This window comes from Actinoplanes sp. NPDC049598 (assembly GCF_040675435.1).
Taxonomy (GTDB): domain Bacteria; phylum Actinomycetota; class Actinomycetes; order Mycobacteriales; family Micromonosporaceae; genus Actinoplanes.
On the sequence record NZ_JBFAOX010000008.1, the window covers coordinates 1 to 57,671 of the forward strand.

34 protein-coding genes and 1 pseudogene (1 of these 35 running past the window's edge) are annotated in these 57,671 nt (G+C 71.1%); 20 read left to right on the plus strand and 15 right to left on the minus strand.

Translation table 11 applies throughout. The features are described from left to right. Both AB0J66_RS19475 and AB0J66_RS19480 read right to left on the minus strand, forming a co-directional pair. Positions 1-545 (minus strand): GTP-binding protein (locus AB0J66_RS19475; RefSeq protein WP_364662201.1); only part of this gene is annotated, 545 nt, incomplete at its 3' end. A 61-nt stretch (positions 546-606) separates the two neighbouring features. Continuing rightward, positions 607-1,839, minus strand: a complete 1,233-nt coding sequence (locus AB0J66_RS19480) for an amino acid permease (protein ID WP_364662203.1) — start codon at positions 1,837-1,839, stop codon at positions 607-609. Positions 1,840-1,975: 136 nt separating this feature from the next. On the opposite strand from AB0J66_RS19480, the gene AB0J66_RS19485 reads away from it, so the two are divergent. From AB0J66_RS19485 to AB0J66_RS19550, 14 genes are all read left to right on the plus strand, one after another. Then, a complete protein-coding gene (locus tag AB0J66_RS19485; RefSeq protein ID WP_364662206.1) occupies positions 1,976-2,947 on the plus strand; it encodes a helix-turn-helix domain-containing protein in 972 nt (323 codons plus the stop codon). 763 nt (positions 2,948-3,710) lie between these two features. Next, positions 3,711-4,841, plus strand: a complete 1,131-nt coding sequence (locus tag AB0J66_RS19490; RefSeq protein WP_364662208.1) for a Glu/Leu/Phe/Val dehydrogenase dimerization domain-containing protein — start codon at positions 3,711-3,713, stop codon at positions 4,839-4,841. Next, positions 4,838-5,845 carry an NAD(P)-dependent oxidoreductase gene (locus AB0J66_RS19495; RefSeq protein ID WP_364662211.1) on the plus strand — a complete coding sequence of 336 codons (1,008 nt, stop codon included), beginning with the start codon at positions 4,838-4,840 and terminating at the stop codon, positions 5,843-5,845. The genes AB0J66_RS19490 and AB0J66_RS19495 overlap by 4 nt, the downstream gene beginning before the upstream one ends. Continuing rightward, positions 5,842-6,987: a sulfotransferase gene (locus AB0J66_RS19500; protein WP_364662214.1), complete on the plus strand. Its 1,146-nt coding sequence runs from the start codon at positions 5,842-5,844 to the stop codon at positions 6,985-6,987. The genes AB0J66_RS19495 and AB0J66_RS19500 overlap by 4 nt, the downstream gene beginning before the upstream one ends. Positions 6,988-7,033: 46 nt before the next feature. Next, the gene (locus AB0J66_RS19505) at positions 7,034-8,239 is read left to right on the plus strand and encodes an ABC transporter substrate-binding protein (RefSeq protein WP_364662216.1); all 1,206 of its coding nucleotides are present in this window, start codon (positions 7,034-7,036) and stop codon (positions 8,237-8,239) included. Continuing rightward, a complete protein-coding gene (locus AB0J66_RS19510; protein ID WP_364662219.1) occupies positions 8,236-9,969 on the plus strand; it encodes a thiamine pyrophosphate-dependent enzyme in 1,734 nt (577 codons plus the stop codon). The genes AB0J66_RS19505 and AB0J66_RS19510 overlap by 4 nt, the downstream gene beginning before the upstream one ends. Beyond that, positions 9,966-11,357 carry an FAD-binding oxidoreductase gene (locus AB0J66_RS19515; RefSeq protein WP_364662222.1) on the plus strand — a complete coding sequence of 464 codons (1,392 nt, stop codon included), beginning with the start codon at positions 9,966-9,968 and terminating at the stop codon, positions 11,355-11,357. Before AB0J66_RS19510 ends, AB0J66_RS19515 begins: the two co-directional genes overlap by 4 nt. Then, on the plus strand, positions 11,354-12,523 hold the full coding sequence (locus AB0J66_RS19520) for an aminotransferase class I/II-fold pyridoxal phosphate-dependent enzyme (protein WP_364662225.1): 1,170 nt from the start codon (positions 11,354-11,356) through the stop codon (positions 12,521-12,523). The genes AB0J66_RS19515 and AB0J66_RS19520 overlap by 4 nt, the downstream gene beginning before the upstream one ends. After that, entirely contained in the window at positions 12,510-13,280 is a 771-nt protein-coding gene (locus tag AB0J66_RS19525) for a glucose 1-dehydrogenase (protein WP_364662227.1), read from the plus strand. The genes AB0J66_RS19520 and AB0J66_RS19525 overlap by 14 nt, the downstream gene beginning before the upstream one ends. Then, positions 13,277-14,683: a cation:proton antiporter gene (locus AB0J66_RS19530; RefSeq protein ID WP_364662229.1), complete on the plus strand. Its 1,407-nt coding sequence runs from the start codon at positions 13,277-13,279 to the stop codon at positions 14,681-14,683. The genes AB0J66_RS19525 and AB0J66_RS19530 overlap by 4 nt, the downstream gene beginning before the upstream one ends. A 5-nt stretch (positions 14,684-14,688) precedes the next feature. Beyond that, entirely contained in the window at positions 14,689-16,059 is a 1,371-nt protein-coding gene (locus AB0J66_RS19535) for a cystathionine beta-synthase (protein ID WP_364662987.1), read from the plus strand. A 34-nt stretch (positions 16,060-16,093) separates the two neighbouring features. Further along, positions 16,094-17,011, plus strand: coding sequence for a sulfate adenylyltransferase subunit CysD (gene cysD, locus AB0J66_RS19540; RefSeq protein ID WP_364662231.1), 918 nt, complete (start codon positions 16,094-16,096; stop codon positions 17,009-17,011). A gap of 11 nt (positions 17,012-17,022) precedes the next feature. Next, positions 17,023-18,165: a hypothetical protein gene (locus tag AB0J66_RS19545; protein ID WP_364662233.1), complete on the plus strand. Its 1,143-nt coding sequence runs from the start codon at positions 17,023-17,025 to the stop codon at positions 18,163-18,165. Continuing rightward, on the plus strand, positions 18,162-18,713 hold the full coding sequence (locus AB0J66_RS19550) for a GyrI-like domain-containing protein (protein WP_364662236.1): 552 nt from the start codon (positions 18,162-18,164) through the stop codon (positions 18,711-18,713). The genes AB0J66_RS19545 and AB0J66_RS19550 overlap by 4 nt, the downstream gene beginning before the upstream one ends. Before the next feature lie 139 nt (positions 18,714-18,852). On the opposite strand, the gene AB0J66_RS19555 is transcribed toward AB0J66_RS19550, so the two are convergent. The 7 genes from AB0J66_RS19555 to AB0J66_RS19585 form a co-directional block, all read right to left on the minus strand. Further along, positions 18,853-20,982 carry an ATP-binding protein gene (locus tag AB0J66_RS19555; protein WP_364662238.1) on the minus strand — a complete coding sequence of 710 codons (2,130 nt, stop codon included), beginning with the start codon at positions 20,980-20,982 and terminating at the stop codon, positions 18,853-18,855. Between the two features lie 198 nt (positions 20,983-21,180). After that, the gene (locus AB0J66_RS19560) at positions 21,181-24,810 is read right to left on the minus strand and encodes a S8 family serine peptidase (protein ID WP_364662240.1); all 3,630 of its coding nucleotides are present in this window, start codon (positions 24,808-24,810) and stop codon (positions 21,181-21,183) included. A gap of 322 nt (positions 24,811-25,132) precedes the next feature. After that, complete coding sequence (locus AB0J66_RS19565) at positions 25,133-26,170, minus strand: S66 peptidase family protein (RefSeq protein WP_364662241.1); 1,038 nt, start codon at positions 26,168-26,170, stop codon at positions 25,133-25,135. Position 26,171: 1 nt separating this feature from the next. Continuing rightward, positions 26,172-26,774 carry a flavin reductase family protein gene (locus AB0J66_RS19570; RefSeq protein ID WP_364662244.1) on the minus strand — a complete coding sequence of 201 codons (603 nt, stop codon included), beginning with the start codon at positions 26,772-26,774 and terminating at the stop codon, positions 26,172-26,174. A gap of 182 nt (positions 26,775-26,956) precedes the next feature. After that, positions 26,957-28,078 (minus strand): acyl-CoA dehydrogenase family protein, encoded by a 1,122-nt coding sequence (locus AB0J66_RS19575; RefSeq protein WP_364662247.1) that lies wholly within the window; start codon positions 28,076-28,078, stop codon positions 26,957-26,959. Between the two features lie 448 nt (positions 28,079-28,526). Beyond that, positions 28,527-30,089 carry a discoidin domain-containing protein gene (locus AB0J66_RS19580; RefSeq protein ID WP_364662249.1) on the minus strand — a complete coding sequence of 521 codons (1,563 nt, stop codon included), beginning with the start codon at positions 30,087-30,089 and terminating at the stop codon, positions 28,527-28,529. 126 nt (positions 30,090-30,215) lie between these two features. Then, positions 30,216-30,521 (minus strand): hypothetical protein, encoded by a 306-nt coding sequence (locus AB0J66_RS19585; protein WP_364662252.1) that lies wholly within the window; start codon positions 30,519-30,521, stop codon positions 30,216-30,218. Positions 30,522-30,836: 315 nt separating this feature from the next. Between AB0J66_RS19585 and AB0J66_RS19590 the strand changes: the two genes are divergently transcribed. Then, the gene (locus AB0J66_RS19590) at positions 30,837-39,605 is read left to right on the plus strand and encodes a pectinesterase family protein (RefSeq protein ID WP_364662255.1); all 8,769 of its coding nucleotides are present in this window, start codon (positions 30,837-30,839) and stop codon (positions 39,603-39,605) included. Positions 39,606-40,096: 491 nt separating this feature from the next. Then, positions 40,097-40,507: pseudogene (locus AB0J66_RS19595) on the plus strand (substrate-binding domain-containing protein); the annotation flags it as partial. Between the two features lie 92 nt (positions 40,508-40,599). On the opposite strand, the gene AB0J66_RS19600 reads toward AB0J66_RS19595, so the two are convergent. The 5 genes from AB0J66_RS19600 to AB0J66_RS19620 all read right to left on the minus strand — a co-directional run bounded on the left by AB0J66_RS19600 (position 40,600) and on the right by AB0J66_RS19620 (position 51,191). Further along, the gene (locus AB0J66_RS19600; protein ID WP_364662258.1) at positions 40,600-43,506 is read right to left on the minus strand and encodes a M36 family metallopeptidase; all 2,907 of its coding nucleotides are present in this window, start codon (positions 43,504-43,506) and stop codon (positions 40,600-40,602) included. 159 nt (positions 43,507-43,665) lie between these two features. Further along, positions 43,666-43,833, minus strand: a complete 168-nt coding sequence (locus tag AB0J66_RS19605) for a hypothetical protein (protein WP_364662260.1) — start codon at positions 43,831-43,833, stop codon at positions 43,666-43,668. Between the two features lie 45 nt (positions 43,834-43,878). Then, the gene (locus AB0J66_RS19610) at positions 43,879-45,912 is read right to left on the minus strand and encodes a hypothetical protein (protein WP_364662263.1); all 2,034 of its coding nucleotides are present in this window, start codon (positions 45,910-45,912) and stop codon (positions 43,879-43,881) included. After that, complete coding sequence (locus AB0J66_RS19615; RefSeq protein ID WP_364662266.1) at positions 45,897-50,393, minus strand: hypothetical protein; 4,497 nt, start codon at positions 50,391-50,393, stop codon at positions 45,897-45,899. The genes AB0J66_RS19610 and AB0J66_RS19615 overlap by 16 nt, the downstream gene beginning before the upstream one ends. Before the next feature lie 99 nt (positions 50,394-50,492). Further along, positions 50,493-51,191 (minus strand): hypothetical protein, encoded by a 699-nt coding sequence (locus tag AB0J66_RS19620; protein WP_364662269.1) that lies wholly within the window; start codon positions 51,189-51,191, stop codon positions 50,493-50,495. 343 nt (positions 51,192-51,534) lie between these two features. On the opposite strand from AB0J66_RS19620, the gene AB0J66_RS19625 reads away from it, so the two are divergent. Continuing rightward, a complete protein-coding gene (locus tag AB0J66_RS19625) occupies positions 51,535-52,674 on the plus strand; it encodes a hypothetical protein (RefSeq protein WP_364662272.1) in 1,140 nt (379 codons plus the stop codon). Between the two features lie 42 nt (positions 52,675-52,716). Here the strand turns inward: AB0J66_RS19625 and AB0J66_RS19630 are convergent, their stop codons facing one another. Next, on the minus strand, positions 52,717-54,066 hold the full coding sequence (locus AB0J66_RS19630; RefSeq protein WP_364662275.1) for a beta-1,3-glucanase family protein: 1,350 nt from the start codon (positions 54,064-54,066) through the stop codon (positions 52,717-52,719). A 243-nt stretch (positions 54,067-54,309) separates the two neighbouring features. Here AB0J66_RS19630 and AB0J66_RS19635 point away from each other — a divergent pair, with 243 nt between their 5' ends. The 3 genes from AB0J66_RS19635 to AB0J66_RS19645 all read left to right on the plus strand — a co-directional run. Beyond that, positions 54,310-56,184, plus strand: a complete 1,875-nt coding sequence (locus AB0J66_RS19635) for a protease pro-enzyme activation domain-containing protein (protein WP_364662278.1) — start codon at positions 54,310-54,312, stop codon at positions 56,182-56,184. A gap of 84 nt (positions 56,185-56,268) precedes the next feature. After that, positions 56,269-56,556, plus strand: coding sequence for an IS3 family transposase (locus tag AB0J66_RS19640; RefSeq protein ID WP_364662281.1), 288 nt, complete (start codon positions 56,269-56,271; stop codon positions 56,554-56,556). Positions 56,557-56,840: 284 nt separating this feature from the next. Next, a protein-coding gene (locus AB0J66_RS19645) for a S53 family peptidase (protein WP_364662284.1) crosses the window boundary here: on the plus strand, positions 56,841-57,671 show its start. The gene runs 1,104 nt beyond the window's last position; the window shows 831 of its 1,935 coding nt (coding positions 1-831); it begins with the start codon at positions 56,841-56,843; its stop codon lies beyond the right edge, outside the window.

Below are 57,671 nucleotides of genomic sequence, written 5' to 3' on the forward strand. Positions count from 1 at the left end.
TTGGCCGCGAACGAGGTGAACTCGTCGGCGATCCGGTCGTAGACCGCCTTGTCCCAGTCGACCAGGTCCATCTTGTTGATGCAGAGCACCAGGTGCGGCACCCGCAGCAGCGAGGTCAGGAACGCGTGCCGGCGCGACTGCTCGACCAGGCCCTTGCGCGCGTCGACCAGGATCAGCGCCAGGTCGGCGGTGGAGGCCCCGGTGACCATGTTGCGGGTGTACTGGATGTGCCCGGGGGTGTCGGCGATGATGAACTTACGCCGCGGGGTGGCGAAGTAGCGGTAGGCGACGTCGATCGTGATGCCCTGCTCACGCTCGGCCCGCAGGCCGTCGGTGAGCAGCGCCAGGTTGGTGTACTCGTCCCCGCGTAACGCGCTGGCCGCCTCCACGGCCTCCAGCTGGTCGGCGAAGATGGTCTTGGTGTCGTACAGCAGACGCCCGATCAGGGTGGACTTGCCGTCGTCGACGCTGCCCGCCGTGGCGAACCGCAGCAGGTCCATACGCGCCGACGGCGCCGTCTCGTTCTCCAGCAAGGCCTGGCCCATCGGCACTACCTCTCCGTTGGCGATCGTCGGGCGATGTCGGCGCGTCGTCGAGACGGCCGGGCTAGCCACTGGCGGCGGCCCGCGCCGACCGGCGCAGATAGAGCAGGCAGGCGGCGGCGAGCAGGGCCGGCCAGAGCAGGTACCGGCCGGTGGTGGCGAGCAGCAGCACCGAGGCGGTCACCGAGATGAGGGCCGACCGCCACCCCCAGGACCGGCGGGGGAGCAGGCGGAGGGCGGCGGCCGAGCCCAGGACGTACACCGTGACGAAGGCGCCGGTGGTGAGCAGGACGAGAGGCTCCGGGTCGGCGTGGCCGAAGATCACGACGGTCAGCAGGGCCGTGCCGGCCAGGGCGGCCACGATCAGGACACTGCGGACGGGAACGCCGCCCGACTCGCTGCCGGGGGCGAGCCAGCGAGGCAGGGCGGCATCCCGGCCCAGCGCGGCGCCGAGCTTGGCCGCGCTGGCCTGATAGGTGTTCATGACCCCGAGCGTGAGCAGCACGGCGACCCCGGTGCCGACGGCGCCGCCCGCCCGGCCGATGCCGATGCTGAGCAGGTCGGCGAGCGGTGCGTCGGACTCGCCGGCCGCCGGGCCGAGCACGAGGACGGTGGCCGCGGCGACGGTCAGGTAGAGGAAGCCGACGATCACCACGGCGGCGCCGGTGGTGCGGGGGATGTCGCGGTGCGGACGGCGGAAGTCGGCCGACAGATGGGTCATCGCTTCCCAGCCGGAGAAACTCCACACCAGCAGCGCGGCGGCCGAACCGACGGCGGCCCAGCCTTTCGGGGCGAACGGTTGCAGGTTGTCGAGCCGCGCATCGGGCAAGGAGGAGCCCGCCGCCAGCAGCAGGAGCACGGCCAGCACCACGGCCAGCCCGAGAGCGAGCCGGCCGGAGACCCGCAGGCCGAAGACGTTGGCCACCGTGACGGCCGCGATCAGGGCCACCGCGACCAGCACCGTGGTCGTGGTGTCGCCGCCGGTGGCATCGGCCACGTACGCCCCGCCGAACAGCGCCGCGGCAGCCATCGCGGGCGGGACGGTCAGGTAGAAGCACCAGCCGACCAGCCCGGCCCAGTTGCCGCCGAAGGCCCGGCGCACATAGGTGGAAACACCGCCGGCGTCGGGATAGCGCGATCCCAGGGCGGCGAAGGTGGCCGCCAGCGGGATCGACATCAGGATCAGGCCGAGCCAGGCCAGCAGGGACGCGGGCCCGGCGGCCCGGGCGGCCAGCGCGGGCAGCGCGATCGCACCGGTGCCCAGGACCGCGCCGACGTAGAGGGCGGTGCCTTGCACGAGGGTGAGTCCGCGAGCGGAAGTCTGCGCAGCGTCGTCAGTAGTTCCGGGCACGGTTGGAGCCATGAGCCAAGGTTCGTCAGGACGGCGTTCGGCCACCAGCGGCGTGACTGTCAAAACACGCTAAGTTTTTGCCATGCGTGCCCATACCGTGGTGATGCCGTTGACCGACCGGTCTCCGATCTTCGAGCTCGCGGTGCCCTGCGAGGTCTTCGGCATCGACCGGGCTGATCTGGCCGATCCCTGGTACGACTTGCGGTTCTGCGCGAGTGAGCCGGGCTCGCTGAGGACGTCGTCCGGGCCGGGCATTCATGTGCCCTACGACCTGTCCGTCCTGGAGCAGGCGGACACGATCATCGTGCCGGCGTGTTCCCGGCAGACGCAGTTGCATCCACCGGCCGACCTGGTGGCGGCGCTGCGCCGGGCCCATCAGCGCGGCACACGGATGGTGTCGATCTGCACCGGCGCCTACCTGCTGGCGGCGGCCGGTCTGCTCGACGGCCGGCGCGCGACCACGCACTGGATGAACGTGATCGACTTCGCCCACCGGTTTCCGGAGGTCAAGGTGGACGGCGGCGTGCTGTTCGTCGACGAGGGAGACGTTCTGACCTCGGCCGGCACCGGCGCGGCGGTGGACATCTGCCTGCATCTGGTGGCGACCGATCACGGCGCCTCGGTGGCCCACGCGGTCGCCCGGCGGATGGTCGTCCCGCCGCACCGGGACGGCGCCCAGGCACAGTTCGTGGAGCCGCCCACCGGCCTGTCCCGGGCCGACGAGCTGAGCGCGGTCCTGGATTGGGCCCGGGAGCACCTGGCGGAGCAACTCACCGTGGTTGAGCTGGCCCGCCGGGCGAACATGAGCCAGCGCACCTTCGCCCGCCGATTTCACGAGATCACAGGTGTGACACCGCTGCGATGGCTTCAGCAGCAGCGCATCCGATGCGCCCAAGAGCTGCTCGAAACGACCGACGAATCGGTAGAAAACATTGCCAAGAGGGCCGGTTTCGGCTCGGCTGCGACTCTGCGGTCTCACTTCCAGCGAGCGGTCGCGGTGTCGCCGCAGACCTATCGGCACGTCTTCCGGTCCAGCCGTCAGCGGGCCGTCTAAGCGGCCGGCCCGGCCAGGACCCGCCGAAAAAACTACTCACGGTAGCCGTTGGTCTGATCTTTCCCGGTATCGATGCGAGCCGCCGCGGTCGTGGCTCTGCCCTTGACGGAAGTCGCTCACGTCGGACGTGAGTCGATCGTTAATCTGCGGTTAACATCATCTCTGCTTTTAGTAACCGATCCAGTGCTGACGGTCACATCTGGGGGTCCGGAGCCGGCTCGGGGCCCCGCGTGGCCTCGGTTGAACGGCAGGTGGCGCGGGGCGCTGCGGTGCCGGCCATGCCGTCCGGCGGCCGCCGCCACCCAGGGTGGCCCGAGTCGGATCCGGGCCACGGCGGACCGCTGTTTCTTTTCGGAATGAAGTCGTCCTGTTCACCTTCCGGAAATTAAGAAAAGCGGCAAAATATTCCTACAATGCCTGTAGGAGAATGGACGATGTGTGGTTCTACGGTCCGTAGATATCGCACCGGAAACGGCGCCGCTACGGCCCGTTCCTGGCTTTCCGTGTGGTTGCCAGCCGACATCGCGCATGCTTAACTCGTCTCGGCCCGGTAAGCGTTGCGTCTGAAGAAGAAACGATTGGCAAAACGCGGCCAAGCCATTGGCATACTTCTTTTCGATCAGGCTGGCGGTGTGGTGCGGCCGCATCATTTCGCCACCGCCATTCGAAAAGCCCTCCTGAGCAATGAGCCGGATGCCGGCGTGTGACCAGCACGCTCGGCCTCCGGGGAACGAACGCGTCTTCGTCTACCGGAGGAACCGTCATGGGCATGGAAGTGCGCATCCAGGTCAGCGATCCCGCTTCGGGATTCCGTGGATTCGTCGTGGTCAACGATTTCGTCGACGGGCGGGCGATGGGGGGCACCCGGATGACCCCGCAGGTCGACCTGCAGGAGGTGGCCGGCCTGGCCGAGGCGATGACACTCAAGCTGGCCCTCGCGGGCCTGCCGATCGGCGGGGCCAAGGCGGGCATCGTCTGCGGCCTGCCCGCCGGCCCCGAGCGGGACCGCCAGCTCACCGCGTTCGGCCAGGCGGTCGCGCCACTGCTGCGCAACGGTGTCTACCTAGGTTGTGACCAGGGCATCTCCTACCGCGACCGGGATTTCTTCTTCGAGGCGGCCGACTTCGACGTCCAGCGGGACAGCCCGATCGACCTGCCGTGCAATTGGAGCGAGCTCTGGGCGCGGTGCCACGACATCACCGGCTTCGGCGTCTGCGAGGCGGTGACCGCGGCCACGGAGCAACTGGGGCTCGACGCGCGCTGCCGGACCGTCGCCGTTCAGGGCTTCGGCACCGTCGGCCGTTCCGTCGCCGGCGACCTGAGCGGGCGCGGGTTCAAGGTGGTCGCGGTGGCCGACCGCCACGGCACGATCGCCGACCCCGCCGGCCTGGACGTCGACCGGCTGATCGCGGCCACCGACGAGTACGGCTCGATCGATCGCGGCGCGCTCGGCGTGGCCGGGGCGAAGGCCGCCGACGCGTGGCTCGACGTCGACGCGGACGTTCTCGTGCTGGCGGCCGGCGGCGACGCCGTCACGGCCGCGAACGTGGACCGGGTCCGAGCGTCCATCGTGGTCGAGGGCGGCAATCTGGCCTGCTCGCCGGCGGCCTGCGACCGCCTGGCCCAGCGGGGCGTCCCGGTGCTGCCCGGCATCGTCGTCAACTGCGGGGGCGCGGCCGTCACCGGTCTGCTCCTGCTCGGCGCCGCGCCCGCCGGGGCCGGCGTCGACGAGCTCGTCGACTGGCTCTTCACGCACGTCAGCCGGCGGATCCGGGGCAACATCGCCGTGCTGCTCGATCGGGCGAAGGTGGAGAACCGCCCGCTCTACCGGATCGCCGACGACCTCGCCCACGAGCTCCTGGCCGACCGGGACCGGAAGCTGGTCGACGCATGACGGCCGGCCCGCCCGATCCAGACGCGCCGCGGATCTGCGTCTACCACCCCACCATGGGCCCCGGCCTGGCCGAGCAGATCCGCAGCGCCGACCCCGGCGCCGTCGTCGAGGTCGTGGCCGCCACCGGCTTCGACCCGCCCGACCCGCACCGCATCGACGTGCTGATCGCCAACACCTTCCCACCCGGGATGCTGGCCCGCTGCTCCCGGCTGAAGTGGCTGCACCTGACCGGCACCGGCACCGACCACGTCGCGGCCGGCCTTCCCCGGCCCTCGGTGCGGGTCTCCACCTCGGCCCGGGTGCCGGTCGTGCCGGTGGCCGAGTTCGCCCTGATGGGCCTGCTCGTGCTGGCCAAGGACGCGGTCGCGCTCGTCGACAGCCAGCGGGAGCGACGGTGGCGGATGCCCGACGCCCAGCTGGTCGGCGGTTCCCGGCTGCTGCTGCTGGGCCTCGGCCGGATCGGCACCGAGATCGCCCGGCGGGCCCAGGCGTTCGGCATGTCCGTCACCGCGGTGACCCACCGCCCGCGGCCGGCGTCGCCGGCCGGGCCGACGTTGCCGTCGCACCGGCTGGCCGAGGCCGCGGCCCGGGCCGACCATCTCGTCGTGGCGGTGCCGTCGACCCCGCAGACCGCCGGGCTGGTCAGCGCGGCGGTGCTGGACGCCTTGCCCGCGCACGCCTGCGTCATCAATGTCGGCCGGGCCGACGTCGTGGACACCGCCGCCCTGGTGCACCGGTTGCGCAGCGGGCGGCTTCGCGCGGCGCTGCTCGACGTCCACGCCCGCGAGCCGCTCTACCAGCACGACGAGCTGTGGGACGTGCCGAATCTGTGGATCACCCCGCACTGCGCCTACCGCTTCCCCGGCGAACAGGGCCGGGTGGGCGAGGTCTTCCTGGAGAACCTGGCCGACTTCCGGGCCGGGCGGCCGCTGCGCGATCAGGTGGACCTCGGCCTGCGCGGGCCGGCCGCCGTGCCGCCGGCCCGGGCCGGGAGCACGGCATGACGGGCATCCTGGAGCTGACGGGCGCGTCGATCGTCCGTGAGGCGGCCCAGCGGCAGGACGCCGACCCGGCGGAGTTCCGCTTCCTCGAACCCCTCGACCGGCTGGCCGACTCCCTGGCCCGGGAGGCCCGGCTCACGCCCGAGGGCTCGCGGATCGTCCGCTCGAGCCTGGTGGCCACGCTCGAGCGGCAGATCACCCTGGACCGGTTGATCCACCGGCATCCGGAGATCACGGCGACACCGGTCCCGCGCCCGATCATCATCACGGGCCTGCTGCGCACCGGCACCACCCTCGTGCACAATCTGCTGGCCCAGCATCCCGGCCTGCGCGTGCCGGCCCTGTGGGAGCTGCTCGACCCGGCCACCGAACGGCTCGGCGCCGCCGAGTACGAGGCGATGGCCGACCGGGCGCAGGACTATGTCGACGAGTACAACCGGGTCGCCCCGCAACTGCCCCGGATCCACTTCCTCGACGCCCGCCGCCCCGACGAGTGCCACCGGCTGATCGGCACCACGTTCGCCAGCATGGTCTACGAGATGCGCTACCGGGTGCCCGGCTACGGCGCCTGGCTGGCCGGGCAGGACCTGACCGAGCAGTACCGCTACCACCGGCGGCAGCTGCAGGCCCTGCTGTGGCGCGTCCCGGGCGCGCCGGTGGTGCTCAAGTGCCCGTTTCATCTGTGGTCGCTGCCGGCCCTGATCGCCGCCTATCCCGACGCGCGGATCGTGCACATGCACCGTGATCCGGCCGAGACGGTGCCGTCGACCGCCAGTCTCTGCGCCGCCATCCGCGAGGCCCGCAGCGACCGGGTCGACCGGGCGGAGATCGGCCCCTACTGGCTGCGGCGGATCGAGCCGATCATCACCGACGTGGCCGCGACCCGGCGGGCGGTCCCGGCCGGCCAGATCCTCGACGTTCGCTACCGCGATCTGGTCCGCGATCCCGTCGGGCAGGCCGGGAGGATCTGCGACTTCGCCGGCGTGCCGATGACGGCGGTGGCGACGGACGCCGCGCGCGCCTATCTCGCCGGCAACGGCGCCGGCAAGCACGGCCGGCACGAGTACCACCCAGCTGATTTCGGGCTCGACGCCGCCGGCCTGTCCCGCCGGTTCACGGCCTACCGCGAGACCTTCGGCTGCTGATCCGTGACCGACCGACCGTCAATCACCCGTCCCTGAGGAGAGTGCCATGTCGACATCGGACACCAATGAGTCGCGCGCCCGTGCGCTGGTGGCCGCGGCCAACGCCGGCGCCGGCGCCGGCGCCGTGCCCGTGGGTGTGCTGACCCCGCTGACCGGCCCGGGTGACCCGGTGGCGGGCGAGCTCATCGTCCGCGGGGTCTGCCTCGGCGTGCGCTACCTCAGGGAGAACGGCATCGCCGACGTCGAGCTCGTCGTGCAGAACGACCAGGTGTCCGCCGGGGAAGAGGGCATGCAGCGCTCCGCCGTGGCCGGGCTGGCCAAGCTGGCGATGGTCGACGAGGTGCTGGCCGTCGTCGGGCAGTGGCACCTGCGGACCGCCGAGCACGTCACCCGGACGGCCGAGCTCCTGGGCGTCCCGATCTTCGTGGAGAACGGCCACAACACCATCACCGCCCGGCAACGCCGCACGTTGTTCCGCACCTACTTCAGCATCGCCGACCGGGTGCCCATGATCGTCGAGTTCCTGGCCGAGCAGAAGCTGACCCGCCTCGGCATCATCGCCCCCGACACGGTCTTCGGCAGCATGATGGCCACCACCTTGCAGGACGCGGCCACCGCGGCCGGCTTCGACGTCCTACGGCTCGACTTCGAGCAGGAGACCACGACCGACGTCCGCGACCAGCTCCGGCAGATCCAGGAGTTCGCCCCCGACGCGCTGATCAACTGCGGTGTCGTGCGGACCAACTACATGGTGATCGACCAGGCGGCCGAGACCGGTCTCCTGCCGGGCACGCAGATGCTGGTCATGTTCCCGTTCCCGATGCGCTCGGACGACTACTGGCGGCTGGCCGGGCCGGCCGGCAACCACGTCGTCTGGCCGGCCACCACCTATCGCCCGTCGTGGGCCGGACTCACCCCGATCGGGCAGTGGTTCACCCGGGCCTACCTGGACGCTTACGGCTCGTTCCCGCCGGACAACGCCCTCAACGCCTTCACCGACGTCACCGTCATCGGCCAGGCGCTGGCCGCCGCGGGCGGGGCCGACCGGGAGGGGCTGCTGCAGGCACTGGAGGCCGGCGCGTTCGACACCTGGCGGGGCCCGGTGTCGTTCGAGCGCGGCTCCGAACACTGGCACCACAGTCCGCCGCAGTTCATGTTGATGCAGTACCAGACGGTGGGCCAGGGCTTCGACGAGGCTGCGGTGATCTACCCGGACGAGGTGCGGACCGGCGACTACGTGGGTCCGCGATGACGTCGGCCGCGACCGACCGGCCGGCCCCGCCCGGCCCGGCCGGTGAGGCGGGCACCGTCGCCCAGGCCATGGTGGCGGCCCTGCGGGCACACGGCGTCGACCGTGTCTTCGGCGTGGCCGGTGAGAGTTATCTGGCCCTGCTCGACGCCCTGGCCGGCGTCCCGGCGGTCGACGTGGTCACCAACCGGCACGAGGGCTCGGCCGGGTTCGCCGCGCTGGCCGACGCCAAGCTCACCCGCCGGTCCGGGGTGCTGGTGGTCAACCGGGGGCCAGGTGCGACGAACGCGGCCATCGCCTTGCACTCCGCCCGGCAGGACGGCACGCCGCTGCTGCTGATTGTCGGCCAGGTCCGCCGGTCGGAGATCGGGCGGTCCTCGTTCCAGGAGATGGAGTATCAGGGCACCTTCGCCGACTGCGCCAAACAGGTGTGGACCGTGCACGACCCCGGCCGCGTCGCCGAAATCGTCACCCGAGCCCTGCGGGTGGCCGAGGCGGGCACGCCCGGCCCCACCGTCGTGGTCGTGCCGGAGGACATGTTCGGCGAACCCGTCACGGCCGTCACCGCCGGAGCGGTGGAGCCGGCGGCGATCGGGCGGGCGGCCGTGACCGACGTCCGGCGGGCCGCCGCGATGCTGGCCGAGGCGCGGCGGCCCCTGCTGATCGCCGGCGACCGGCTCGGCGACGATCGGGGCCGACGCGCCCTGGCCCGGGCGGCCGACCAGCTCGGCCTGCCCGTGGTAACCAGCAACAAGCGTCAGGACCTGCTGGCCAACGACCACCGCACCTACGCCGGGCAGCTGACCATCGCCACCCAGCCGGACCGCCGGGCCGCGCTCGCCGAGGCGGACCTGGTGCTCGCCGTCGGCACCCGGCTCGACTCGACGACGACCCAGACCCACACCCTGCCCGCCGACCATCAGCGGCTCGTGCACGTCCATCCGGACGCACGATGGCTGGGCCACGTGCACCCGCCGCAACTGGCCCTCGCGGCGGACCCCGCCGCCTTCCTGGAGGACCTCTGCGCGTCGGTCCCGGATCCCCGCCCCGGCTGGCCGGAATGGACCCGGTCGCTGCGGGCGCTGGAGGAGCGGGCCGGGACCTGGCATCCGGTGACCTCGTCCGACGGCGTGGTCTTCGGGGCCGTCGCCGCGGCGGTGGACGAGCTCGCGGCCGAGGACGCGGTGTTCACCGTGGACGCCGGCAACTTCACCAGCTGGGTCCACCGCTACCTGCCCATGGTGGGTAAGCGCCGGATGCTCGGCACGTCGGCCAGCGCCATGGGCTTCGGCGTGCCGGGCGCGCTCGCCGCCGCCCTGCGGCATCCCGGCCGGCAGGTGTACGCCTTCGTCGGCGACGGCGGATTCCTGATGACCGGCACGGAGCTGGCCACCGCCGTGCACCGGCGCAGCCGGCTGATCATCGTCATCGCCGACAACAACAGTTACGGAACCATCCGCCAGCACCAGGAACGGTCGTATCCCGGCCGGGTCATCGCCACCGACCTGGTCAACCCCGACTTCGCGGCCATGGCCTGGGCGTTCGGCGCCACCGGCCTGTCGGTGCGCAGCCCGGAGGAGATCGAACCGGCCCTGCAGGTCGCTCTCGACTGCACCGGCCCGGTGGTGATCCACGTACGGACGAGCCTCGAGTGGATCTCGGCGTATCAGCACCTGCCCGGGCTCGGCGGTCCAGCCGCGGCCCTCCCGGCGGATCGGAGACGGCAACGATGACCCTGACCGAGCAGCTGACGGAGATCGTCGGCGCCGAGAACTGCTTGACCGGGACGGAGATCGGGCCCCGCTACGCACAGGACCTGTGGGGCAGCGACCGCAAGGGCGACCCCCAAGTGGTGGTCCGGCCCGGCTGCACCGCCGAGGTGTCGGCCGTTTTGAGGCTCTGCGCCGGGCGCGGCGTGCCGGTCGTGCCCCAGGGCGGGATGACCGGGCTCGTCTCGGGCGGGGTGCCGGGCGGGGACGAGGTCGTGCTGTCGCTGGAGCGGATGAACCGGGTCGAGGAGTTCGACCGCAGCACCCGCACGATGACCGTGCAGGCCGGCTGCACGCTGGCCGCCGTGCAGGATCTCGCGGCCGGCGAGGGACTTCTGTTCCCCCTCGACGTGGCGCCGCGGATGTCCGCCACCATCGGCGGCGCCGTCGCCACCAACGCCGGCGGTCTGCGTGTCCTGCTCTACGGCATGATGCGCGAGCTGGTGCTGGGCCTGGAGGTCGTGCTGGCCGACGGAACGGTCGTCGACGGCCTGCACAAGTTGGTCAAGAACAACGCCGGCTACGACCTCAAGCAGCTGTTCATCGGCACCGAGGGGACGCTGGGCGTCGTCACCCGGGCGACGCTGCGGCTGCGCCCGGCCCCGCAGTGCCGGTTCGCCGCGATGTGCGGCGTGGCCGACCTGGACGCGGCCCTTGAACTGCTGCATCGCCTGCAGGCCGCGCTGCCGGGCATGGTGAGCGCGTTCGAGGCTGTTTGGGACAAGGCGTACGAGGTGCTGCTCCCGGTCCGGGACGAGGTCCCGCTGCCGCTGGAGAAGGTGCACCCGATCGCGGTCCTGGTCGAGGTGTCCGGGGTCGACCCGGCGCGCGACCTCGACCGCCTGCGCCGAGCCCTCACCGACTGCGCCGGGCTCGTCGAGGAGAGCACCGTGGCGGCCTCGGCGGCGGAGGTGGACCTGCTGTGGGCGGCCCGTGAGCGCATCCCCAAAGAGATCCTGCAGATGCAGCCGCTGTTCGGCTTCGACATCAGCCTGCCCGCGGGCCTGCTCGAGCGCTATCTGGCCGAGGTGCTCGACGAGCTGCGCGGTCACTGGCCGGGCGTGCGGTTGCTGGTCTTCGGTCACCTCGGCGACGGCAACGTGCACATCGCGGTGGTCACGGGTGAGCAGACCCGCGAACGCAAGTCCGTCGTCGAGCACATCGTCTACGGCGCGGTCCGCCGGCACGGCGGGTCCATCTCGGCCGAACACGGGATCGGCTTCGAGAAACGGCCGTACCTGCACTACTCCCGTACGGACGAGGAGATCGCCCTCATGCGGCTGCTGAAACGGACCCTCGACCCCCGCGGCACCCTCAGCCCGGGACGCGTCCTCGACGAGGCGGCACGGTGAGCGGGTTGCCGCCGTCGGCGCCGACGGCGCTGAGCCCGTCGGTCTTCACCCGGCTGACGCGGCTGGCCAACCAGCACTCGGCCATCAACCTGGCGCAGGGCTTCCCCGACTTCGACCCGCCGCAGGCGCTGATCGAGGCGGCCGGTCAGGCCGTGCGGCAGCACTACAACCAGTACGCCCCCAGCCCCGGCCTGCCGGCGCTGCGCCAGGCGGTCGCCGCGCACTCGGCGCAGCGGTACGGCGTCGAGTACGACCCGGACACCGAGGTCACGGTCACCGTCGGAGCCACCGAGGGCATCTGGGCGGCGGTGACCGCCCTGGTCTCCAAGGGCGACGAGGTCATCGTGATCGAGCCGTACTACGAGACCTACCCCGCGTGCGTCGTCGCGGCCGGGGGCGTCGTGCGCTACGTGCCCACCTCGTTCCCGGACTTCCGCCTCGACCCGGACCGGCTGGCCGCCGCCTTCTCGCCCCGCACCCGCCTGGTCCTGCTCAACACGCCGGGCAACCCCGGAGGCGCACTGCTGACCGCGGAGCAGTTCACCGCGATAGCCGAACTGGCCGAACGGCACGACGCCTACCTGCTCTGCGACGAGACCTACGAGCACCTGGTCTACGACGGCGCCACCCACGTGCGGGCGTCGGCAGCGCCCGGCTGCCGCGACCGTACGCTCGTGGTCTCGTCGGCGTCGAAGACCTTCAGCGTCACCGGCTGGCGCGTCGGCTGGGTGCTGGCCCCGCCCCACCTGACCGACGCCGTGCGCGGAACCCACCAGTTCATCACCTTCGCCGCGCCCACGCCGCTGCAGCAGGCGGTCGCCACGATGCTGTCGGCGGGCTCGGCCAGCGGCTACTTCGACTCCCTGCTGGCCGGCTACACCGCCCGGCGCGAGGTGCTCCTGGACTACCTGGACCGCATCGGCCTGCCCGTGGCCCGCCCGGCCGGCGCTTTCTTCGTGATGGCCCGCTGCCCGGACGACGACGAGCGGTGGGTGACCGAGCTGATCCGTGGCGCGGGCGTGGCCGCCATTCCGGGCTCCGCCTTCTACCACGACCGCAGCGCCGGGCGGGACCTCGTCCGGTTCGCCTTCTGCAAGCAGCTGCCGACCCTGCACGCCGCGGGCGCGCGCCTGATGGGCAAGGAGGACGACGATGCGACTGACTGACCGGGTGGCCGTGGTCACCGGCGGCACCAGCGGCATCGGCCTGGCCCTGGCCCGGCGGCTGATCGCCGAGGACGCCGCGGCCGTGGTCGTCACCGGGCGCGACGAGCGCCGCGGCGCCGAGGCGGCCGGACAGCTCGGCCCGCGGGCGCACTACCTGGCCCAGGACGTCGTCGAGGAGAAGCAGTGGCCGCAGGTGCTGGACGCGGTCGCCGGGCGTTTCGGCCGGCTGGACGTCCTGGTCAACAACGCCGGCTCGGCCGGCGGGGGCGAGCCGCAGGACCCCGCGGCCATCACCTTGGCCACGTGGCACCGGATCCTCGCCGGCAACCTGGACAGCGTGTTCCTCGGCTGCCGGGCGGCGATGGCTGTGATGGGCCGGGACACGCCCGGATCGATCATCAACATGTCGTCCACGGCGGGCCTGATGTCGACCCCGCGCTTCGTGGCCTACGGCGCGGCGAAGGCGGCGGTGACCCACCTGACCAAGTCGGTGGCCGTGCATTGCGCCCGCACCGGGCTGGCCCTGCGCTGCAACTCGGTGCACCCGGCGATGATCGACACGGAGCTGGGCGCCTCGCTGTTGGGCAGATTCGACGCTGATCCGGGGCGGGCCCGGGCCGGCTACCTGAGCCGGGTGCCGCTGGGCGAGCTGGGACAACCGGATGACGTGGCCGGCGCGGTGGCCTATCTGGCCAGCGACGACTCCCGCTATGTGACCGGCTCGCAGCTGGTCGTCTCGGGCGGGCTGGGCGTATGAGCCGGCCGGCGCTGGCGGGCCTGCGCACCCCGCTGGTCTACCTGGCGACCGCGGTCGTGCCGGCCGGGCTCGCGGTCGCCTTCATCGTGCTGCGCGCACGGCCGGCCGGTGACGGGTCGCCGGCCGGCCCGAGCGCCGGCCCGATCCTTTACCACCTGCTGCTGGCGGTGGCGGCGGCCGTCGCGGCGGCGGCGGCCGGCGGGGCGCTGGCCCGCCGGCTGGGGCAACCAGCGGTGATCGGCGAGCTCGCCGCCGGGCTGGCCCTGGGACCGTCCGTCTTCGGCGCGCTGCAGCCGTCGATCCAGCAGTGGCTGTTCCCGGCCTCGATCACCCCCTACCTGTCGGCGCTGGCCCAGATCGGCGTCATCCTGTTCATGTTCCTGGTCGGCTGCGAGATGGACTGGCGGCTGGTGCGCCGCAGCGGCGGGCGCAGCTTCGTCGTCGGGCACGCGTCCATCGCCGTGCCGTTCCTGGCCGGCATTCTGTTCGCCGCCGCGCTGCCGGATCGGTACCGGCCGGCCGGGATCGGTGACGGCGCCTTCTTCCTGTTCGTCGGGCTGTGCCTGTCGATCAGCGCCTTCCCGGTGCTGGCCCGGATCCTCACCGAACAGAACCTGCTGCGATCCCCGGTGGGTTCGGCCGGCCTCGCCGCGGCCGGCGTCGCCGACGTCACGGCCTGGTGCCTGCTGGTCGGGGTGGTCGCCTACCTGCGGGGCGCGTCCCTGTGGGCGGCCGCCTGGACCGCGCTGCTGGTCGCCGTCGTCACGGCGGTCATGGCGGGGATCGTACGGCCGGTGCTGGCCCGGGCGGCGGCCGGCAGCGCGCCCGGCAGCAGCCGGCGGACCACGCTGTTCGCCCTGTGCACGGTCGTCCTGCTGACCGCGTCCGCGGTGACCGAGCTGATCGGCGCCCATGCGATCTTCGGCGCCTTCCTGGCCGGCCTGATCATGCCGCGCGGGTCGGAGGCGACCCGGGAGCTGACCGCCAAGCTGGAGGGCGTCGCCATCTGGGTGCTGCTGCCGCTGTTCTTCGTGGTCTTCGGACTTCAGCTCGACCTGACGTCGCTGGACATCGGCGGCGGCTGGCTGGTGCTGGCGGCCCTGGTGGTCATCGCCGTGGTCACCAAGATCGGCGGAACGGCCGTGGCCGCCGTGGCCGCCGGGACCACCGCCCGCGACGGGCTGGCGCTCGGGCTGATGATGAACTGCCGCGGCCTCACCGAGCTGATCGTCCTGGGCATCGGCCTGCAACTTGGCGTCCTCAATCCACCGTTGTTCGCGATGTTCGTCGTCATGGCCCTGGTGACCACGGCCATGACCGGCCCGCTGCTGCGGCGGGTCGTGCCGGCGCCGGCGCCGGCGCCTGTTGCCCGCCGGGAACCCTCCATCTCAGAGAACAGGTGACCCTCGTGCGCTACCACTCCTCGGTCCTCGACCTCATCGGCGACACACCGCTGATCCAGCTCGGCTCGGTCACGCGGCCCGGCGGCCCCCTCGTGCTGGCCAAAGTGGAGTACTTCAACCCCGGCGGGTCGGTCAAGGACCGGATCGCCCCGGCGCTGATCCAGGCGGCGGAGGAGGCCGGCGAGCTCAAGCCGGGCGGCACCATCGTCGAGCCGACCAGCGGCAACACCGGCGTCGGCCTGGCCCTGGTGGCTCAGCGCCGCGGCTACCGCTGCGTCTTCGTCTGCCCCGACAAGGTCAGCATCGACAAGATCAACGTCTTGACGGCGTACGGGGCGGAGGTGGTGACCTGCCCGACCGCGGTGCCGCCGGAACACCCCGACTCCTACTACAACGTCTCGGACCGGCTGGTACGCGAGATCGCCGACGCCTGGAAACCGGATCAGTACGCCAACCCGAACAACCCGCGGGCCCACTACGAGGGCACCGGGCCCGAGCTCTGGAGCCAGACCGACGGGCGGATCACCCACTTCGTCGCCGGTGTGGGCACCGGCGGCACCGTCAGCGGCACCGGGCGGTTCCTCAAGGAGCACTCCGGGGGACGCGTACGGGTGATCGGCGCCGATCCCGAGGGCTCGGTCTACTCCGGCGGCGACGGACGGCCCTACCTGGTGGAAGGGGTGGGGGAGGACTTCTGGCCGCCGGCGCTCGACCGCTCGGTGCTCGACGAGGTCATCGCGGTCAGCGACGGCGACTCCTTCGCCATGACCCGCCGCCTCGCCCGTGAGGAAGGCCTGCTGGTCGGCGGCTCGTCGGGCATGGCGGTCGTCGCGGCGCTGCGGGTCGCCGAGCGGGCCGGCCCGGACGACGTCATCGTGGTGCTGCTGCCGGACGGCGGCCGCGGATATCTGTCGAAGGTCTTCAACAACGACTGGATCTCGGCGCACGGCTTCGAGGTGCCGACCGGCGAGGCGACCTCGGCCGGGGATCTGCTGCGGGCCAAGGGTGCGGCCGCGCAGGACATGGTGTGGGCGTTCCCCGACCACTCCCTGAGCCAGGTCATCGCGTCCATGCGGGCCGGCGGGGTCTCCCACCTGCCGGTGTTCCGGCAGCCGCCGCCGGTCATGGCGGCCGAGGTCGCCGGCGCCGTCCACGAGGACGAACTGCTCGACGCGATCGTCTCGGGCGCGGCCGCCCCGGACGACCTGGTCCGCGACCACCTCGCCGCCCCGTTGCCGATCGTGGGGATCCGTGAGCCGGTCGGCGCGGTCGTCTCGGCCCTGGGCCGGGTCGGGGCGGTGCTCGTCCTGAGCGACGGGCGCCCGTGCGGCGTTCTCACCCGCCACGACGTGCTCGGCCACCTCGTCACCCGTTAGGCGATCTCCCCGTAGCCCACCGAAAGGGGCCATCATGGCTGTGCCCGACCCGGGCCGGCACCGCGTCTCGCATCTGGATGCCCTCGAAGCCGAGGCGATCTTCGTGATGCGTGAGGTCATGGCCGAGTTCGAGCGTCCCGTGCTGCTGTTCTCGGGGGGCAAGGACTCGATCGTGATGCTGCGCCTGGCCGAGAAGGCGTTCGCCCCGGCCCGGATGCCGTTCCCGGTCATGCACGTCGACACCGGGCACAACTTCGGTGAGGTGCTCGACTATCGCGACAGGCGGGTCGCTGCCCTGGGACTGAACCTGGTCGTGGCCAGCGTGCCCGAGGCCATCGACTCCGGCCTCGTCCGGGAGCCGCCAGACGGCAGCCGTAACCGCATCCAGACCCCGGTGCTGCTGGCCGCGGTCGAGAAGTACCGCTTCGACGCGCTGTTCGGCGGCGCTCGGCGCGATGAGGAGAAGGCGCGCGCCAAGGAGCGCATGTTCAGCTTCCGCGACGAGTTCGGCCAGTGGGATCCGAAGAATCAGCGTCCCGAGCTGTGGGCGCTGTACAACGGGCGGCACCACCCCGGCGAGTCGATCCGGGTCTTCCCGCTGTCCAACTGGACCGAGCTGGATGTCTGGCACTACATCGCCAAGGAGCGGATCCCGCTGCCGAGCATCTACTACGCCCACGACCGTGAGGTCGTCGAGCGTGGCGGGATGTTCTACGCGGTGAACGAGTTCATCCAGCTCCGCGATGGTGAGACGTCGGAGGTGCGCCGGGTGCGGTACCGGACGGTGGGTGACGCCTCGCAGACCGCGGCGGTGCTCTCCGAGGCCGACACGGTGGAGAAGGTGATCGACGAGGTCGCCGCGACCCGGATCACCGAGCGCGGCGCGACCCGTGGTGACGACAAGGTCAGCGAGGCCGCGATGGAAGACCGCAAGCGGGAAGGTTACTTCTGACAGGAGACGGCATGTCCAACATCGCGCCGGTACCGGTCCTGATCGTCACCCACGGGCCGCACAGCCGGCCCCTGGTCGACGCGCTCACCCGGTTCCGGCCGGCCGGCGGGGCCGAACTGGAGATCTCCGCGATCCACTCGGTGGCGCCGGACCGCATGGACCCGGGCGTACGGGCCCTGGCCCGGCAGACGATCCAGCGCACCCGCCCGCCGGTGGTCGTCGAGGCCGTCGACGACCCGGTGATCTCGGCCGACCTGGCGGTCCACGCCATCCGCCACGGCGCCTCGGTCGTGACGATGTCGGCGACGCTGATCAGCGGCGCCCAGCGTCTGCACCAGCTCGCCGCGGACCACGGGGTCGGCTTCTACACCGAGGCGGCGCTGCAGTTCGACCTGCCGATCGGCGCTCTCCTGCGCACGTCGCTGCCGGGCGACCACCTCCGGTCGGTCAACGCGTTCCTGCCCCGGGCGCCGATGGACGAGGCGGCGATGACGGCCCTGACCCATCGGGCGGCGGCACTGGCCACGACGGCGTTCCGGTGGCCCACGGCGGGGCGGGACGTGACCGTGGAGGAGTCGCCCGACCCGCCGGGCGACCTGCGGCCGGCCTGGGAACGGCGTCTCGTGCTCGGCGTCACCCGTACCGCCGGGACCCTGCACACCGAGGTCTTCCACGCCCTGCTGCCGCCGACCCACCCGATCGCGGCGGCCCGGGTGCGATCGGGCTTCATGGTGGAGGCGGCCGCGGCCGGGACGCTCGTCTTCACCTGCTCCCACCGCAGCTCGTCGATCAATGAAGCGGCCCTGCACAGCGATCTCGAGATGGCGACCCGCGCGGCTGTAGGCCCCCAGCCGCCGGCCGGGACTGTCCGGCTCGAGGGCGCCCTCCCGGCTCGCCGGTCCCCGGTCCCCTACCTCGTCAGCTGCGCGACCGTGCGCCCAGCCGACGTCCACGCCGTCATCACCGCCCTCGACCACCCCGACACGGCCATCCGGGAACTGGAGAACGACAAGAGAAGTCTGCGCATGGTGGTGCACGCGCCATCGCGCCACAGGATCCACACCGCCCTCGAGCCGCTCGCCGCCGACCGGGTCGACATCGAACGCCTCCAAGTCACCGGGGCCGGCGCCCCCTCGACCTGGTTGAGCCTGTGACCGCGCCGGCCCTGGACGTGATCAGCACCCGGCCCGTGCTGGTGGCCGTGCCGCCGCGCACCCTGCTGGTCATCGAGGGCACCGGCGAGCGCCACGGCGCCCACTTCCGGGCCGCGGCCAAGGCGTTGTACACGGTCTCGTCCGCGGTGCGCCGTGCGCTGGCCGCCCGCCACTCCCTGCCGCCGCCCGAGGGAAGGTGGCCGAGCGCCGGCACGGAGCAGCGCTGGCATCTGATGATGGCGCAGCCGCCCCAGCTCACGGCCCGGCTGCTTGAGGACGCGGCCACCGGCCAGGGCGTGAGCCTGCCCGCCGGGCTGCGGCTGCAGCATCACGCGGGTGGGCTGTGCGTACAGACGCTGCACGTGGGGCCGTACCGGCAGGTCCACGCGACGGTCGACCGGATGCGCGACCACATGCGGCGCTGCGGCTACGAGGACAGCGGCGACCACCACGAAATCTACCTGTCCAATCCGAACCGAACCGCCCCGGACAAACTCCGGACGGTGGTCCGCCACCCCGTCCGGCCCGATCGGCGGGCCTGTCATTGATCGGCGCACACGCGGTTGGGACATGCAACCTGATCAGCCGCCCATCGGGCTCGGGGCCAGCGTGCGGCTATCAGTCATCACCTGCCACGAACGACCGTCATCCATGGTCGCGGCGCATGATCTGTGGGACGGACGCAGCTCAGGGTCCGGGTCTCGTAACAGCCTGGTCGTGCATGACGGTGTGGATGCGGTCGAGGAGTTCGTGGCTGGTGAAGGGCTTCTCGATGATGAGGACGCCGTCGGGCAGGGTGCCGTTCTCGGTCAGTACCGGTTGGGCGTAACCGGACATGAACAGCACCGGGGTGCCGGGCCGGATGGCTTGGATGCGGGCGGCGACCTCGTTGCCGAACATCTTGGGCATGATGACGTCGGACAGCAGCAGGTCGATCGTTCCGGGATGGGTCTGGGCGATGTGGATGGCCTGTTCGCCGCCGGCCGCCGGCAGGACGTCGTAGCCGGAGCGGGTCAGGATGCGGTGGGCCACCTGGCGCAGGGCGTCCTCGTCCTCGACCAGGAGGATGGTTCCACCCGGGGACGACCCGGGTTGGGGGGTGCCTGCCGGGACAGCGGTGGCGGCGCCGGCGGTCACCTTGGCGGTGGGCAGCAGGATGGTGACGGTCGTGCCGATGCCGGCCTCGGAGTAGAGGCTGACGTCGCCGCCGGCCGAGGTGACGATGCCGTAGATGGTGGCCAGGCCCAGTCCCGTACCGGAGCCTCGGGGTTTGGTGGTGTAGAAGGGTTCGAAAGCGTGCTCCATGACCTCGGGGGTCATGCCGGTGCCGGTGTCGGAGACGCGCAGGCGCACATAACTTCCCTCGGCCAGCGGGGTGGCGGCGGTGTCGTCGCGGTCGAGGTCGACGTTGCTCGTGTCGATGGACAAGGTGCCGCCGCCGGGCATGGCGTCGCGGGCGTTCACGGCCAGATTGACCAGGATCTGCTCGATCTGGCTGGCGTCGGCGAAGACCGGGCGCAGCGCGGGATCGAGCTGGGCGCTCAGCTGGATGTGCTCGCCCAGGGTGCGGCGCAGCATCTGCTCGATGTCGCCGATGACGCGGTTGAGGTCGAGGACCTCGGCCTGGGTGATGTCGCGCCGCCCGAAGGCCAGAAGCTGCTTGGTGAGGCGGGCGGCGCGTTCGGCGGCCCGGCTGATCTGCCCGAGGTCGTCGCGGGCGGCGGCGATGTCGTCCGGTCCGGGATCACCGGTGGCCAGGGTGTCCTGGATCAGCTCGGAGTAGTTGCTGATGACGGCGAGGATGTTGTTGAAGTCGTGCGCCACGCCGCCAGCGAGTTCGCCGAGGCTTTCCAGCCGGCGGGCGTGCTGGGCCCGGCGTTCGGCGGCGTCGCGTTCCGCCTGGGCGATGAGGCGTTCCCGTTCGCGCTGGGCGATGAGCCGGTCGCTGACGTCGCGGATGGCGGCGGAGACGATCACGCCGTGGTCGGTCTCGAGCGCGGAGAGGCTGATCTCCACCGGGAACTCGCTGCCGTCCTTGCGGCGGGCGCTCAGGGCGAGCCCGCCGCCCATCGGGCGACGTTTGGGATGGGAGAAGTACCGGTCGCGGTGGCCCGGGTGCGGTTCACGGAACCGGTCCGGCACGAGAAGCTCGACCGGCTGGCCGAGCAGCTCCTCGCGCCGATAGCCGAACAGGTGCTCGGCGTGCGCGTTGATCAAGTTGATCGTCCCGTCGGCGGTGACGGCGACGATGGCGTCGGGTGCGGCGTCGAGCAGGCTCATGAACATCGACTCGGCCTGCTCGGTGCGGCTGGGGCTGCGCACCACCGGCATCATCGGCACGGTTGCGGCACGCCCGGAGAGCAGCTCGCCGAACAGCTGGGTCGCCGCGTCCAGGCTGCGCAGATGCCGGGCGGTCCAGTGCGATTCGCGGCGCGCCGCGACGGCCAGCACGGCGATCACCCGGCCGTCCGGATCCCGTACGGGAAAGCCGCAGTAAGCCTTGATCCCGCAATCACGCACGGGCGCCGTCTCGGCGTGGCGGGGGTCGCTACCGACGTCGTCGACGATCATCGGCAGACCGGTCCGGACGACTTCGGCGGCCAGGGAACCGGACAGGGGCATCTCGTCGCCCGGGACCACCGTGTCGGCCCCATGGCAGCTCAGCACGATCCGCGTGTTGCCCGTGATCAGATAGGCCACCACGATCGGCGCTTCGGTGGCCTGGGCGACCACCGCCACGAGCTGATCGGCTGCAGTTGGTCCGGGGCCGGGTGTTCGTGCCCCTATGCGCTCGTGTGTCCCGATGTCGTCGCGCATGCGAACCCCCGCTGCCCACGCTGAACCACTGTCACAAGAAAGACTGGCACTCCGTTTCCGGGTGTTCCTCCGGTTGGCGAAAAATGGATAGGTGTGTTTTTTGCGGGAGAGCCCGGACAAGGTCGGTGGGCATCCGGGCCCGTTCGCGACGGTCTGCTCGGCCGGGGTGGGGCCGCGTCGCGGTCCCACCCCGGGGAGTCACTTCAAGCCGAAGGCACGGGTGATGCGCTGTTCGACGGTGTTGCCCCTGCTGTCCGAGGCGGTCGTGCGCATCGTGATGAACGCCGCCTTGTGCGGAGCGTCGAGCTTGGCCCGCCAGACGCCCCCTTCCTGCCGCAGGCCGGTGTGCTGCCAGGTCCTGCCGTCGTCGTAGGAGACGTCGACCGTGACTTTGCGGACGGTTCCGGCACCCACGACCCCGGGCAGGGTCGTGGGGGTCACCTCCAGAACGGCGTGCCGGTCGGCCTTCCCGGCCGGGTCGGTTGTGACCGCGTAGTCGAGCTGGATCAGCGCCGGCTTCTCGTCCTGGCCGGACTTGGCCGGACCCGAGGTGAAGCCCCATTCGGTGCGGGTGCTCGTCGAGTACGGTCCGGCGCCTTCGCCCCGGCTGTTCTCGGACACCAAACGGTACGGCCGGCGTTCTGGGGCCAGGGTGAGATAGAGCCCGCCGTTGTCGTCGTCGCTGCGGCCGATCAGGTCGTCGCCCTGATACAGCCGCAGCGACTGCTGAGCCGTACCCCACGCCATGGCGCCCATGTGCGCGGCGCCGGAGTCGCCCCAGCCGGGAACGGACACCTGGAACGTGTCGTCGCTGTGCCGGACCACCGTGTCGGAGACGCTGGTCAGACGCGGCCGCTGCACCGGGCTGAACCACGTCTCCGAGGCTTTGTCCCCGGCGCGATAGGTCATCCACTCCGACTGCTGGCTGATCAGATTGGGGATCTGGACCTGGGTGGACCAGGGGATCCCCGCGGTGACCCATTCGGTCCGCTCGCCCTGCGCCGGAGCCGGCGCCGGCGTGAGCGACGTCGTGGTGCTGCCGGGACCGCGACTGCCGCGCGTTTGCAGAACGCGGTCCGAACGCCAGTTGCGATAGGACGCCGTGATACGGGCCAGGTTGGACTTGTCCGCCCGGTAGGTCAGGTCGGCCGGCAGACCTCCCTGATAGTCGTGCTGCAGGTCGTAGACGTAGGTCGCGGCCGGGTTCGACGTCACGTCCAGCTTGACCCGCCGTTGCCGCTCGATCCGGCTGATCAGCTGGTTTCCCTGGTCGTGCGAGAGTGTGACCACGGTGACCGGCGGCGGGTCGACGGGTCCCCATTCCGAGGTCGTCCACGGCGCGAGCCGGCCGACTCCGTCGTTGACGACCACCACCATGCGGGCACCCGCTGCGGCCGCGGCCGCCACCTCGTCCTCGATCTTCTTCGCGGTGTCGTGTCGCACCACAAGGGCTTTGCCGCGGACGTCGCCGCCACCGGGCAGGACGGCGTCGATGTGCGACGAGCCGGCCGGTAGGGGTTGAGCGGGGTGCTGCGCCCGCAGGTCGTCGTAGCCGGCGATCTGCAGGGCCGGCTGGGTGAGACGCCAGCGGGTGCCGAAGGCGAACCCGTCCGTCTTGGTGTTCCCGGTGGGCAGGGCCCAGACACTGTCGTACGAGGCGTCCGGTGCGCTCGTGGCGAACCAGTCGCTGCCGCCGCTGGTCCGGCTCTGCTGACTGAGACCGAAGGTCGCCTCGGTCACGTCGGCGCGCTCGGGGGTGCTGGCCCGCACACGCTTCGCCTTGGCGGCGTCGAGCACCACGGCTCGGTCCCGGTCGAGCTTGAGCCCGTTCGCCGGCATGATGACCGCGCCCTTCGAGTAGGGGCCGTGCGCTCCTTCGACGTCGCCGCTGAACCACGCGGCGTACGTGTCAACCGGCAGGCGCACTGTCGCGGTGCCGGTGGCGTCGACGCTGACGTACTCGAACGTGCCGTTGGCCCCCATCACCGTGAGCGTTCCGGCCAAGGGCTTCCCGCCGCGGTCCTTGGTCGTCACGACGAGCTTGTGCCGCTCGGTCTCCTGCCCGGCCGACATCGTCGTACGCATGGTGACCGGGCCCGCGGTCGCCGTCAGAAAACCGGAGAAAGCCTGGTCGAACGGCATCCCGCCGAACGAGACGGTCACCTTGACCTCGGCGTCGCCGTGCGCGGGAACGGTGAGCTGCGACTGCGAGAGCGCCACCTGCCCGGCCGGGAGACCGTTGAAAGAGGCCGACAGATCGAGCGTCACCGGGGCGTCGCCGAGGTTGGTGTAGTGAACCGGCCGGGTGACCGGGGCGTTCACCGCCGGGGAGGTCCATTCGATGTAGCCGAAGTTGACGCTGCCGGAGCCGAACAGGGTTGCCTTCTCCGCCGCGGCGATGTCGAGGCGGCCGGTGCCACCCGCGTACGCGGTCATGCCCGGCAGTTGCTTGGTGGAGCTCATCAGCAGCTCCTTGAGCTGCTCGCCGGTCAATTCGGGATGCTTGGCGGCCAGCAGCGCGGCGGCGCCGGCGACGTGTGGCGTCGCCATCGAGGTGCCGCTCATGACGAGGTAGGAGCCCTCGCCCTCCGTGGCGTACCGGGAGCGGGCGGCCAGGATCTCGGTGCCGGGGGCGGTGAGGTCGGGTTTGACCGCCCGGTCGCCGAGGCGCGGGCCCATGCTCGAGAAGCCGGCGAGCGCGTCGGTCCTGTCGACCGCGCCGACGCTCAGGGCGGCGTCCGCGGCGGCGGGCGTGCCGATCCCGTACTCGCGTCCCTGGTTGCCGGCCGCGATGACGAACAGCGCTCCGGTCTCGGCGCTGAGCTCGTTGACCGCGAGGCTCATCGGGTCGGTGCCGTCGGTCGGATTGTCACCGAGGCTCAGGTTGATGATCTTGGCGTGCTGGTCGCGCGCCGCCCACTCCATCCCCTCGATGATCCCGGAGTTCTCGCCGTAGTTGTTGTCGCCGAGCACCTTGCCGATGTGCAGCCGGACGCCGGGCGCGACGCCCTTCTCGACACCACCGGAGGCGGCGCCCGAACCCGCGATGGTCGAGGCGACGTGTGTGCCGTGACCCAGCCGGTCCAGGATCGGGAACTCGGGAACGAAGTTCTTCGTGGCGACGATCCGGCCCGCCAGGTCGGGGTGATCCGGGTCGATGCCACTGTCGAGCACCGCGACGTCGACCCCGGCGCCGATGTTGCCGTCGGCCCACGCCTGCGGAGCGCCGATCTGGGCGGTGCTCTCGGCGAGGGCACCCTGCGACTTGCCGTCCAGCCAGATCTTGCTGATACCGCCGCCGAGGGCGGGCGCGGCGCCGGCGACGCGCTTCTGGCCGGTACTCTTCTGGCCGGCTGAGGTGATCGAGGTCCAGAAGTCGTCCGACCGCTCGGCCCTGAGCGCGGCGCCCTGGATGCTCTCGAGGTCGAGGACCTTCTCGGCGCTGTCCAGCGTCGCGGAGGACTTGGCCCGAGCGGACTTGTCGGCGTAGCGGACGATCAGCGGGAGCCGGTCGCTGTGCGCGTCGTCGTAACCGTCCTCGACGAGCTCGGTCAGGTTGAACAGCTGCTTGTCGAGGAGGCCGGCCGAGACGTACGGCAGGGCCGAGTCGGGATAGACGAAGCTGTCCTTGCCTTGGCGCTGTGCGAGGAAGGCGACCGGCCGGCCGTGCTCGTCACGTACCTGAGGGCTGACAGCTCCGTCGGCGGTCATGGTGACGGTGACCTTCTCGCCGGTGAGAAGAGTGACCGTTGCCGTCGGTCCGGCGCTCGGTGGGACGGCGGTCGAGGCGCCGGCCGGAGCCGCCGGGGCCAGAGCGAACGGGACCACGCACAGGGCGATGAGTCCTGCCTCGCGTAAACGCGACAATGGCACCAGAGGCCTCGCAAAGGGTCGATGGGAGCGATCCCAAGCAATATGAGGACCATCTATTACATTGCCGCGACAGCTTCATTACGGCGAAGCCCCACTACAGCCTGCGACGCTGACCGGCCGCCGGTGTTGCCGGTAGCGGGCGGCTTTCGGTGCGCCGCGGCTGGAGCGGGCAACTTCGCCGTGCTCAGCCGAGCAGGCCGGCGACCCAGCGCCGGGCACGGGAGAAGACGCGGGACGGGCTGGCTGCCCGTCCCGCGTGGGGGCGTGACGCCCCGGCTCAGGACAGGGTCTGGGTGATGCGGCCGACGCCACCGGTGAGAACGGCGGTGGCCTGCGCCCCGTTGACGAACGGCATGGCGGGTGGGACATGCCCGCACTCGACGTCGGTGATGATCGGCACGCCCAGCGATCCCAGCGCGTCCAGCACGGCCTCGTCCTGGGTCATGGTCGGAAGCGAGGGGCCGGCGGTGCGCCCGATGAGGATGCCGTTGGCGCGTTCGAAGAACCCGGCCAGGCGCATGCCGTGCAGGGTCCGGCAGGTCTCGTCCGCCGCGGCGGCGGCCGCCTCGATGTAGATCAGCAGGCCTTCGGGGGCGTAGCGGCCGGCGAAGGTGCTGGTGTCCCCGTATTTGCTGCCGGCCAGGGTGCCCATGTGCTCGAGGCAGCCCCCGATGAGCCGGCCGGCCAGACGGACCTCGTCGGCCTGGCGATTGATCAGGCGCCAGGAACCGGCCGCCTCGTATTCGCGGGTCGTGGCCTCGGGCCGGTCCGACCACTCGAGTGGGCCGGCGCCGTTGTGATGGCGTCCGGGCGAGGTCTGGGTGAAGGTGGCTCCGGCCGGTAGCTCGGCGACGTCCAGCCAGTGCTTGAGGCCGGGCGCGGGTTCGTACGGGGTTTCCAGCAGGTTCGATCCGTGCATCGTGGCGATGCCGGTGAGCAGGGTGAGCGGAACCATGATGGTCGAGAGGTCGGAGTAGCCGCAGAGCCAGGTCGGCTCCGCCTCACTGACCGCGTCCCAGTCCATCCCGTCCAGAAGGTCGATGGCGACTCGGCCGCCCCGGGGCGGGACGACAGCCCGGATCTCCGGGTCGAGCAGCATGGCGGTCAGTTCGGCGCGCCGTTCGGCGCGCGGGGCGCTGACGAGTCCGTCGCCGTTCATGCAGCTTCCGACAATGACGTCGTAGCCCCGCTTTCCCAGCGTCTCGACGGCGAAATCAGTCCGGGGGCGCAGGGCCGCGTTGACGCCGCCGGACGGCGCGGTCACGCCGATACGGTCGCCGGGGCGCAGAGAGTGGGGAAAGCGGAGATCGAACATGTCATGAACCTGGTTTCTCCAGTGCCGATGCGGCGAGATGAGTTCGGGCGTCGAGTTGCACCGGCGTAACAGTCTTGAGGCTGTGCAGCTGGTTGCCGTAGAAGATCAGAGGTGTGTGGGCGGGCGAGCGGTGCAGGGAATGGACTCGCAGGAGCGTCAGCATGTGGTCGCCGGCGTCGACCTCGGTCTGGATGCTGACTTGGAAGGCCGTGGTGACCCGGTCGAGGAGGACGGCTCCACGGTCTGTCGCGCTCCAATCGACTCCGTCGAATCGTGTGGCTGCCGGTCGCGAAAGTCGCGCGAAGTCGTCTTTGTGGTGTTCGTCAAGCACGCTGACGCCCCATTGTGGTGAGCGGCGCAGGAGCGGCCAGGTCGTTGAGGTACGCGCGAAACTGAGCGCGGCCAGCGGCGGATCCAGCGAAACGGAGCTGAATGAGTTCGCCAGCATGCCGACCGGGCGTCCGTCGACGAGCGCGGCGACCACGGTGATGCCGGTGGGAAAGCCCGCGAATGCCTGGCGCAGTTGCTGGGCAGCCACCGGCGTGAGGGCTGCTTCCGGAGCCGGCTGGGAAACGGACGCGTTCAATTCTGTGCTGCCACTCATGTTGATAGCCTCGAATCTCCTTCCGAGTTAAGCGACGGCTTTGTCGGTACGCAGCGCTCAGGCGTGCGGGAGGAACCATCGAGTGGGCATGGAAACCACCTCGGAGACCTCGACGTCATGTCCGCGGGCGACCCGCGCCCAGCAGGTGCGAGCCGTTCAGGTTGATCCGCGTCGTGATCGCTCTAAATGAACGGCACCGCCGGGGGTTCGCCGAGCAGGATGCGGCCGCGCAACGCGAACTGAGCGGCCGACAGGTTGGCGGATTGGGCGGCCGCCATGCCGTCACGGAAGATACGGCCCAGGCGGCTTGGGGTGTACAGCGGGTCCGAGCCGCCGGCGGTGTACATCGCGGTCAGCACGGTGCGGGCCGTCTCAGCGACGTGAGCGATGGAGCCGCGAAGGGCCGCCCTCAGCTCATCGGTGGGCTCGTCCTGCGCCGCCAGCTCGGTGACGGACGCCAGCAGCAGGCCCCGGGCAGCGGCGACCTGGACGGTGGCGCGGCCAAGCGCATCCTGGACGGCCTCCGTGGCGGCCAGAGTCCCTCCCGACATGGTGGTCTTGGTCGTGGCCAGGGCCGCCAGTTCGTCGACGGCGCCTTGCGCCATGCCGATCAGGACCGCCGCGCCGCCGGGATAGAGCAGGTGCACCGTCGGCAGGCGGTAGGCGGGCCGGTCGGCGAACCGGTTCGGGGTGGCGAAGGAGAAGACACTGTCCTGCGGCACGAACACCTCCTCGGCGACGACCGCGTTACTGTCCGACGCTCGCATTCCGACGACGTCCCAGGTGTCCTGCACGGTCACCGACGATCTTGGGATCAAGCAGAAGTACCGGCCGGCGTCCCGCCCCGGGCCGGCCGGCTCGGTCAGCATCCCGGCGAGCAGGAACCACTCCGCCAGGTGGGCCCCGCTGACGATCTTCCAGCGGCCGCTCAGCGTGAAGCCGCCGTCCGCGGCGATCAGCCGGCCGGGCTGGCCGGAGTGGGCGATCACCGGGTCACGGCCCGGCGCCCACACCTCGCGGACCCGGGACTCGGGGAGCAGGCCGGAGATGAAGCCCATGTTGAGGTTCCACAGGATCCAGGCGGTAGGACCGTCGATGCGGGCGACCCTGCTCAGCACGTCGAGGACCTCGGCCGTGGAGGCCTCGAAGCCGCCGAGCTCGCGTGGTGTGGTGAGGCGGAAGGCGCCATGGGCGATGAGCTCGCGGACCAGCTCCTCGGGCAGACGGCCGAGCGCCTCGGCCTCGTCGCGGTACTTCTCGATCGCCGGCCGCAGCAGCTCCGGCATCTCCTGCATGGTGGTCATGTCACTCCTTGTCGCCGGCCCGGGATACGGACACGTTCACGACCAAGATGCGGCGGCGCACCGGCACGTGCGTTCTCGGGTCGGTGAGCCGCACCACATGGGCCGTTGTCGTGGCGCAAACAGCCGAGACGCGACGTGAGGGCCGCAGTCATTCCTGATGACGCTGCCGCGGCCGAAGGACCACCCGCACGGCATGAGTCACGGCGTGTCTCTGACGGCGGTTCCGCGTTGCGGAGCCGCCGTCAGGCGCTGGAATTACTCGGATTCGCCTTCACCGCGGGCATAGCCGCCATTTACAACAACGAGACCGATCGGAGTGTGCAACTGGACCCTGCCTCCCGGACCGGTTGGACCTTCGCGCCCGACGCCCGCCAGATCCGGCAGTTCGCCTACTGGCCCGGACCCGGTCGTGGGGAGCGGCAGGTTGCCGTTCCCCACGACCCGTCCGTCAGTAACCGATCTGGGTCGCGGCCACGTCCCGCATCGCGGTGGCCGTGGTGGCGTTGAGGTACTGGTTGCTCAGCGTGCGCGGGGACTCGTGGAACAGGATGCCGTAGAGGGTGACCGCGTCCAGGTAGATCGCGGTGTCGTTCGGGTGCTTGCCGTCCGGGACGATCAGGTACGACGTCCCGTTGGTGGCGATCACCTTCTCGAACTCGTCACTGATCGGGGCGACCACGTTCGGCGTGGTCAGGGCCGCGGACAGGGCGGCGTAGTTGGTGTTGATCGCCGAGACGGCGGCCGTCCGGGTGGCGAACGGGGCCGGGTCACGCAGGGCCCAGTTCTTGAACAGCACCACCTTGCCGCCCGGCTTGAGCGTCCGGGCGAAGGCCGGCGCGTACGTCCCGAGCAGCGCCGATGTGGCCGCGGACGGGTTGGTGGCAACCAGCGTGCTGTATTCCTGCAGCAGGATGTAGTCGTACTTGGTGGCCCCGCTCAGTGCCGCGGTCACCTCGCCGGCGTCGTAGGTCTGCTGCAGCGTGTTGCCGAAGTGGATCACCTCGGTCGTGCGGACCGTCCGTCCGGCCGCTGCAGCCAGCGTCCGTACCAGGCTCGGGGTGTCCTGGCCGGTGGCGGCGGTGGCGGTGCCGATCAGGCTGTTGCCGACGTAGAGGACGTCGAGGGTGGGCGCGGCAACAGCCGTGGCCGAAACGGTAAAGCGGATCGTGACGGGAGCCCCGGCCTTCGAGCCCCCGGCATCCGCCGCGGAATACGCCTGCACGGTCAGCGTGTAGCTGTCCGGGGTGGCCAGCAAGGGGCAGTCCACGTAGTCGTTGCAGAGGAAATAGGGCGCGGTGCTCTCCGTACGGGAAAGGGTTGTGCCTTTGGCCCCGGTGAGCTGGAAGGTGACACTGCCGGCGGTGGCACCGGCCGCGAGAGTGGCCTGGAGGCTGAGGTTCCTGTTGGCCAGTTTGGTGAGGTCGACCACCGAGCCGTCGACAAGCGGGCTCAGCCCCAGGATCGGCTGGTGGGTGACGTTGTTGACGAGCGCGAGGGCGCCGATGCCGGTCTGCGCCGGAGCCGAGCCGGCGCCGCCGTAGACCTGTAGTTCCCAGAACGAATACCCGTACGTGGCGAGCGCCCGTGTGGTGAGCAGAACCTTCACGTAGCGGGCGGTGCCGGTGACGGTGATGTCCTGCTGACCGCCGGCGCTGGTGGTGGTCGAGTAGGCGGTGCTGTAACTGACGCCGTCGGTCGACAGCTGAATGCTGAACGCCTTGGCGTACGCCGCTTCCCAGGTGATGGCGACACGGCCGACGGCGGCCGGGGCGCCGAGGTCGACCTGGAACCACTGGGATGCGGCAAAGGCACTGGACCAACGGGTGCCAGTGTTGCCGTCGACAGCCGCGGAGGCCGGCACGGCGGAGCTTTCGCTCGAGGAGGCGGTGACCGGTTTGTTCGATGACAGCAGGGTCTCAGCGGCGTTCGCGTCGGGGGAGGCGACGAACATGAGGGCGCCGAACAACATGCCGGCGGCGAGGGCGGAGAGCCCTCGGCGGGTAGGTCTCATGGGAGCTCCGACGGGGGAGAGGGGACGGGACGAAGAGAGCGCTCTCTGTCAGCAGGCTGATCCGCCGGTTCTCCTCGTGTCAATACCGGCGAAGGGCCGGAGAAAGCGTTTCCCCGTTCAGCCTGGTCACCCTCGGTTCCGGATCGGTGAACAGAATGAACGCAATCGCTGGCGTAGCTCTTCCCGGTAGCCGTTACCGGTGCTCGATCCCTTCCCGTTGGTCATCGAGGCCCCCAGCGGCATCACCGTGATGGCGCTGGAGGCGGCGGGCGCCGGCGTGGTGTCGGCGGCGGTAGTAGCCGGCGAGGCGACGGGCGTCAGGGTCAGCAACGCGGCGAGGAAAACTGCACGGTGCGCTTTGTCATCATCAATAGCTTCAATAGCAGCTCCAAGCGTTTTCGAAGCCGGGTGAATCACAGAAAACAGCGCCAATCCGGATGAACCCGAGCCGGGCTGATCAGTGTCATAAGCGGGCTGTCACGGGTTGACTACCGGGAGATGATCTGGCCTGTTGTCCATCCCTCGTGCTGATCAACTTCCTTCCCGGCGCGGGCGGATCCGATTGAACACTTGTTCGGCTGGGCGTGACGGTCGTCCGGTAAACAAGCGACCAGCAGCCACGATGTCGCCGCGAGGTTCAAATTTGTCCTTTTGCCGAGTGATCATCGAGGGGCGCCGGGCACCCGTGCGCCCTGGTGCCGGGTGAGCTCGCATCCTGCGAGCACCGGCCTGCTGAGAGTGAGCCACATGTCGTACCGCCTTGCCCGGTTCCGAGCCGGTCGCCGGACTTTCGGAACCGCGACGCTCGCCGTCCTGCTCGCCGCCGCGGGCGTCGGCGGGGTGGGTCTGACCGCGGCGTCGGCCGCGACCGACACGACTCCGCCGGGCGTGCCGGGGAGCCTGAAGACCGACTACTTCGGTCAGGTCGGCGTGACGGTCAGCTGGGGCAAGGTCTCGGCCTCGGACACCGCGGGCTACCGCGTCTACCGGTCGACGAGCAAGACCATCGTGGCGGGCACCGATCTGCTGAGCAGCACAGCGGCGCTGACGTTCACCGACACCACGGCCGTCGCGGGCAAGACGTACTACTACGCGGTGGCGGCCGCGGACACGTCGGGGAACCTCTCGAAGCCGTCCAGCCCGGTCACCGTGAAGGCCGTCGACACCGACGCGCCCGACAAGCCGGACAGCCTCAAGCTGGCTGCGTCCGGCGCCGGGATCGCCCTCAGCTGGGGTGCCGTCGACGCCGTACCGGATCTCGCCGGATATGTAGTGGCTCGATCCACCTCGTCGGGCGGCACCTTCAGCCGGCTCACGGCCGGCCCGTACACCGCGACGTCGTTCGTCGACACGACCGCGCCGGCCGGCAGCGCCTCCTATTATCGCGTCACCGCGGTCGATCGCACCGGCAACGCGTCGTCGGCGGCGACCGGCTCGGCGACCCGGCCGGCGAGCGCCAGCACCCCACCACCGGCCCCCACGGGCTTCAAGGCGACCGCGTCCTCCAGCGGTGGCGCCACCCTGACCTGGACCGCGAACGCCGGGACCGGCACCTCCGGGTACGTCGTAGCCCGCGCGACCAGCGCCTCCGGCCCGTACGCGACGCTGACCGCGACCCCGCTGACCGGTACCAGCTACACCGACGCGACGGCGCCGGCCGGCGCCACCGCGTACTACCGGCTCACCGCGGTCAACGCTGCCGGCTCCTCCAGCCCCGCCACGGCCTCGGTGGCCATCGCCAAGGACACCACCCCGCCGGCGAAGCCGTCCGGCCTCAAACTCACCGGCGCCACCGGCGGCATCACGCTGAGCTGGTCGGCCGTCACCGGGGCGCCCGACCTGCGGGGCTACCTGGTCTACCGGGCCGCCACCTCGAGCGGGACCTACACCCAGCTGACCGCGACCCCGCTGACCACCACCACGTACGCCGACACCGCCGCCCCCGCCGGCAGCACCTCCTACTACCGGGTCACCGCCGTCGACTCCAGCGGCAACGCGTCGAGCCCGGCGACCGGCTCGGCCGCCCGGCCGATCGACACGACCGTCGTGCCGCCCACGCCGGCCGGGTTCAAGGCCACCGCCGGCAGCACCGGCGGGGTCGTGCTGACCTGGACCGCGAACGCGACCGGCACCACCACCGGCTACCTGGTGCAGCGCGCGTCGGCGGCGGCCGGGCCGTACACCGTCCTGACCGGAACCGCGCTGACCGGAACCACCTTCACCGACGGTGCCGCGCCGACCGGGGCCACCTCGTACTACCGGCTCGTCGCGGTGAACGCGGCCGGCTCTTCGGCGCCTGCCGCGGCCATGGTCACCCTGCCCGCCGACACCAAGCCGCCGGCCGCGCCGTCGTCGGCCAAGGCCACCGTCGCCGCCGTCGGCATGACCGTGACCTGGGCCGCCAACAAGGAGTCGGACCTGGCCGGCTACACGGTGCAGAAGCGCAACGGCGACGAGGTCTACGTGCCGTTCCTGCCGGCCGCCGGGGCCACCTTCACCGGCACCACGTTCACCGACCCCGCCGTCACCGAGGGAACCCGCGCCTACTACCGGATCCGGGCCGTCGACACCACCGGCAACGTCTCGTCGTACTCGGCGGTGACCGCGGCCAACCCGATGGTCAAGCCGGCCGCCCCGACCGGCCTGAAGGCGACGCCGAGCAGCACCAACGGCATCGCGCTGAGCTGGACGGCGAACAAGGAGACCGATCTCGCCGGCTACAACATCACCCGCTCGTCGAGCAGCGGCGGCAGCTACGTCCTGATCGGCACCCTCCCCGCGGCCAAGGCCGGCGCCGCGCCGGTGTTCACCGACACCAGCGCCCCCAAGGGCGTCGCCCAGTACTACAAGCTGACCGCCCTGGACCTGGTCGGCAACGTCTCGAACACGTCCGCCGCCGCCTCGGCCACCGCCACCACCGACCCGGTGCCGCTGCCGATCGAGTACGCCCACGTCTACGTCTCCCCGGACGGCGCCAACGGCGCCTACCGCACGATCACCGCGGCGCTGGCGTCCGTCCCGGCCACCAACCTGCAGCCCACGATGGTCACGATCGCGCCTGGCACGTATCACGAGACGTTCGAGATCACCGCGCCCAACGTGGTGCTGACCGGCGCCACCGGCGACCCGGCCGACGTGGTCGTCGTCGACGACAAGGCCTCCGGCACGCCCGACCCGGCCGGCGGCACGTACGGCACCGCCGACAGCGCGACCGTCTTCGTGTCCGCCAAGAACGTGACCCTGCGCAACCTCACCGTGGCCAACGCCTTCGACGAGAAGGCCCACCCGGAGATCACCAACCAGCAGGCGGTCGCGTTGCGCGTCGAGGGCGACCGGTTCACCGCCGACCACGTACGGCTGCTCGGCAACCAGGACACCCTGCTCGCCGACACCCCCAAGCCGACCACCCGCTCCCGGCAGTACTACGTCAACAGCTACATCGAGGGCGACGTCGACTACCTGTTCGGCGCGGCCGACGCGGTCTTCGACCGGGTCACCCTGCGCTCGCTCGACCGCGGCAAGTCCGACAACGGCGCGATCACCGCGGCCAGCACCGACAAGGGCAGCAAGTACGGCTTCCTGATCGTCGACAGCAAGGTCGTCAGCTCCGCGCCGGCCGGCACCGTCCACCTGGGCCGGCCCTGGCACCCCAGCGCCGACCCGGACGCGATCGGCTCGGTGAACTTCGTCAACACCTGGCTGCCGGCCGCCGTCGACACCGCCGAGCCCTGGGAGGACATGGCCAGCACCAACTCCAGCGGCGTCAAGGTCAACTTCCGCTGGCAGGACGCCCGGTTCGCCGAGTACGCCAGCACCGGCCCCGGCGCCGGCCTGAACGCCAACCGGCCGCAGCTGACCACCTCGCAGGCCGCCAACGCCACCCCGGCCAAGTACCTGGCCGGCAGCGACGGCTGGAGCCCGATGCTCCCGCCCAGCACCGCCGCGCCGGCCTCGCCGACCGGTCTGGCCGCCGCCACCGACACCCGGGTCGTCCACCTGACCTGGAACGACGACCCCTCGGCGGACGTCATCGGCTGGAACGTCTACCGGGCCGAGGCCGGCACCGGCACGCTCACCAAGATCGCCACGGTGTCGGCCCCCACCTACAGCGACACCACCGTGGCCAACGGCGCCAGCTACTCGTACGCCGTCACCGCGGTCTCCCGCCGCGGGACCGAGTCCCCGGCCACCATCGGCGTCACGGTCACCGTCCAGGCCGCCCCGCTGGTCGCCGACCTGACCGTCGACCCGGCCGCCACTCCGGGCGCGACCACGTTCACCACGCTCACGGCGGCGCTGGCCGCCGCTCCGGCCGGCACCGCGACCGACCCGACCGTGATCTCGGTGGCCAAGGGCACCTACGACGAATACCTAACGGTGGCCAAGCCCTACACGATCATCGTGGGCGCGACCGGCGCCGCCACCGACGTGGTGATCAACGGCAACCGGGCGGCCGGCACCCCGATCCCCGGCGCCCCGGCCAACCCCGACGGCAGCGTCGCCACGTACGGCACGTCCGGCAGCGCGACCGTCGTCGTCACCGGCAACGCCGTGCAGATGCGGGACCTGACCATCCAGAACTCGTACAAGGAGGGCACGTACGCCAACGGGCAGGCCGTCGCCCTGCGCACCGTCGGCGACAAGCTCGTCTTCGACAACGTGCGGCTGCTCGGTAACCAGGACACCCTCTACGCCAACTCGCCGTCGACCACCACCCAGTCGCGGGTCTACTTCCACGACGCGTGGATCGAGGGCGACGTCGACTTCCTGTTCGGCCGGGCCACCGCGGTCTTCGACCACAGCACCCTCAAGGCGCTCGACCACGCCACCTCGCCCAACGGCGCGGTCACCGCGGCCAGCACCGACATCAGCCAGAAGTACGGCTTCCTGATCACCGACAGCCGGATCATCGGCAGCGCCCCCGACGGCTCGCAGAACCTGGGCCGGCCGTGGCAGCCGGGCAAGACCCAGGCCGACGGCACCAGCGTCAAGGACGATAACGCCCTCGGCCAGGTCGTCGTCCGCGACAGCTGGCTCGGCCCGGTGGTCAGCGGCACCGCCACCTGGACCAACATGACCAACAGCGGCGTGGTCACCGACTGGCGCAGCGCCCGGTTCTTCGAGTACGCCAACAGCGGACCCGGCAGTACGGCGAACGCCACCGCCGACCGGCCGCAGCTGACCGACGCGCAGGCGGGGGAGTACACCGCCACCGCGTACCTGGCCGGCACGGACGGCTGGAACCCGGTCGCCGACCGGGCCCCCGACGTCGCCCCGGCCGCGGTCACCGGCCTGGTCGCCGGTGGCGCCGACAAGGCGGTCGACCTGACCTGGAACGACAGCGCCGAGAGCGACGTCGTCGCCTACCGGATCTACCGGGCCGACCAGCTGGTGGCCACCGTCGCCAAGCCGGCCTACACCGACAAGGCCGTCACCAACGGCACCGCGTACACCTACACCGTCGTCGCGGTCGACGCGGCCGGCAACGCCTCCGCCGCGTCCGCGCCGGCCACGGCCACCGCCAACCCGGTGCCGCTGGTCGCCGACCTGACCGTGGCCGCCGACGGCAGCGGCGACTACACCACGCTGCAGGCCGCGGTGAACGCCGCCCCGGCCGGCACCGCCGCCCGGCCCACCGTGATCCTGATCAAGCCGGGCTCCTACCGGCAGGTGGTGACCGTCGCCAAGCCGTACCTGGTGATCGCCGGGAGCTCCGGCGACGCCCGGGACGTGGTGCTCACCTTCGACAACGCCAACGGCACCGCGGCCGGCCCGGCCACCTGCCCGACCGTGACCACCGCGACCTGCGGCACCTCGGGCAGCTTCACCGTCGCCGTCACCGCGGGTAACGTGACCGTCCGGGACCTGACCATCGCCAACACGTTCGACCCGGCGAAGCACCCGGAGATCGGCAACTACAACACGCAGGCCGTGGCGCTGCGGGCCACCGGTGACCGGCAGGTCTACCGCAACGTGCGCCTGCTCGGTGTGCAGGACACCCTGCTCGCCGACTCGGCCGGCGCGATCTCTGCCACCGGCGCCGGCTACGCCCGGCAGTACTACTACGACAGCTTCATCGAGGGCAACGTCGACTTCGTCTTCGGCCGGGCCACCGCGGTCTTCGACCGGGTGACCATCCACGCCACCGCCCACAACGGCGGGACGATCTTCGCGCCCAGCACCGCGTCCAAGAACCCCAACGGCTACCTGGTGACCGGCAGCCGGATCGTCAGCGACAACGACCCGGGCACGTTCGCCCTGGGCCGGCCCTGGGCGGGCTGGGGTGACGGCACCCAGCCGGACAACTCGCGCGGCCAGCTCACCATCCGCGACACCACCATCAACGACGGCATCAGCGCGGCCAAGCCGTGGATCGACTTCGCTCCGCTGACCGCCACCGACGGACGGTTCACCGAGTACCGCAACAGCGGGGCCGGGGCGACCGTCAACGCCAATCGCCCGCAACTGACCGACGCCGAGGCCGGCACCCGTACCGCCGCCGCCTACCTGGCCGGCACCGACGGCTGGAACCCGGTCGCCGACGCCACCCCCGACGTGGCTCCGGCCGCCCCGGCCCGGGTCACCGCCCAGGCCGGCTCCGGGCAGGTCGCGCTGACCTGGGCCGAGAACACCGAGGCCGACGTGACCGGCTACCGGGTGTACCGGGCCACCGGCACCGCTCCGGTGCCACTCGACGCCGACCACCAGGTCGGGGCCACGCTGCTGACCCGGGCCGGCCTGGTCGACACCGGGCTGGCCAACGGCACCGCCTACAGCTACGTGGTGGTGGCCGTGGACGCTGCCGGGCACGTGTCGGCCGCCTCGGCGACCGTGACCGGCACCCCGGCCCTGCACGTCGACGCGACCGTCAAGGCCGACGGCAGCGGCACCTACCCGACCCTGCAGGCCGCCCTCGACGCGGCCCCCGGCACCGCCGGCTGGGTGGTCTCGGTCGGGCCCGGCACCTACGCCGGCCCGATCAGCATCACCAAGTCCACCGTGACCCTGATCGGCTCGACCGGGGACCCGGCCGACGTCGTGATCACCAACGGCAACGCCACCGCCGCGCTGTCGGTCAGCGGCTCGTCGGTGACCGTGCGCGACGTGACGGTGCAGAACACCACGGCCTCCGGGGCCGCCCCGGCGGTGGCCATGAACGGCGACAAGGTGCTGCTGGAGCACGTCGCCCTCAAGGGCAACAACCGGACGGTCTTCGCCGACACGTCCACCTACACCGCCGCGGCCCGACAGATGATCGACAACTCGACGATCGAGGGCACCAGCGACATCGTCCTCGGCCGGGCCACCCTCGTCATCAACAAGACGGCGGTCACGGTCAAGGCGAGCGGCGGCACCGTGCTCACCCCGAGCACCGCGGCCACCTTCCCCGGCATGTTGTTGATCAACAGCACGGTGAGCACGCCCGCCGGCGTCACCGGCGTGCAGCTCGGCCGGCCCTACCGGGCCTGGGGTGACCAGTACACGCCGAACTCGGTCGGCCAGGCGATCGTCCGCGAGACCGCGCTCGGTGGCGGCGTCACCACCGCCAAACCGTGGGGCACCGGTCCGGCGGGCGAGTCGTGGACCCTCGGCCGGCTGGCCGAGTACGCCAACACCGGCGACGGCGCCGGGATCAACGACAACCGGCCCCAGCTCGGCCCGGCCGCCTCGGTGACGGTCACGGCCGCCGCCTGGCTGGGCGCCCCCACCTGGTACCCGGCCGTCCCCGACCCGGCGGCCCCGGCCGACGTGACCGCGCCGGCCACCCCGGCCTCGCTGAGCGCGACCGGCGCCGACGGCTCGGTCACCCTCGCCTGGCCGGCCGGCACCGACGCCGACCTGGCCGGCTACCGGCTCTACCGGGCGGCCGGCACCACGGTCACCGCCGGACCGGCCACCCTGGTCGCGTCCTCGGTCACCGGCACCGGCTACCGCGACACCGGGCTGACCAACGGCACCACCTACACGTACGCGCTGGTGGCCGTCGACAAGGCCGGCAACACCTCGGCGGCGGCGACCGTGCGGGCCACCCCGGCCGACAGCGCGCCGCCGGCCGCACCGGCCGGGCTCAAAGCCGGCGTCGGCGACGGCAGGGCGACGCTGAGCTGGACCGCCAACCGGGAGAGCGACCTGGCCGGCTACAACGTCTATTCGGCCGGCAGCACCACGAAGCTCAACGCGGCGCTGATCACCGGCGCCACCTACACGGTGTCCGGACTCGACAACGGCACCACCTACCGGTACGTGGTCACCGCCGTCTACAGCGCCGGCAACGAGTCGGCCCCCTCCGCGGTGGTCGAGGCGGTTCCCGCACCCGGCGACAGCACCGCTCCCGCCGTACCTACCGGGGCGCGCACCGTCCTCGGCAAGGGGTCGGTGACCGTCACCTGGTCCGCGGTCGGCGACAGCGATCTGGCCGGCTACGACGTCTATCGGTCGGCCGGGGGCGCCGAGCCGATCCGGGTCGCCGGCGGGGTCACCGCGACGTCCTACTCGGACACCACGGTCACGACCGGCACGGCGTACGCGTACACCGTCAAGGCCCTCGACACCGCCGGGAACGTCTCCGACGCCTCCGAGCCCGCCACCGCCACCCCGATCAAGGTGGACGTCGTGGTGGCCGCGGACGGCTCGGGCGACGCGAGCACGGTGGCCGCCGGCATCGCCCTGCTGGCCGACAACGCCGACTACACCACCCAGGGCTACCGGGTCGTACTGATCAAGCCGGGCACCTACACCGGGCCGGTCGCCAGCGGCAACCGGTACGGGGTGACCCTGCTCGGGGCGACGGCTGACCCGTCGGACACGGTCCTGACCGCCGGGGGCACCGGTGCGGTGGCCACGGTGACCCTCGCCGGCAACCAGTGGACGCTGCGCAACCTGACCGTGGCGAACACCAACGGCGCGGCCGCGGCCGGCGCGCAGGCCACGGCGTTGCAGGTCAAGAGCGGCGACAAGGACGTGTTCGCCAACGTCCGGTTCCTCGGCGACAAGCAGACCCTGCTGGTGAGCACGGCCAACGTGACCACCTACAGCCGGCTGTACTTTCGCCGGGCGTACGTCGAGGGCGGCGCCGACATGGTGCTCGGCCGGGCGGTCGCGGTGTTCGACCACAGCACCTTCCACGTGCTGAACCGGCCCGGCGCCAGCCTGACCGACTCGTCGGTCAGCAGCGCCTCCCCGTACGGCTTCCTGATCACCGACAGCACGATCGTCACCGACGGCGCCGCCAACTCGATCTACCTGGGCCGGCCCTACAGCACCCAGGGGCAGGCGCAGGTCGTGGTCCGGGACTCGGTCCTGGGCGCCGGCGTCAACACCGCCCAGCCGTGGAACGGCTGGGACGCCGCCACGCCGTGGACCGCCGGCCGGTTCTTCGAGTACAAGAACACCGGCCCCGGGGCGGCCGTCGTCGACGCCACGACCCGCCCGGCGCTGGCCGAGGCCGACGCGGCGAACTACACGGCGCAGAAGTACCTGGCCGGCGCCGACAACTGGAACCCCACGGCCGGCTGACCGGCGCCGCGAGGCGGTCACCACCATCGCGGTGGTGGCCGCCTTCCGGGTCACGGAAACGACGTCAGCGGGCTTCGAAGCGGGGCGACGACTTGTCGAGGAAGGCCCGCACTCCCGTGGCGAAGTCGTCGGTGTAGGCCGTGAAGCCGCTGGCGATGCTTTCCAGGATGGCGGCCGGGGGCCCCGCCGCCGCGGCGTCGACGAGTTGCTTTGGAGGACACCCGCGACGCCCTGGAAATGCGTCGGGCGGCCTGATCGGCGCTGGGACCGGCCCGCAGGGCGACCATCCGCACGGTCGCCACCACGGCGGGAGTGTCGACGGCCACCGTCTCCCGTGTGATGAGCGGCGTCCCGACGGTCAGCCCCGAGCTGTCCGAGCGCGTTCGGCGCATCGCCGAGGAGCTGGCCTACCGGCCCAGCGAAGCCGCCCGCGGCCTGGTCATGCGAGCCGGGCTGCGCGAGATCGCCCGGCAGGCCACGCCCGTCGTGCTCGGTGGCGGGGAGTCCGGACCAGCCAGCGCATCCTCGGGATCGAAGCCACCCGGGTCGAAGCCGACGGCACGCTGGAGACCAGCTATGCCGCCACCGAGGCCGCGATCAGCCACGAACCCACCGCCCTGGTCTGCTTCAATGACCTCGCCGCGATAGGGGTCATCTCCAGGCTGCGCGAACTCGGCCTCGAGGTGCCGCGTGACATCTCCGTCACCGGCTTCGACGACATCGCCATCGCCCGGCACGTCTTCCCCACGGTCACCACGGCAACCAGTCCGCGTGACGAACTGGGTCGTGAAGCGTGGGAAATGCTGCATGCCACGCTGGAACGCCGCGATCCGGGTGAGGTGGTCAAGTTGCTGCCCGCGAATCTGATCAAGCGGCAGTCCACCGGCATCGCAAAACGCTGAAGGCCCGCGCCGTCGAGGCCCGTCCACACCACAAAGGCGGGAGGATCCTCGGCCGCCGGCCCGTCCCCGGTCGGGGACGGGCCGGCGGACCGTCAGGACGCGGGGCCGCCGTAGACCGACAGCTCCGCCGAATCGACGAAGAAGCAGCCGCTGAAATCGCCGCCCTGGCAGGTGCCGCCGTTGTCGGCCACCTGTGTGCCGAGCATGGTGTAGCGGACGAACCGCACCCCGGTGCCGGTGCCGTCCTTGAGCGGAACGGGTGTGGCGCGCAGCTGGGCGGGGGTGAAGTGACCCTCGCCGGCCACGGCCCAGGTGCTGCCGTCGGCCGAGGTCTCCACCCGGTAGTCGCCCGTAGCGGCGCTGACGTCGTCCCCGCAGACGTTCGACGGGTTGATCGACAGCTCAGACACATCGACCGCGGTCGGCAACGCAATCGTGACCGAGCGTGGCTCGATCGCGCCGTCCGGGCCGGTGAGCACGACGTCGATGCTGTCTCCGGAGGTTTGCGACTGGTCGATCAACTGGTTGGAGCCACAACCGAACGAACTGCCGTCGGTGCCGTTGGAGGCGGTGACGCGGCCCCCGCCGCCGGCGGCGGCCCAGTCACGGCGTACCGCCCAGTTGCGGACCACCCGGCCACCGATGGTGACCGTCGTGGTCTGCGCGTCGTAGCCGCCGCCGAGCGCGGACACCAGGGGATAGGTGCCGTAGAAGATCCCGTCGATGGTGTAGGTGCCGTCGGCCGCGGTCGTGGCGGCATAGCCGCCGGCGAAGCCGGAGTCGTGACCGCCGAAGGCGACCGTGACGCCGGCCGCCGGGGCGCCGGTGTCCTGGTCGGTGACGACGCCGGTCAGGGTGCCCTTCGGGGAGTTCGCCGCGGGCGGCAAGGAGAAGTCCTCCGCCGGCTGGGTGTCACCGCCGTCGACGGTGGCGGCGAAGTACCCCATGCCTCGCCGGGCGAAGACCTTCCAGACGGCCGCGCTGTTGCGGCCGCCGAAGACGGCCCGGTCGGCGGCCAGGATCGAGTCGCGCATGTCGAGGTAGGACGGGTCGGCCGGGGACAGCTCCATCCCCCGGGTGATCAGGGACAGGGCCTTGTCCCGGCCGAGTTCGCGCCGAAGGTCCCAGAGCGTCTGCGCCCAGATCTCGCCGTCGGCGTGGACCTCCGCCCCGCGCGCCGAGATCTTGCCGAAGTCACCGTATGTGTATCCCCCGGGCCCGGTGGCGGCCTTGCCCGCGCAGCGGGGTGCAGTGCTGGCTACCGGGCAATCGACCGCCTCGGTCCGGATCGTCCCACCGCCGGTGAGGTAGTGCCCCATGGCGACCTCGCCGTCGGCCGTCGTGTCCGGCTCGAGCTTGCGGGCGACGAGATCGTCGAGGGCGTAGAAGTCGCTCCAGGCCTCTCCCATCGAGTTGGCCTGCTGGGAGGCGAGAGTGGAGACGCCGTCCGCGTCGACGACCAGGCGATTGCTCAGGCCGTGGGTGTACTCGTGGTAGATGACGTCCGCCTCGTCACCGGAGTTGGCGGCCAGGAACGGGTCGTTGGCGGCACTCGGATCCGGCCACAGGTACATCTGCATGGTCGGCGGCATGCCGTCCGGCAACGTGCTCATGTTGGCGTTGTCGGCGTGCGCCGAGTCCGGCAGCCCGTCCGCGGCGTTCGCGCCGTCGAGCGCCTGCGCCTGCACGCCGTCGCCGTCCGCCGCGTCGAAATTGCCTGCGGCCCTGGTGAAACCGATCGGAGCGGCCGCGAGGTGGTCGTGCCACCGGCCCAGGTAGTAGAAGATCTGTGTCGCGTCCTGGCCCAGGTTCGTCCGCCACGACCCAGGAGTTCGCGGGTCCCAGGAGCACCGGAACTGGGGTTGGCACTTCCCACCGGTGACGGCGGTGAAGTCGGTGAACTTGTAGTCGAAACGACCGCGGCCCGTGGCGGGGATCTCCTCGCCGGCGTTGGCCACGTCGTCGTCGTTGAGGTCGGCGTAGACGTGCCCGACCGAACCGGAGAGCGTGCGGGCGGTCGCCGGCAGCCACGAGCTCAGGTCGACCTTCTTCTGCGTGCCGCCGCTCGGCGAACCGGGGTAGTACTCCCAGGCCAGGCCGCTGGAGCCGCCGTCGTACTCGGCCTTGGTGGTCTGCCGGAAGAGCACTGTCCCGGAATCGGCAGCGACGACGACCACATAGCCCGGATCGGGCAGGACGACCTGCCAGGCGAGCACGGGGCCGGTCCCGGTCTGGAACATCACCAGCTTGGCCGAGCCCTGGTCGGTGAAGGTGGTCGATCTGACCGGGTCGCCGGATCGCTTGCTGACCGTGGCTCCGGCACCGCCGTGGACGTCCCGCACCGCCGCGTCCCGCGCTTTCTCCGCGGTCAGGCCGGGGGACCCGGCGGTGGCGGGCAGCGCGCTGATCGGCGATCCGTCGACCTGGATCAGCCGTCCGTCCTTCGTCACGTGAGCCTTGAGGCCGTTGCCGAACACCGCGACGCCGTCCACCGTCTGCTGAAAGCTCAGGTGGTGGATGCCGGCGATGTCGACATAGTCCTGGCGCAGGCGCAGGGTGCCGACCGCGGCGTCATCGAGCCCGAAGACGTCGCGGTGCGCTTTCAGGTAGTCGCGGACGATCGTCTCCGGCTTCCGGTGACTGGCGCCGGTCAGGAAGCCGTCGAGCCGGGCGACGCGCCGCGGCGTGCCCGTGGCCGGGTCGAGGTCGACCAAGCCCTGCGCGCCGAGGGACTTGCGCAGGGTCTGGGCCGCGCTGCCTGCTCGCGCCGCGGCGCTGAGCCGCTTGGCCGCGGCGGTGCCACCGGCTGCGGCCGTACCGCCGACGTTGATCGCCGACCGCGAGTCGTAGTTCGCCGGCTGCGGCGCCACGGAAGCACGCACGGCGGTCGGGTCAGGGGCGGCCTGCGCGCCGGCGGGAACGAGTCCCACCATCAGCACAGCTCCCGCGCCGGCCGCCCACCAGCGCCGGCCGGGGCGCTGTTCGGTTCCAGCTCTCATCTGTGGTCCCTCCATGGACCGGGCGTAGCGGCGGCTTTCTCCGGCTGATGCCGGTAAATCCGGTCCGCCCACAATTCGTGGCCCTTACTTGCCCAGGAGGACGTTCACCGATGGGCATAGTTCAATCTGTTGCGCCGGCGGCGGGAGTTGCCGGCGGGGTCAGGTCAGGAATTGTGCGCACTTGTTGAAGGCCAGGGCCATCCGCGGCGGAGCAGCCGTGCCAGGAAGCGCCGAGGGCTCGGCCCACGGCTTGACCGAGCCCTCGGTGATCTCCCAGAAACGGTCGCCCGCGCTCATGTAGACGCGCTGCTCGGGCAAGGTCAGCACCAAGCCGTTGTCGCCGGCCCGGTCGAGCAGGCCGCGGAGGTCCGCCTAGGAGGACAACCGGTGCAGGCCGGCCTCGCCCGGCTCGTCGATGTGCTGCCGGACCCAGGCCGACGCGTCGACGAGATCGCCGTTCGGTCTGTCCGTGACACCGGCCGGGAAGCGACGCTCGACCAGCCACATCGGATACGTCTCGCGGGAGACAGTCGCGCCCCGCCGATCGAGCAGTTGCGTCATCAAGCTGACGCTCGCCGGGATCGGCGGCTCGCCGGCTGCGCGTACGGCTTGCTCGTCGACCGGCCACTCGGCGCCGGTGGCGACCTGCGGGGGCGCCGTCCGGGACGAGCTGCCGACCCGCGAGACCCACTGGCCGTCACGGGGACGCGGCAAGGTGGACGGCGTGGCCTCGGAGGTGAGCGCCATGGGCCCGCGCCGGGCCGCGCTGATCCGGCTCTCCCGCTCCCGGACGCGTTCCACCCGGCCACCGAGGTCTTCCACGACCGTACGGAACTCGGCCACCACCTCGTCGAAGGAGCGCCGCCCGCCCGGGTTGAGGCGCCGTTCCAGGACCACCATGGGGGAGTGGTGGAAGGCGCCGCCGCCGTCATCCATCTCTGTGAAGTGGGTGCGGATGTCCAGGGCCTGGTGCTGATCGATGAGTCTCGCGGCATTCGGCCGCAGAATGCTTTCCAGGTACTCCTGGACGGTGTAGCTGCCACCGCTGCCGTCCTCGATGGGCATCCGCAACCTGGCCAGCCGGCCGCTTTCGACCGGGTCGCCGTTCAGCTCCTGGATCGTCTCGCGGTACGCGATGATCAGCGACGCCAGCTCCGACCAGTTCGCCTCGACCCAGGCGCGGGCATCCGCGGGCAGCGCGGCCCGGATCGTGTGCAAAGCGGTGCGGCTGGCGTAGACCGCGGCGTTCTTGGGCAGGACCTTGTCGGCTTGCGCGGCGATCATCACGGTGGCCGCCTGGGTGTAGGCCAGCGTCAGAAAGCCCAGAAGCGACGCGGTGACCGGATCGTTCTCCTCAGCGAGAGCACGTGGGTCGAGTGGTGAATCGTCCGCTCGGCCGACGAATCGGCCGATGGCGCCGGCCGCGAACCTGATTCCGGCCGCGTGGCTCTGCCGCGCCACGGGGGCCAGGATCAACCTGCTCATGTCCTGCGCGTCCAGGTCCCTCACGCGATCGACGAAGTAGCGGTACACCTCGGACAGGGGGAGGCCGATCGTGAGCTGCGGGTGAACCACGTCGGCGGCCTGCCCTCGGGGTAGCTCGCCGATCCGGATGTCAGCGCCGTCGCCGGTCACGACGAAGTCGGTGCCGCTCAGGGCGTCGGCCAGAGTGCGCCCGGAACCCCGCGCGAGCGCGTTCAGTGCCGCCCGGGCCTCCGTGACGACCTCCTCGACCGAAGAACGGCTGGTTTCCCGCGGGGACACGCGGGCCGGCGCGCTGACGATCTCGAAGATCCAGCGGCCCCCGGTCCGATCGACCACGATCTTCGTGTTGGCCCCTCGAGCCAGCGGGCCCAGGGCCCACATCTCATCTCGCGTCCGCCCCGGGTCGGCCAGCGCGATGGCCGTCTCGACCTCGAAACCGGCGGCACCCGCCTCCTGGACGATCAGCAACTCCCGATCCACGACCGGCCCGGTGACGACGACGCCGGTGGTCAGCGGAAGGAAGTAGACCGGGGTGTCCCCGCCGAGGTCGACGAGCTTACCGAGCTGCCCGTCGAGCAGGGCCGGGCCGTCCGGCAGCTGGACGGCGTTCACTACGTGCCCGGGGTACCCGGGAACGGCGACGAAGCCGCGCTCGAACGGCTCTGCGCCGGCCAGCGCCCGGCGCACCTCATCGACCGTGGTGTGCACGAAGGCGAACTGCTCAGCCGGCCTCGGCACCGCGCGGGCCGGGTCGTTGGCGTAGGCGACCAGGTCGCCGAGCGCCATCGGCCCGCTCGGCGGCACCTGGTGGCGATATGTTCCACCGTCCTCGAGCGTCATGTCCGCGCCCATGGCGGCCAGGATGCAGTTGGTCGCGAAATCGCCGCCGATGCCGTGCCACGGATTCACCAGGGCAGCCATCCGAGCCCGAGCGTCGCCGGGTCGACCGGCAACGGGGTGACGACCCCGGCGCCGGCGGCCAAGGCGGAGTGCTTGAGCAGAACCGCCTCGAAGGTGATGCCGGTGAATCGTGCCCGCAGCGCGGTGACCACGGCTCCGACCCAGTCCCGCATGATCTCGGGCGGCACGTCCGGCCGGACCTTCTTGCTCATGTAGCGGCCGGACTTGTCGTTGACCTCCCACCGGTCGGTGGCGCTGTTGTACGAGATCTCGCCGGCCACCCGCAGCGGTCGCCGGGTGGCGCGTCCGTCCTCGGTGAACTGCGGCGCGACGGTCGGGTGGCCCTGCCCGTCCATGCCGGCCCGCAGTTCTTCGACCGGCCGGCCGGTGTGGGTGGCCAACTCGGTCCATTCCTGCTCGGTGAGAACAGTGCCGATCTCCTCGGTGCCGATGAAGACGTCACCGTTCTCGTCGGCCGCGTAGTGCCAGCGCGCGTGCTGCCGGTCGAAGAAGACCTGGGGGAACTCGCTCAGCGGGTACCAGAGCGGGTTGACCCGTACGTCGCCCTGATCGTCGCGTTCGGCCCCCTTGACCCGCTTCGGTCCCGCGAGCTCGCCCAGCCTCCGGTCGAGCGGGGTGGCCCCGCGATGGGGGGCCACCACGGCGCGGGCGGGTGCGCCGCTGTACCGGCCGTCGGGCGTCCGCAGGAGCAGAACCGGCGCGGTCCGCCCGGTGCCGATCACCTCCAGCAGGTCGGCTGTCCGGTCGTCCAGGACCAGGATCCGCATGTCGAGCTCGTCGGCGACCCGGCCGATCAGCTCCCGCTCGTCGACCGGTGCCGGCCCTGGTACCACTCTGGCCCGGATGAGCTCGGACACCCGAGTCAGGCGGTCGCCGGTCTCGTCCTTGGTGATGGCCTTGCGGACCTGCTCCTCGTCCTCCAGCCAGGAGACCAGTTCGGCGTCGGGGCCGAGCAGCTTGCCCATCAGCGGCGGGTCGGCAGCGACGAGCGCCCGCAGGACGCTGTCCGGCCCGGCGGGCACAGCGCTCTTCCAGTACGCGCGGCCCGCGTACTCGATGCCCTTGTCCTTGGGGGGTTTGGCGCCGACGACATTGACAGCGATGGGCCGGCCGAAATGGTCTTGCAGCCGGGCCGCGACGCGCTCGGTCCACGGCCGCGACGTCTCGGGCCCCATGCCCTTGCGCACCTTGGGTTTCATGTAGCGGCCGGATTTGTTGTTGATGACCCACCGCTGGGTGGCTTCGTCGTAGCTGAGCTCGCCGCTGATGCGCGCCGGGCGCCGGACCGTGTGGCCGACCTCGTCGAATCCGGCGGCGACCGTCGGGTGACCCTGATGGTCGAGCAGCTCCTTGAGCCGCTCGACGGTGATGTCCGGATCGACGCGGGCGATGGCGCCGGCGAGTTGCCGCCACTCGTCCTCGGCCACGACGGTGGTGATCTCCTCGGCGCCGAGCAGGATGTCGCCGTTCTCGTCGACGAGGTACTGCCAGTGCGCGCCAGGACGATCGTCGAGCAGGCGGGGCGGAAAGTCCTCCAGGCGGTACCAGAGCGGGTTGAGCCGCAGGCGGCCCTGCTCGTCACGCTCGCCGGGCTTGATACGTTTGGGGCCGGCCAGGCCGCCGTACTCGTGATCGAGTTCGGTCGCCGCGTCCGCCACAGCCGAGACCCGCACCAGCGCGGGCGCGCCGGAGAATCGGCCGCCGGCGTCCTCCAGCAGGGGGAACGGCGTGAGCAGAGAGTCACCGAAAGACTTCCACGCGGTGCCGTCGTACACCTCGATCGGAGCACCGAGCGCGGCCGCCAGCGCCGACAGAGTCCGATCGTCGCCCGGCAGCGCCCGGATCTCGGCGGCGAGCCGTTCCCGGTGGTGCGCGACGAGGACGGCGCGCTGCCCGGCCGGGTCTTCGAGAACGCCGGTCTCGGCGGCGATGATGTGGGCCGATGCCCGCCGGCGACTGATCGTCGGGTCGCCGGCGATCACCTGGGCGACCCGGATCTTCAGGTAGTGGAAGAGGTGGCTCCAATCGTTGTCGGCCACCCCGGCAAGCTCGAGGATCGTCTCGTCGGGCAGCGTCCGGAGTCCCGCCAGGGCGCGCTCGCGCAGCGCGCCGGCGGCACGGTCGAGCATCGAACCGGCCGGGGCGGTGGCCGCGTCGTTCTGGGCCAGTTCCTTGAGTTCGTCGTTGACCGCGTCCTCGTCGGCCAGATGTTCGGCCAGGTCGGCCACATCGGCCGGCGGATGGCCGTCCGGCCAGAGCAGCTTGTGCACGAGCACCGGATCACCGGCGATCAGCGCATGGAGCAGCCCGTCCGGCCCAGGCGGCACGGCCAGGCGCCGATGGCCGTCGGGAACAGTTGGCGCGCCACCCGGCAGCCGTGCGTTCCGGCCGCGGAGCGTCTCGACGGTGCGGGCCGCGAGCTGGCTGAAACTGTCCAACGGCAGCACGGCCGTGTCGCGGGCGTCCAGAATTCTGGCGGTCGGGTAAGGCCGGTGAATGCCGGCGCGCAGGTTCACCTCGGCGACCAGGGCGGTTTCGGCCGGCGTCAGCGGCACAGCGACCGGCCGGACGCCGCGATGAAGATCGGCCAGATCGGCGGTCGACAGCGCCCCGCGATGGTCGATGGTCGTGCGCCCGGCCGGATCCTCGACGCGCCAGCCGGTGCTCGAGACGAGACTGCCGTCGTCGTGCCGCACGATGACCGGCTCGGCGAACCTGGACGGGACCGGCTCGAGCGTGTGCAGGCCGGCATCATGCGCCATGTCCCGGTATCCGTAACCGCCGGATCGCGGCGAGGGCGGACCGTCGAGCACGAGAATGCCACGGATCGGGCCGGCGCCCGCGAGGTATTGCTGCACCGAGCCGATCGTGGCGGCCTTCTCGTCCACCAGGATGACTGCCGTACCGGGCACGGCGTCGAACCGGCTCACCCCGGGAACCCCGGGTATCGCACCCGGCCGGTGGACGGGGACGGGCCGCCCGAAGTTCGGCGCGCGTAATCCGCCGGCGAGAGGTGGATTGTCGATGGGGGGCCGGGTGACGGTGCCGCTGATCGCGGAGCCGGCAGTTACCGCGGCGATCCGATCGGCCGCGTCCACGACCACCCGCAGGTGGCCGCGGAGCATGGCTGCCGCCTCGGCGGGAACGGTCACCCGGTCGACCCGTACCCCGGTCGCGGCCACAGTCTCGATGATGGTCAGACCCGTCGCGGTGCGTTCGGACAGTAAGAGGTGCTCGGGGTCGTCGTCCCGCCGCACCAACAGAGGGGTGACCGTGCCGGCCGGCAGCAGCCACAGACCGTGGGCCGGCGTTTCGCGCCATTCCCCGCCGAGCGCCTCGGCGATCAAGGGAGCGGTCCAGTCGGTCCGGGCGGCCGGCACCGCGCGGGCCATGCTCAGGATCTCGCCGACCCGCTGGGCGCTGACGGGTGCCTCGCCGTCGACACGCAGGGCGGCCAGTGCCGGCGCCAGCCAGTGGGCGACCTCACGTTGGTAGGCGCCGCGCAGCAGCTCGTGGGCCGGGTCCTCCAACCTGGGGTGGCGGGCCAGCGCGCTCTCGACGAGCCCGCGCAACCGTCCGGCCGGCGTCGCGTCGTCCAGCGACTCGGCCGCGGCCGTGGACTCCGCGCTGTTGTGCAGCTCGGTGAGCAGAGCCGCGACGTTCCATCCGGCGGCGAGGACCTCGGGCGACGGCGCGGTGGCCAGCCCGAGCTCGACCAGCGGCAGATGCCACGGGCCGTTCACGTCGTGCGTGGTGGCGGCCGGGTCCGCGCCGGACGGATCGGCGGACCGCTGATCACGCGGGTCGGCGGAGGGGTTCATCAACTGGTCGAGCAGATGAACGTGGCTCGCGTCGTCGTCCACCACCGCAGCCCTGATCACCTGCCCATGGGTGGCCAAGAACGTCTGCAGGGCCGGGCCGGCCGCCGCGTTGAGGGTGGCCATCGACTGCCGTACGGCAACCGGCGAATCTTCTCGCACCGCGAGGTAGGCCACCGCGACGACTTCGATCAGGGTCACCACCGGCCACGAGCTCTTGGCCGCCTCGGCCGCGTCGCCGCGCGAGACGGGCCGGCGTGAGCCGTGTTGCAGGTAGTGCGCCGCGACGTCGTAAGCGGCGTTCAGCGCGGACGGTTCCCCGGTCAGGGCCTCACGCAGGATCTCGTGCACCGCACCACCGAGCGGGGCGGCCACCACGGTGCCCGGTTCGGGCGCGACCGAGGCGGCCACGGGGGTGGCGCCGAACTGGCTCCTCAGCGCGTTGTCGCGGAGGCCGTTGACAATCCGGTCGGCCCAGTCGCGGGCATCACCCGGCCGCACGCCGAGCGCTTGGAGCCGATCGATGAGGGCGCGCTGGAAATCCGTGTCACCGCCCGCGGTCACCTGGGGTAGCGGCTGGCGGTGCGCGCTGTTGTCCACCGCCTTCTCCGCGTACCAGATCGGCCTCAGCGTCTGGTCGTCCGGCGGTGCGGTGGCGGCCACACCGGACAGCAGGCGAGAGGGCGGGCTGAAGTCGACCCGGCGCCGGCCGCGCTCCCCGTCCAGCGTGTGGTGGCTGGTCGCCGTGAAGGCGCGGCGGATCTAGGGCGGCACCTCGGCCACCCGCCACCGGTCGCCGTCCCGGTGCATGTCGACCACTGTGTGGACCGTTGTGATCCGATCCCGGAGAAGCTCCATCAGGGCACCCCACAGCAGGCCGGGGCGCTCGCTGTAGGACAGGATCCGCGACGCCTCGACCAGGTCGAGTATTCCGTCGGCCCGGTCGTTCCAGGCGTTGCCGAGAAGAGTCACCGTGGCGGCCCGGTCATCCACCCGGACCGGTGCGCCGTCGGCGCGGGGCGCGGACGCGGCATAGCGGAAGTCGGCTCGCAGAGCGCGGGCGAGCTCGAGGGTGACGGCGAGGTGCTGTGTCCGCGTCAACTCGCCGTGGATGACCCAATGGCCGCCGCCGGTGACGGTGACAGGGGTGCCGGCGGCGAGGTCATCAAGTGCGGTGGACGGCTCGTAGACCCTGACCGTGTCGCCGAGTTGCCGAGCCAGGTCCGCACCGATGCCGGTTCCGGACAGCAGGACGATCGAGTCGACTGGATCGCCGGCGCGCCGAAACGCGGGATCCGCGTGAATCCGCGCCGCCACCTGCGTCGCGCTCTCTCCTTCGGCCGCGCGGATCCCGAGTGGGTGGTGGTCTCCCGCCCACGGCGCGGTGATGTCGATGTGCCGGCCGTTGGTATCGATCAGCCGGGAGATCGCCTCCGCGCAGTCACGGAGCCGCTGAGCCATTCCCGGCGGCAGACTGGTGCTACCGAGTGAGGCAACTGTTCTACTGCCGAAGCGAGGAGCCGGGACTGGATTCATCGTGCCCGAGGCTGCCGTACCCCGGTTGCCTCACGGTGTTGGCATTCCCACATCCGGGTGAACAAGATTTCCTGTGCCGCTGGCGAAAAACGGTCCCCGAGGTCCGTCGTGGTTGTCATGACGAACGGTGTGAGTGGATCAGCGGCGGTCAGACGGACTTCGGCGCCGCGCCTCTTCGGTGAGACGTCCCCGAACAGGAACTGTCCCGGTCATGTTTGATTTGGATGGATGGAAACCCGGTCGAAGCAGAGAAGGGCAACCAAATCCCATGCCGCAGCCGTTGTCGAGTCTGGATGGTTTCCCTGATGAGCCGGTGCGGCACCGGGGAGCGCGGACCGGTTTTGTCGGTGCGTTCGTCCATACCGCGAGGCGCGGCTCGCAGACGTCCGCGGTGGGCAAGGCGGCCGTCGGTGCGCTCGTCGTGGTGCTGACGGCGGGCAGCGTCGTCGGGCTGAGCGTGCTGTTGCACGGCACGAGCAAGGCGGAGACGGCCACCACGGCGTCACGTGCCGGCGAGGCCGACGGCGGTGCCGGTGGTGGTTCAGGGCACCCGTTGCCGTCGTCTCTCCCCGCCAAGGCCGTCAAGCCATTGCAGACGGTACGTGTGGCCGAGCCGAGCGAGCAGGACACCCGCCAGTCGGCGGGACGGCCGGTCAGGGTGGAGGTCCCGGTGCACCAAGCCACCAACCGGGCCGCCGACACCTCGACCGGTCACATCCGCGCGACGACGTCCTCGGGCAAGAGCGTGGGTACCGGTACGAGTACGCGTGCCGGTACCCGCACCACCGCCAGCACCAAGGCCAGCAAAAGCACCAACGCCGGCAAAAGCACCAGCACCAGCACCAAAGCCAGCACGCAGCGGGCCGTGGCCAAGCCGGTGACCTACCGTAACGTGGCCGGTCTCGGGTGTGCTGTCAATGGCGCGTCGTATGCCGAGAACGGCTGGTACAGCAATGGCAACGCGGGCTGGTGGACGCTCGGTGGTGGTAGTTACACCGGTCAGGGCTGCGACGGCCGGTTCACCGACATGCCGATGTCGGGTTCCGATGCGGACAGTGCCGGGCAGTCGATTGTGTGGGGTTTTCAGGTGGGCAGTGCGGCGCAGTCGTGCACGTTGTCGGTGTATGTGCCGACCAGTTCGAGCGCGCGGGATGTGGCGGCGCGCAGTGCCCATTTCGCTGTGGTGCACGGTACGACGGCGGGTAACACGACCTATGTCAATCCGTCCGGTGAGAAGATTGTGAATCAGAGTGCGCATCACTCGAGTTGGGTCGGTCTGGGCACTTTCCCGGTGCACAACGGCATGATCGGCGTCAAGCTGACCAACCGTGGCAACCCGAACGGCTACGGGGTGAGCTACCCGCATCTCGCCGGTGGAGCGGTGTCGATCGTCTGCGTAGCGGAATAGCCGCAAAGCGGCCGGTCAAGGGTGACCGGCCGCTTTGTAGTACTACCAGCCCACGGCCACCAACAGGTACTGCGGGTCGTTGTGTGAGATGAAGGTGGACTGGCCGGCCACGTCGTCGTACGGGAAGCCGTAGGCCAGCTTGTTGATCGCGTAGTCGTGCCAGAACTTCGCGTAGTAGTTCGCCGGCGCGGCCCGGTAGAAGTTGCTCACCGTCTCCCACTGCGACTGCGGCAGGTCAGCGGTGTGCCGGTTGAGGGCGGCGCACTGCTGCGGCTGACCGGCGAGTGTCCCCGCACAGCCGAAGATGTCGCTGGTCGCCGCGGTGATGCCGACCGTGGAGGCGTACGACGAGAGGTAGTTCTGGTATTGCCCACCGGCGCGGAAGGCCGGGTCGCTGCCCGGGGCCAGGATCCGGTAAGGCGCGGTCGCGGTGGCCAGGTGCTTGAACTCGGCCGGCACCTCGTTCTGGAACTTCTGGAAGGTCACCCCCCGGTCCTCGGCGAAGGTGGCCTGGTCCTCGCCGACCTGCACGTCGTTGCCGTCGTGCGAGTGCAGCCGCATGGCGAGCTTGAGCCCGAACGCGTCGACCCGGGTGGTGTTGCCGTTGAACTGGTCGGGTCCGACGGTGAACTCGATGAAGTCGTAGTACTGGCTGTTGGGCGAGCCTAGGTAGAAGTACATCCGGCCGGCCGAGTTCGCGGGCATGTCGAGGTAGGGCTGCTCGGCGATCGAGTGGGTCTGCCCGTTGAAGTTCCAGTAGACCTGGCTGTCCGGGTATTTGCCGTTGGTGCGGTTCAGGATCTTCACGGTGAGGACGTTTCGAGCGGCCGGGATGTCGGCGGTGCTGCCCCAGAAGTCGCCCGCCGGGGGCGTGGTCGGAGGTGTGGTGGGAGATGAGCCGCCGGTACCGAACACCTGGAACTCGAACAGCGAGTAACCGTACTGCGTGGCACGCATGGTCGCGTACAGCCGGATGTAACGGCCACTCCCACTGAGGGTGAGATTCTGCACGCCGCCGGCGCCGGTCGTGGTGCTGTAGACCGTGGTCCAGGTGTTGCCGTCGGCCGAGGTCTGGATCTGGAAGGCCTTGGCGTACGCGGCCTCCCAGTTCAGCGTCACCGACTTGATGGTGGCCGTGGCGCCGAGGTCGACCCGCAGCCACTGCGGGTCGCTGAACGCCGACGACCAGCGCGTGCCGGCGTCGCCGTCGACCGCGGCCGACGCCGGGAAGGCGCCCGGGTTCTCGCTCGACGACGCGGTCGCGGTCCTGCCCTGCGAGATCGGTACCTCGGCGGCATGTGCGGAGCCGAGGGTGACCGTGCCGTACGCGAGGAGAAGGAGGGCGAGCACGGCGGTCAGGATGACCGGCCGGCGCCTGAGGACAGGGGACATGGGGAAACTCCCGCTGGTCGATGATGGCGCCCGGCGCCGCCCGCCGGGAACGGCGTGGGGATGGCGGACACGGACGCCCTGTCGAGTCAGTCCTATCGGCAAGTTGGTTAAGTGGCAAGGGGTCCCCGGTTACGGAACCAAGGGTGCCACCCGGGCGGTTCTGTCGCGGTACGTGATGTGGTGGCTGCCCGAAGGCCCTCTCGAAGGGCCTGAACAATTCACTGCGACGGACGTCTTCAGGACATGCAACCTCCTCAGCCTTCCCGGGTCGCCGGGGCCGTGGCCGCCGCAGCGCTGCTCGGTGGCCTGCTGTCGGCGCCGGCTTATGCCGGTGCTGCTCGCCATTCGTTGCCGGACCCTGCTCTCGGGTGGACCAGTGGCCGCAGTCCCGACGGCCCGGCGGACCCGGCTCTGGTCCTGCACCTGCGGGTCTATCTGACCGGCCGCGCCCCGACGGCCGAGCGCGCCGCCGCGCTGGCCGTCTCCGATCCGGCCGATCCGGCGTACGCGCGGTATCTGAGCCCGGCCGAGTTCGGGGCGCGATTCGGGCCGACCGTCGACCAGACCGCCGCGGTCACGTCGTGGTTGACCGGTCAGGGCTTGACGGTGACCGGGACGACGACGCACTACGTCGCCGTCGATGCCACTGTCGCCCAGGCCGATGCGGTGTTCGCGACCACTATCGACGCCTACAACGACGCGTACAGCCCGGTCGGCGGCGCCTCGGTCCCGGCCGGTCTCGCCGGCGACATCGCCACCGTCACCGGACTGGCCGGCTTGACCTTCGACCTGAAAAGCTCCGCCAAGAAGACCAAGAAGACCACGACCAAGGCGGCGGCCGGCGACGTGGCCTGCTCACATTGGTGGGGCGAGCACGTCGCGGAGATCCCGGCCGCGTACGGGCACACCACCGCGCCGACCACGATCTGTGGGTACACCCCGCAGCAGCTGCGGGCGGCGTACGGAGTCGGTTCCCAGGACGGCAAGGGCGCGACCGTCGCCATCGTCATGACCGGACATCTGCCGAGCATGGAGGCCGACGCCAACCGCTTCTTCGCCGACCAGCACGTGCCGGGATTCGCCTCCGGCCAGTACACGGCGACCGCCACCCCGGCCGACTGCGACAACCAGTCGACGCTTCCTGTGGAGGAAGCGCTGGACACCGAGACGGTGCACATCTTCGCCCCGGCGGCCAAGGTGGTCTTCGTGCCCGCCGCCTGTACGGGCGACAAGCAGCAGGCGCTGCTGGACGCGCAGACCGCCGTGGTCGACCGGCACCTGGCCGACGTGACCACCGATTCGATCAGCGTCCTGGAGAGCGACTTCTCGGCCGCCGACCGGGCCGCCTGGGAACTGCTGTTCGTCCAGGGCGCGCTCGAGGGCATCGGGTTCGACTTCGACTCCGGCGACGGCGGCGACGACGGGACCGGGGAGATCACCTTCCCGGCCTCCGACCCGTGGGCCACCGCGGTCGGCGGCACCAGCCTGCGGATCGGCGCCGGCAACCGGATCCTCGGCGAATCCGCGTGGGGCGACAACCTGGACGAGATCGACGGCGACACGTACAGCCAGCCGTTGCCCGGCTTCTCCGCCGGCGGCTCGACGGGCGGCCGCAGTTCCACCTTCGCCCAGCCGGCCTACCAGCGCGCGGCCGTACCGCCGGCGCTGGCGACCGCCGCCGGCGCCGGACCGGCCCGCCGGGTCATCCCGGACGTTTCGGCCAACGCCGGCGAGCTCTGGCTGATCGGCTTCACCGGCGCTGACCAGGTGTACGACGAGAACGGCAGCGCGGGCTACGACGTCATCGGCGAGGGCGGCACCAGCGGCTCGTCCCCGCTGATAGCCGCGCTGGAAGCGGACGCGAAGCAGGGCGCCGGTCACGCCCTCGGCTTCGTCAACCCGGCCCTCTACGCCCGAGCCGGCACCGCGGCCCTGCACGACGTCCTCGCCGTGGACCCGGCCGACCCGCCGATCGAGGTCGGCCCCAGCGGCACCCCCACCCCGATCTACCTGAACACGCTGGGCGAGGACACGTCGCTCACCGCCGCTCCCGGCTTCGACAACGCCACCGGGCTGGGCTCGACGACGAGGTTCTTCGCCGGTTCCTTCCGCCGCTGACCGGCCGGCGCATCACCGGTAGCCGAACGGTGACGTCCCGCAGCGTGCGCACAGCGTCGGCCAGCTCGAGCGCGCCGTGCTCGGGTGGGAGCTCAGCCACGACTACCCGCAGCTGGCCGGAACGCCGATCCAAAATCTGACCGCTCCAGTGGCTTGTGCGGGTATCGTCGCGCGGCCTCACTGGTCTACCGCACGAGCTGGCGGACCCGCGACGAAGCCGAGAACGCGATCTTCGAATACATCGACGGCTGGTACAACACCCGCCGCATCCAACGCGAACTCGGATACCTCAGCCCCAACGAATACGAGGCGGCCTGGCACGCCCAAACCGAGCCAGATAACCTCACCCCTGCCCCGACCGGAAGCAGGTAACCACCGCTCCGTGGAAACGGGGGGAACTCACCTTTCATGACAGCGTCCCGCTCGATGATGACGACCCGTTCGGCGTGGTCGGCGAGAACGCGAGCCGCCATCATCTCGGCGATGCTGCCACCGAGCACCACGACAGTGCCGAACTTGACAGAAGCGCCGCCGAGCTCATCGGCCGACCCGATCTCAGCGAAGGCGTGGGTGAGGGCAAGGGCGTTGAACCTGAGCCGAAGCTGTACGTCCGAAAAGGTAAGTCCATTCCACCAAGGTCCTCAATGGAGGAATCCGTGATCAACTCCCCGACCGCAAGGTCGCGGCTGGCGTTCGTGGCCGCCCTCGGCGCCGCGGCGGCCTCGGTGCTCGGCGCCGGACCGGCCGTCGCCGCCGACAAGCCCGGCCGCCACGCCCTGGCCGGCAGCCAGCCCCGCTGGCTCAGCCGGGCCAAGGCCACCGGCGGCGCGCCCGCGTCCGCCGACACCATCGGCTTCGGCCTGCTGCTCAAGCTGCGCGACAGCGCCGCGGCCGAGGCACGGGTCGCCGCGGTCAGCGACCCGGCCAGCCCGAGCTATGGCAAATACCTGAGCTCGGCCGATTTCAAGAGCACGTTCGCGCCGTCCGCGTCCGACGTCAGCGCGGTGCAGTCGTGGCTGCGTGGTCAGGGCTTCACGCTGCGGGACACGCTCGGCGGCATGTATGTCGAGGCGTCCGGCACGACGGCCCACATCAACAAGGTCTTCGGCACGACGGTCAAGAACTACACGTATCACGGCCAGACCGTGCGCGCGAACAGCACGGCGCTGTCGCTGCCGGAGAACACCCCGTCCTCGGTGATCGGCGTCGTCTCCGGCGTGCTGGGCATCGACCAGGGGCAGGCCCTGAAGAAGCCGGCCGACACGCTGCCGGGCCCCATGGACGGGTTCCGTGCGGCCACGCCGTGCTCGTCCTACTACGGCCAGAAGACGGCGGCCAACGGCAAACCGTACGTGGTCTGCGGGTACGAGCCGAAGCAGTACCAGTCGGCGTACGGCGAAAGTGACCTTCTGAAGCGCGGCATCGACGGCCGCGGCGTGACCGTCGCCGTGACCGACGCCTTCGCCTCGCCGACGATCGTGTCGGAC

Bases quoted from the DNA above. Each gene is read 5' to 3' on its own strand.
- AB0J66_RS19485 (WP_364662206.1), top strand. From the start codon at position 1,976: ATGCGTGCCCATACCGTGGTGATGCCGTTGACCGACCGGTCTCCGATC.
- AB0J66_RS19490 (WP_364662208.1), top strand. From the start codon at position 3,711: ATGGGCATGGAAGTGCGCATCCAGGTCAGCGATCCCGCTTCGGGATTC.
- AB0J66_RS19495 (WP_364662211.1), top strand. From the start codon at position 4,838: ATGACGGCCGGCCCGCCCGATCCAGACGCGCCGCGGATCTGCGTCTAC.
- AB0J66_RS19500 (WP_364662214.1), top strand. From the start codon at position 5,842: ATGACGGGCATCCTGGAGCTGACGGGCGCGTCGATCGTCCGTGAGGCG.
- AB0J66_RS19505 (WP_364662216.1), top strand. From the start codon at position 7,034: ATGTCGACATCGGACACCAATGAGTCGCGCGCCCGTGCGCTGGTGGCC.
- AB0J66_RS19510 (WP_364662219.1), top strand. From the start codon at position 8,236: ATGACGTCGGCCGCGACCGACCGGCCGGCCCCGCCCGGCCCGGCCGGT.
- AB0J66_RS19515 (WP_364662222.1), top strand. From the start codon at position 9,966: ATGACCCTGACCGAGCAGCTGACGGAGATCGTCGGCGCCGAGAACTGC.
- AB0J66_RS19525 (WP_364662227.1), top strand. From the start codon at position 12,510: ATGCGACTGACTGACCGGGTGGCCGTGGTCACCGGCGGCACCAGCGGC.
- AB0J66_RS19530 (WP_364662229.1), top strand. From the start codon at position 13,277: ATGAGCCGGCCGGCGCTGGCGGGCCTGCGCACCCCGCTGGTCTACCTG.
- cysD (WP_364662231.1), top strand. From the start codon at position 16,094: ATGGCTGTGCCCGACCCGGGCCGGCACCGCGTCTCGCATCTGGATGCC.
- AB0J66_RS19545 (WP_364662233.1), top strand. From the start codon at position 17,023: ATGTCCAACATCGCGCCGGTACCGGTCCTGATCGTCACCCACGGGCCG.
- AB0J66_RS19555 (WP_364662238.1), bottom strand. From the start codon at position 20,982: ATGCGCGACGACATCGGGACACACGAGCGCATAGGGGCACGAACACCC.
- AB0J66_RS19565 (WP_364662241.1), bottom strand. From the start codon at position 26,170: ATGTTCGATCTCCGCTTTCCCCACTCTCTGCGCCCCGGCGACCGTATC.
- AB0J66_RS19570 (WP_364662244.1), bottom strand. From the start codon at position 26,774: ATGAGTGGCAGCACAGAATTGAACGCGTCCGTTTCCCAGCCGGCTCCG.
- AB0J66_RS19575 (WP_364662247.1), bottom strand. From the start codon at position 28,078: ATGACCACCATGCAGGAGATGCCGGAGCTGCTGCGGCCGGCGATCGAG.
- AB0J66_RS19580 (WP_364662249.1), bottom strand. From the start codon at position 30,089: ATGAGACCTACCCGCCGAGGGCTCTCCGCCCTCGCCGCCGGCATGTTG.
- AB0J66_RS19590 (WP_364662255.1), top strand. From the start codon at position 30,837: ATGTCGTACCGCCTTGCCCGGTTCCGAGCCGGTCGCCGGACTTTCGGA.
- AB0J66_RS19600 (WP_364662258.1), bottom strand. From the start codon at position 43,506: ATGAGAGCTGGAACCGAACAGCGCCCCGGCCGGCGCTGGTGGGCGGCC.
- AB0J66_RS19610 (WP_364662263.1), bottom strand. From the start codon at position 45,912: ATGGCTGCCCTGGTGAATCCGTGGCACGGCATCGGCGGCGATTTCGCG.
- AB0J66_RS19620 (WP_364662269.1), bottom strand. From the start codon at position 51,191: ATGGCTCAGCGGCTCCGTGACTGCGCGGAGGCGATCTCCCGGCTGATC.
- AB0J66_RS19625 (WP_364662272.1), top strand. From the start codon at position 51,535: ATGCCGCAGCCGTTGTCGAGTCTGGATGGTTTCCCTGATGAGCCGGTG.
- AB0J66_RS19630 (WP_364662275.1), bottom strand. From the start codon at position 54,066: ATGTCCCCTGTCCTCAGGCGCCGGCCGGTCATCCTGACCGCCGTGCTC.
- AB0J66_RS19635 (WP_364662278.1), top strand. From the start codon at position 54,310: ATGCAACCTCCTCAGCCTTCCCGGGTCGCCGGGGCCGTGGCCGCCGCA.